This is a genomic window from Microbacterium sp. PAMC21962, assembly GCF_019443465.1.
GTDB classification, from domain to species: Bacteria; Actinomycetota; Actinomycetes; order Actinomycetales; family Microbacteriaceae; genus Microbacterium; species Microbacterium hominis.
In genome coordinates this window covers 57,672-115,182 of record NZ_CP080381.1, presented here as the reverse complement: position 1 = coordinate 115,182, position 57,511 = coordinate 57,672, and the positions used below count along the sequence as shown (strand labels likewise).

The following is a 57,511-nucleotide window of genomic DNA, read 5'->3' as shown; positions in this document are numbered from 1 at the left end:
CGGTACTTCTCGTCGAGGCGCACGGCGCGCACGTGGCGCCGGTCCTCGCGCCGGAGGCTGCGCTCGAACCAGGCCGAGACCTCTTTGAACGCGCGGTACTGCAGCAGACGGGCGAACAGCAGATCGCGTGCCTCGAGGAGCGCGACCGACTCGGCATCCACCAGCTCGCCCTGCGGGAGGAGCCCCGCGACCTTCATGTCCAGCAGCGTCGCGGCGACGACCAGGAACTCGGAGGCCTGATCGAGATCGTCATCGGAGTCGAGGCCCTTCAGGTACGCGATGAACTCGTCGGTGACCTTGCTGAGCGAGATCTCCGTGATGTCGAGCTCGTGCTTGCCGAGCAGCGTCAGCAGCAGGTCGAACGGACCGTCGAAGTTGCTGAGCGAGACGCGGAATCCGGTGTCGTCGGCCTCCGCGGCCGCGTCTGCGACCGGCGCGGCCGCCGCGACGTCCGGCTCGTCAGGCGACGGCGCCACGAGCCACCAGCTCCCGCGCGAGGCGCAGGTAGGCCTGGGCGGCGGCGTGCTCGGGGGCGAACGTCGTGATCGGAACGCCCGACACCGACGCGTCGGGGAACTTCACCGTGCGCCCGATCACCGTCTCCAGGACGTCGTCGCCGAACGCCTCGACGACACGCTCGAGCACCTCGCGCGAGTGGAGCGTGCGCGGGTCGTACATCGTGGCGAGCACGCCGTCCAGCTCGATCGAGGGGTTGAGGCGGTCGCGCACCTTGTCGATCGTCTCGATGAGCAGCGCCACTCCGCGCAGCGCGAAGAACTCGCACTCCAGCGGGATGAGCACGCCGTGGCTCGCCGTCAGGGCGTTGACCGTGAGCAGGCCGAGCGAGGGCTGGCAGTCGATGAGGATGACGTCGTACTCCCCCGCGACCTTGCGCAGCACGCGCGCCAGGATCGTCTCGCGGGCGACCTCGTTGACGAGGTGCACCTCGGCGGCCGACAGGTCGATGTTGGCGGGGATGACGTCGAGACCGTCCACCGACGTGTGCACGATCGTCTCGTGCGGGTCGCGCTTGGTGTCCAGCAGCAGGTCGTAGATCGTCGGGATGTCGTGGGTGGCGATGCCGAGACCGGCCGACAGCGCACCCTGCGGGTCGAAGTCGATCGCGAGCACCTTGCGCCCGTACTGCGCGAGGGAGGCGGCCAGGTTGATGGTCGTCGTCGTCTTGCCGACGCCGCCCTTCTGGTTGCACAGCGCGATGATGCGGGCGGGGCCGTGACCGGTGAGCGCGGGCGGGGTCGGGAAGCCGTGGTACGGCCGACCGGTCGGTCCCATCGGAACGTCCTCCGAGAGGGCCTTCTTCGTCCCCCGCGTCTTCTCCGCCACCGACACTCCTGCTCCGTGATGCCCTTCCCAGGGCCTGGCGGACGTGCGCCGCCGTGCTCCTCGATTCTCGCACAGGGTGGGGTCGGCTCAGCCGAGGCCCCGCAGGGTGTCGACGTCCATGAGGCCCGCGTGCAAGCCGCCTCCCGCGATCAGCGACGGGATCGAGACGGTGCGGATCTGGTCCTCGACGACGTCACGGGTGTGCGCGAGGGATGCCGCGACCTCGGGCGAGGTGGTGAGCTGCGCGATCTGCTCGATCTGCGCGGGGGTGTAGCCGTCGAGGCCGAGCCATTCGTGCAGGCGGGCGGTCGCCGCCTCCGCGGACGCGGCGTTCATCCACTCCTGCGTCGGCTGACCGTCGGCGGTCTCGGTCGTGAACAGTTGCTCGAGGATGAACCAGTCGCCCGTCTCGACCTCCGCTGTGTCGGCCGCGGCGTCCGCCGCCGTCCGCTGCGCCTCGAAGGCGCGCACGGCCGTGAGGTAGGTCGCGATGAGGTGCGAGTTGGCGAACTTGTCGCCGAAGCCGCCGCGGATCGGATAGACGAGGTAGGTCACGTTGTGCGTCTCGTCGAAGCCCGCCTCCCGCATGTTGCGGAAGAGCTCGGCGCAGAAGCGGCATCCGGGGTCGAGGACGTCGAGCGCCGTCGGCCGTCCGTCGACGCGACCACCGAGGTAGGTGGCGTCGGGCGACGCGAAGTCCTCGGCATCCCACGTGCGCAGCCGGCTCGGGACGGTGGCGATCGTGTCTCCGACCGAGGCGAACTCGCGGCCGAACGCGCCGAGGACGTCGCCGGTGCCGATCGACTCCCAGAAGCCCGGCTCGACGGCGTCGATCGAGCAGGCCTGCGCGGCGAGCGTGCACGCCTGGGCGTTCTGCTTGTCGCACGTCCCGTAGACGAAGAGGTTGAGACCGCTGCGGCCGAGCAGATAGAGACTGACGATGAGGCTCAGGACCATGATCCAGGCGACGACCTCGATGGCGATGCTCGCCGGGCGCACGAGCCGCGGCGCGCGCACCGCCAGAGGAGCCAGCAGCGAGTTCTTGACGTCGTCGCGGAACGTGGTGTCGCAGGGGCGCAGCGTCACCCGGCGCCACGCGCACCCCCATGCCTTACCGAGCAGCCGGCGGTACTTCGCGGAGACCGCGGACAGCACCAGGACGACGATGAAGGCGACGATGCAGACCACGTCACAACCCCGCCATCATCGCGGTCATGACCTCGAGCGTGCGATCGACGTCGGCGTCGGTGTTGTGCGCCCCGAGGCTGAAGCGCACGAGGGGTCCGAACCCCCGCCGCTCGATCAACCAGTGGTGGGCGCAGAACGACCCGCTGCGCACGGAGATGCCGGCGTGCGCCAGGAACGCGGCCAGCCGGTGTCCGTCGACCCGCTCCGGCAGGATCGAGATCACCGGCGTCGGCGCGTCGCCGATCATGCGCAGCCGCGGCAGGGCGGCGAGCCCGTCGTACAGGCGCGTCGCGAGACGCTGCTCGTGCACCTCGAGCGACTCGCCGGCGGCGCTGCGGAACCCGGCCAGCCAGTCGAGGGCGGCGCCGAAACCGATGATCTCGGCCCACGCCTGCAGGCCGGGCTCGAGGCGGGTGTGCGGATCGGGCAGCAGGGTGAAGTCGTCGGCCGAGACGGCGCTCACCTGGCCGCCGCCGACGATGACGGGATCCAACGCGGTGAGCAGCTCCCGCGTGGCGACGACGACGCCGAGCGAGGGACCGTACATCTTGTGCGCCGAGAAGCAGACCGCGTCGGCGTCGAGACCGCGGAGGGTCTCGAGGGCATGGGCGGCCGCCTGGGCGGCGTCGACGATGACGATGCCGCCGACGCGATGCGCCGACGCGATCAGCTCCGGCAGGTCCGGGGTGACGACGCCCGCGACGTTGTCCATCGCCGACACGACGACGATCGCGTCCCGAAGGCCCTCCTCGTCGGTGAGCACGCGGCCCTCGTCGTCGCGCTCCAGGACGATGCGCGGGATGCCGCGGCGACGCGCGGCCGCGATGGTCGACAGGAACACGGCGTTGTGCTCGGTGGCCGTCGTGACGATCCGGGCGTGCCCTCCCGCGGGCAGACCCGCCAGGAGCAGCCCGAGACCGTACGTCGTGTTGAGCGTGAAGGCGCAGGCGTGCCGCCGCGACGTGAGCCCGAGGGCGGCCAGGGTCCGCTCGCGGGTGCGCGCCACCTCGGCATCCACCCGCCGGCCGGCGTCGTACCGCACGCGCCCGCCGCAGGCGTTGCTGTGCAGGTAGTAGTCCTGCACGGCGTCGATGACCGGTTGCGGCCGCAGCGTCTGACACGCGGAATCGAGGTAGACCTCGCCCTCGGGAAGATAGGCGAACCCGGGTCGGGCCTCGGCGGCGGCGTCTCGCTGCGCGTCGGCGCCGCGACCGCGTCTGCCGAACAGGCCCTTGCGTTCGGGGCGACCGGCGGCATCCATGCGGCCCATTGTGGTCGGACCACCCGGCCGTGCGCCGCCTCTTCCGCCGTGAAAGATCGAGCGCCGACCCGGCTCCGGCCTCAGAAGAGGCTGCCGATGACGTCCAGCCGCAGCTGGGCGGCGACGGCGATCACCAGGTAGTCCGCCACCACGATCAGCGGCAGCCACGACAGCACCGCCGCCCCGACGCGTCGCACACCGGGCCCGCTCCCCCACACCCCGTCGCGGAGCGTCCAGCCGGTGACGGTCCAGAAGAGCGGGATCGTGACGAGCCAGATCACCATGCACCAGGGGCACAGCGAGCCGTACTCGAAGACGCTCCGGTACGCCAGGACGTGCACGAACACGAAGGCGCCCGCCACGAACAGCCCGTACACGCGCCAGAACCACGACCGCAGACCCGCCGGAGCGGCGAACGCTGCGGCACCCGCGTAGATGGGGCCGAAGAAGAGCATGATGCCGATGATCGAGTTGCTGAACCCCAGCAGGTTGCCGCCGGGCGAGAGCAGGTTGGGGCCGCACGTGACGATCGGGCTGATGCTGCAGCTGATCAGCGGCGTGGCCCCCGTCAGCTGGCCGATGTACTCCAGGTAGAGCAGGAACGCCACGATGCCGCCGGTCGCACCGGCCACGATCCACCAGACGGACAGCGCGCGTCCGGGACGGTGCCCGGCGGGGATGCTCTCGCGGTTCATCCCGCCATCGTCCCTCGCCGTCCGCGGCGGGAACCGCCCGATGCGCCGGAGAAAATCAGCGGGCGCGGGGGTGAGAGGTGAGATACACGTCGCGCAGTGCGTCGACCGTGACGTGGGTGTAGATCTGGGTCGTGGCGACCGACGCGTGGCCGAGGAGTTCCTGGACGACCCGCACGTCGGCGCCGCCCTGCAGCAGGTGCGTCGCGAACGAGTGTCGGAAGGTGTGCGGCGACACGTGCGCCGTGAGACCGGCGCGCCCCGCCGCGTCCTGGATGATCAGCCACGCCCCCTGCCGCGACAGCGGCGCGCCGCGCGCACCGAGGAACAGGCGCGCGGTCGCGCGACCCCGCCGCGACAGCTCCGGGCGGGCGCGGGCGAGATACGCGTCGAGGGCCGCCCGCGCGTACGAGCCGACCGGCACGATCCGCTCCTTGCGCCCCTTGCCGCGCACGCGGATCACCTCGCCGCCCGAGCCCGCGACGTCGTCGACGTCGAGCTGCATGACCTCCGAGACGCGCGCGCCGGTCGCGTACAGCAGCTCCAGCAAGGCCCGGTCGCGCAGTCGGATGATGTCGGTGTCGCCGGTGGCTCCGGGCGCGGGGCCCGCGGCATCCAGCAGCGCCTCGATCTGGTCGATGGACAGTGCCTTCGGCAGTCGCTGCGGCGTCTTCGGCGGCCGCAGCCGATCGCTCGGGTCGGCCTGCTCGATCCCCTCGCGCACCAGGAAGCGGTGCAGCCCACGCACCGACGACTGCAGCCTCGCCAGCGACGTCGCCGCGGGCGGGGGCACGGCCGACGCGCGCTCCGCGGCGAAGGCCGCCACGAGCGCCGGCGTCACCTCCGCCGTCTCCTCGACGCCCTGCGCGGACAGCCACGCGCGGTAGCCGGACAGGTCGCGGCGGTACGCCGCGACGGTATGCTCCGACAGGCCGCGCTCGATCGTGATGTGCCTCAGGTAGGCGTCGATCGCGCGGTCGACCTTCACCGCGAGACCGCGGGTCCGCTCTCGCCGATGGCCCGCGGGCGCCGCGGCCACGGAGCGTCTCCCGCCGCCAGCGTCGACCACGCCCGCGCGCGCGACGCCTGCGCCGCGAGGGCAGCCACGATGAGCGACGGGTTCTGCACGCGCCGGTCGAGGACGGCGTCCACGACCTCGTCGAGCGCGACCCAGCGCACCTCGATGTCGGCCTCCTCGGCCTCCCGGGCGAACGTCTCGTCGGCCGCGCGCAGGTCGCGTGCGAGGTAGATGCGGATGGCCTCGTCGCTGCCGCCGGGCGAGGTCATGAACTCCCCGAGCACGTGCCAGGATGCCGCCACGAGGTCCGCCTCCTCGGCCAGCTCACGCTGCGCCGCGACGAGCGGCGACTCCTCCGCGATGTCGAGCAGGCCCGCCGGGATCTCCCAGTCGCGCAGGCGCACCGGATGCCGGTACTGCTTGATCAGCAGCACGCGGTCCTCATCGTCCAGCGCGAGCACCGCGACGGCCCCGGTGTGGTCCATGTACTCGCGCACGATGGACTCGCCGTTGTAGGAGACCTCGTCGCGGCGGATGTTCCACACCCGCCCGACGAACGGCGTCTCGGTGCGGACGACCGCGGCCTCGACCGGGTCGTCCGCGAGCGGTGACGCGTCAGTCACGCTCGACCTCGAACAGCTCGCTGGCGCGGTGCCGCTCCAGCGCCGCGGCGATGAGGCCGCGGAACAGCGGGTTGGCCTCGGTCGGGCGCGAGCGCAGCTCCGGGTGGGCCTGGGTCGCGATGTAGTACGGGTGCACGTCGCGCGGCAGCTCGACGTACTCGACGAGCCCGTGGTCGGGCGACAGCCCCGAGAACCACATGCCCGCCTCGGCGATCTGGTCGCGGTAGCGGTTGTTGACCTCGTAGCGGTGCCGGTGGCGCTCGCTCGCGCGGCCCGCGCCGTAGACCTCGGCGGCCAGCGACCCCTCGGCGAGCTCGGCCTCGTACAGGCCGAGCCGCATCGTGCCGCCCAGGTCGCCCCGGTCGATGATGTCGACCTGCTCGGCCATCGTGGCGATGACGGGGTGCGTGGTGTCGGGGTCGAACTCGCTCGAGGAGGCGCCCTCGATGCCGGCGACGTGGCGCGCGTACTCGATCACCATGCACTGCAGACCCAGGCAGATGCCGAGCGTGGGGATGCCCTGCTCGCGCGCGAAACGCAGCGCACCGAGCTTGCCCTCGATGCCGCGGATGCCGAAGCCGCCGGGCACGACGATGCCGTCGAGCGCGCCCAGCGCCTTCTCGGCGCCCTCCGGCGTCTCGCAGAGGTCGGACGCGATCCACTTCACCTGGACCTTCGTCTCCTGTGCGAAGCCTCCGGCCTTGAGCGCCTCCGTGACCGACAGGTAGGCGTCGGGCAGGTCGATGTACTTGCCGACGAGGCCGATCGTCACCTCGTGCTTGGGGTTGTGGACGGCGTCGAGCACCTTGCTCCAGCGCGTCCAGTCCACCTCGGCGGCCTTGCCCGACAGCCCCAGCGCGTCGACGATGTAGCTGTCGAGTCCCTGCTCGTTGAGCATGGTGGGGATGTCGTAGATCGAGGGAACGTCGATCGCGTTGACGACGGCATCCTCGTCGACGTCGCACATGAGCGCGATCTTGCGCTTGTTCGACTCGGTGACGGGACGGTCGCTGCGCAGCACGAGGGCGTCCGGCTGGATGCCGATGGAGCGCAGGGCCGCCACGGAGTGCTGCGTCGGCTTGGTCTTCTGCTCGCCCGAGGCTCCCATGAACGGCACGAGGGAGACGTGCACGAAGAAGACGTTCTTGCGTCCGAGCTCGTGACGGATCTGGCGCGCCGACTCGATGAACGGCTGCGACTCGATGTCGCCCACGGTGCCGCCGATCTCGGTGATGATCACGTCGGGCTTCGGCGTCTCATCGGCCTGCAGGCGCATCCGACGCTTGATCTCGTCGGTGATGTGGGGAATGACCTGAACCGTGTCGCCCAGGTACTCGCCGCGGCGCTCGCGCGCGATGACCTGGGAGTAGATCTGGCCCGTCGTGACGTTGGCCGCCTGGCTCAGCTCGATGTCGAGGAAGCGCTCGTAGTGGCCGATGTCGAGGTCGGTCTCCGCGCCGTCGTCGGTGACGAAGACCTCACCGTGCTGGAACGGGTTCATCGTCCCGGGATCGACGTTGAGATACGGGTCGAGCTTCTGCATCACCACGCGCAGTCCGCGCGCCGTCAGCAGATTCCCGAGGGAGGCGGCGGTCAGGCCCTTCCCCAACGACGAAACGACACCGCCCGTCACGAAGATGTGCTTGGTGGTGTCGTTCGAAGTCTTGCCCGCCGTCTTACCTGCTGAATGAGTGTCCGTCACGGGCTTTCATCCTATCAGCCCGGAGTGGGCCAGGCTCAGAAGCTCCCGGGCGTGGTCGAGAGCGGTGGTCGAATCCGACAGGCCGGACAGCAGGCGCGCCATCTCGGCCTCCCGATCGGCGCCCACGAGCGCACGCACGCTCGACGCCGTCACCGAGCCGTCGCCGGACTTCACGACGCTCAGGTGGTTGGAGGCGAACGCGGCGACCTGCGCGAGGTGGGTCACGACGATCACCTGGCTCGTCTCGGCGAGCCGCGCGAGGCGTCGACCGACCTCGATCGCCGCCGCGCCGCCGATGCCCGCATCGATCTCGTCGAACACGAACGTCGGAACCCCGCCGGAGCCCGCGATGACGACCTCGATCGCCAGCATGACGCGACTGAGCTCGCCGCCCGAGGCGGTCTTGGCGACGGGACGGGGCTCCGCGCCCGGATGCGGCGCGAGCAGGATCGTGACGTCGTCGCGGCCGGATGCCGTGGGTGCCGCCTCCTCGACGGCGACGACGACGCGCGCGTCGGGAAGGGCGAGCGCGTGCAGCTCCTGCGTGACCGCGTCGGCCAGGCGCACGGCCGCGGCGCGGCGCGCGGCGGTGAGGCGGGACGCGAGGGCGTCGAGGGCGGCGGCGGCCTCGGCCTCCTCCTCCCGCAGGCGGGCGATGCGCTCACCGTCGTCGTCGAGCTCGGCGAGACGGAACGCACCGGTGCGCGCCAGCTCGAGCGCGGCGTCGAGGGTGCCGTGCGCGCGCACCAGGGCGGTGACGGCGGCCCGGCGCTCCTCGACCGCGGCGAGCTCGTGCGGCCCCGAGTCGTCGAGGTCGGCGAGGTACGCGCTCAGCTCGGTGGCGAGGTCGGCCACGCGGTACGAGATGTCGTCGAGGCTCGCCGCGTGACCCGCGAGGATCGTGTCGCTGCGCGCGGCCCGGTCGAGTGCGCGCCGCGCCTCCGTGACGAGCAGCGTGACATCCGGCGCCTCGCCGCCGCCGGAGAGGGCATCGTGGGCGATCGCGGCCGCCTGTCGCAACTCTTCGACGTTGGCCAGTCTCTCGGCGCGCTGCGCCAGCTCGAGGTCTTCGCCGGGCTGCGGATCGACCTGCTCGATCTCCGTGAGTTCCGCGCGCAACCGTTCGGCCTCCGCGGCGCGCTCCGCCGCGTGGCCGGTGATGTCCGCGATCTGCGCCGACAGCTCGCGCAACGCGGTGTATGCCTCGCGGTATGCCTCCCACGCGGGGAGGATCTCCGCGGCGCCGAAGCGGTCGAGGGCGTCGCGCTGGGCGGCGCCGGAGCGCAGACGCAGCTGATCGGATTGGCCGTGCACCACGACGAGCTGCTCGGCGAGGTCGGCGAGCACGCCGGCCGGCGCCGTACGCCCGCCGACGCTGGCGCGGCTGCGACCCTCCGCCGTCACGGTGCGCGCCAGGTAGAGCTCGGCGAGGCCGTCGCCGATCGGCTCCACCTCGCCGCCCGCCTCCGCGACGCGGTCGGCCACGGCACCGGCATCCGGCACCACCCACACGCCCTCTACGGCCGCTTGAGCGGCCCCCGCGCGCACGACGCCCGAGTCCGAGCGGGCGCCGAGGAGCAGCCCGAGTCCGGTCACCACCATGGTCTTGCCCGCACCGGTCTCACCGGTGATCGCGGTGAACCCCGGCCCCATCGGGAGGGTCGCCTGAGCGATCACGCCCAGATCGCGCAACGTCATCTGCTCGATCACGTCGAGCCCTCCCCCGCCGCCACGGCCGCCGACCCTTCGGCGGGGCCCCGCCAGCCGGTCACGGGGAGCTGGAACTTGCGCACCAGCCGATCGGTGAACGGTGCCGGGTGCAGACGCGCCAGCCGCACCGGCTGAGCGGATCGGCTCACCACCACGCGCGCGCCCGGCGGCAAGTCGTGGGACCGCCGCCCGTCGCACCAGAGGATGCCGGTGCCGTCGGTGCGGGCGAGGACCTCGATCGCCACCGTCGCTTCCGGGCCGACGACCAGGGGGCGCGCGAACAGGGCGTGCGCCGAGAGCGGGACCACCGCGATCGCCTCGACGGTGGGCCAGATCACCGGCCCTCCGGCGGAGAAGTTGTACGCCGTCGAGCCCGTGGGAGTCGCGATGACCACGCCGTCGCAGCCGAAGCTCGACAGCGGGCGGCGGTCGATCTCGATGACGACCTCCATCATGCGCTCGCGCGCGGCCTTCTCGACGGTGGCCTCGTTGAGCGCCCACGTGTCGTAGATCACGGCGCCGTCAGCATCCTTCACGCGCACGGCGAGGGTCATCCGCTCTTCGACCTGATAGTCGCGCGCGATGATGCGGCGCATGGCGTCGTCGATGTCGTCCGGCTCGATCTCGGCGAGGAAGCCGACATGGCCCATGTTGATGCCGAGGATCGGCGCCGTGCCGTCGCGCACCAGTTCGGCCGCACGCAGGATGGTGCCGTCACCGCCCAGCACGATGGCGAGCTCGACGTCGGCGACGTGCACATCCGTGCCCAGGGCCGCCAGCGGACCGAGATCGGTCAGGGCCGCGACCAGCTCGGGATCGTCCACGGCGAGCACCGGCCGCGCACCGGCCGAGGTCAGCGCGGCGATGACGCGACGAGCGGCCGCGACGGTGTCGTCTCGCCGGGCGTGGGCGACCACCAGGATGTCGCGCGTACGTGTCGCGTCGGTCATACCGCTCCCGTCAGCTCATCGATCGTCCTCAGCCATTCTGTCGGATTGCCGGCCGTCGCCGGGCGGTCGACAGAGGCGGCGGCGATCGGCCGGAGGTGCACGAGGTACTCCCGGTTGCCGTGCGTGCCCGCCAGCGGCGAGGCGATGAGGCCGGCGGTGCCGAGCCCCAGGTCCCACGCCGCCCACAGCACGCCCGCGACGGCGTCGGCGCGGGCGGCCGGGTCGGTGACCAGGCCCTCACGCACCCCCGTCCGACCGACCTCGAACTGCGGCTTGATCAGCAGCACGATGTCGGTGGCGGCGCTGACCAGCGTCGCGATCGCCGGGAGGACGAGCCCCAGCGAGATGAACGAAAGGTCGGCCACGACCACCTCGGGCACGCGATCGTCGCCGGATGCGGCGGCCAGCGCTGCCGGCGTCATGTAGCGGACGTTGAAGCCCTCGACGACCGTCACGCCGGGGTCGGCCGCGACGGAGGCCGCGAGCTGCCCGTGTCCGACGTCGACGGCGAGGACGTGCGCCGCCCCGCGCTCGCGGAGCACCTGGGTGAAGCCGCCCGTGGACGCCCCCAGGTCGAGGCACCGCCGTCCGTCGACGCGGATCGGGAAGGCGTCGAGGGCCGCGATGAGCTTGTGCGCGGCACGACTCACGTAGTGGTCCGCACCGGCCACCGCCAGGACCGCATCGTCCGCGACCGGCGTCGACGGCTTGACGACCGCCACACCGTCGACGGTGACCAGACCGGCCTCGATGTCCCGCGCGGCCTGGGTGCGAGAACGCGACAGCCCTCGCGCGGCGAGGGCCGCATCCAACCGCACCGTCACTGGCCGCCGTCGCGCGGGCCGGATTCGAGGCGGCGCGCCAGCTCGTCGTGCAGGGCGGCGTAGGCGGCGGCGCGCTCGCGAAGGGGCTGCTCCTCGATCACCTCGAGGGCGGAGAGCAGATCCTCGCGGCGCAGCTGCTGGTCGTCGCCATCCATCGACATACCTCCACGATAGTCGCCGCGACGACGACGGCCGCGTCACGCGACGCGTCTGTTAACGGGAAATGGCCACCCAGCGTTGGGTGGCCATTTCCTGAAATGAAGTCCGGCGGTGTCCTACTCTCCCACAGGGTCCCCCCTGCAGTACCATCGGCGCTGTGAGGCTTAGCTTCCGGGTTCGGAATGTGACCGGGCGTTTCCCTCACGCTATGGCCGCCGAAACACTATTGATGTTTCATCAAGCACACAACGATCGAAGATCAGTTGTGCAGTTCTCGACCGTACATCGAGAACCACTCAGTGGACGCAAGCACCAAAACGGTGTGTTATCAAGTCATCGGCTTATTAGTACCGGTCAGCTTCACGTGTTGCCACGCTTCCACATCCGGCCTATCAACCCAGTAGTCTGGCTGGGAGCCTCTCGCCCGAAGGCATGGAAATCTCATCTTGAGGCCGGCTTCCCGCTTAGATGCTTTCAGCGGTTATCCATCCCGAACGTAGCTAACCAGCGGTGCTCTTGGCAGAACAACTGGCACACCAGAGGTTCGTCCAACCCGGTCCTCTCGTACTAGGGTCAGATCCTCTCAAATTTCCTACGCGCGCAGCGGATAGGGACCGAACTGTCTCACGACGTTCTAAACCCAGCTCGCGTACCGCTTTAATGGGCGAACAGCCCAACCCTTGGGACCTACTCCAGCCCCAGGATGCGACGAGCCGACATCGAGGTGCCAAACCATGCCGTCGATATGGACTCTTGGGCAAGATCAGCCTGTTATCCCCGAGGTACCTTTTATCCGTTGAGCGACAGCGCTTCCACAAGCCACTGCCGGATCACTAGTCCCGACTTTCGTCCCTGCTCGACCTGTCAGTCTCACAGTCAAGCTCCCTTGTGCACTTACACTCGCCACCTGATTGCCAACCAGGTTGAGGGAACCTTTGGGCGCCTCCGTTACTTTTTGGGAGGCAACCGCCCCAGTTAAACTACCCACCAGGCACTGTCCCTGAACCGGATTACGGTTCGAAGTTAGATATCCAGAGTGACCAGAGTGGTATTTCAACAATGACTCCACGGTAACTGGCGTCACCGCTTCAACGTCTCCCACCTATCCTACACAAGCCACACCGAACACCAATACCAAGCTGTAGTAAAGGTCACGGGGTCTTTCCGTCCTGCTGCGCGTAACGAGCATCTTTACTCGTAGTGCAATTTCGCCGAGTTCGCGGTTGAGACAGTTGGGAAGTCGTTACGCCATTCGTGCAGGTCGGAACTTACCCGACAAGGAATTTCGCTACCTTAGGATGGTTATAGTTACCACCGCCGTTTACTGGGGCTTAAATTCTCAGCTTCGCCTTACGGCTAACCGGTCCTCTTAACCTTCCAGCACCGGGCAGGCGTCAGTCCGTATACATCGTCTTGCGACTTGGCACGGACCTGTGTTTTTAATAAACAGTCGCTACCCACTAGTCTCTGCGGCCACCACACCCTTTTTGAGGCAAGCTCATATAAGTGGATGGCCCCCCTTCTCCCGAAGTTACGGGGGCATTTTGCCGAGTTCCTTAACCACGATTCTCTCGATCTCCTTGGTATTCTCTACCTGACCACCTGAGTCGGTTTGGGGTACGGGCAGCTAGAACCTCGCGTCGATGCTTTTCTTGGCAGCAGAGGATCACCCACTTTTTATCCGCATCGTGTCTCAGCCTGTAAGAGTCACGGATTTGCCTATGACTCGGCCTACGCACTTGCCCCGGGACAACCATCGCCCGGGTTGGGCTACCTTCCTGCGTCACACCTGTTAATACGCTAACCGCACCAGCATGGGGTCATGCGCTAGCTCCAACGCTCTCACCCCGAAGGGATCGATACAAAGGAATTCGGGCACTTAGCACCACTGGATTAGTTTGGGCGGTTCTTCGCCGGTACGGGAATATCAACCCGTTGTCCATCGACTACGCCTGTCGGCCTCGCCTTAGGTCCCGACTTACCCAGGGAAGATTAGCTTGACCCTGGAACCCTTGGTCTTTCGGAGGACGTGTTTCTCACACGTCTTTCGCTACTCATGCCTGCATTCTCACTCGTGTGGCCTCCACGGCTGGTTCACACCGCCGCTTCGCTGGCCACACGACGCTCTCCTACCCATCAACACGGCTGGACCACGAAGGCCTACCAATAATGTCAATGCCACAACTTCGGTGGCGTGCTTGAGCCCCGTTACATTGTCGGCGCGGAATCACTTGACCAGTGAGCTATTACGCACTCTTTCAAGGGTGGCTGCTTCTAAGCCAACCTCCTGGTTGTCAGAGCAACTCCACATCCTTTCCCACTTAGCACGCGCTTTGGGACCTTAGTTGGTGGTCTGGGTTGTTTCCCTCTCGACTATGAAGCTTATCCCCCACAGTCTCACTGCTGCGCTCTCACTTACCGGCATTCGGAGTTTGGCTGACGTCAGTAACCTTGTAGGGCCCATCGGCCATCCAGTAGCTCTACCTCCGGCAAGAAACACGCAACGCTGCACCTAAATGCATTTCGGAGAGAACCAGCTATCACGAAGTTTGATTGGCCTTTCACCCCTATCCACAGCTCATCCCCTCAGTTTTCAACCTAAGTGGGTTCGGCCCTCCACGACGTCTTACCGTCGCTTCAGCCTGGCCATGGATAGATCACTTCGCTTCGGGTCTAGGACACGCGACTGAATCGCCCTATTCAGACTCGCTTTCGCTACGGCTACCCCACACGGGTTAACCTCGCCACGTATCGCTAACTCGCAGGCTCATTCTTCAAAAGGCACGCTGTCACCCCTACTAAGGAGGCTCCAACGGTTTGTAAGCAAACGGTTTCAGGTACTATTTCACTCCCCTCCCGGGGTACTTTTCACCTTTCCCTCACGGTACTTGTCCGCTATCGGTCATCTGGGAGTATTTAGGCTTATCAGGTGGTCCTGACAGATTCACACGGGATTTCTCGGGCCCCGTGCTACTTGGGATACTCTTCGCGCCAAGAGAGACATTTCGACTACGGGGTTGGCACCCTCTATGACCTGGCTTTCAATCCAGTTCGTCTATACCTTCTTGTAACGCCGGCTGCTCGGCAGAACAACCAGAAAAGTCCCACAACCCCGAATACGCAACTCCTGCCGGATATCACACGTACTCGGTTTAGCCTGTTCCGGTTTCGCTCGCCACTACTAACGGAATCGCGGTTGCTTTCTCTTCCTGTGGGTACTGAGATGTTTCACTTCCCCACGTTCCCTCTACCCGCCCTATATATTCAGGCGGGAGTCACTGGGTCGGCACGCCGCCCAGCGGGGTTTCCCCATTCGGACACCCTCGGATCACAGTGTGCTTATCCACTCCCCGAGGCTTATCGCAGATTGCTACGTCCTTCTTCGGCTCCAGATGCCAAGGCATCCACCGTTTGCTCTTAAAGACTTGAAATCACATGAGTTTGAATCGTCAATCGAAATTGACTAATGATCTTTAAGATCATCTTCACGAGATGATTACTCATCTCGAAGATGCTCGCGTCCACTGTGTAGTTCTCAAAGTACGGGCGGTACCCTCCCCGCACCAGCACCAGCCGGCAACAGAAAGAGTCCTGAGGTTCGTCTGCTCCCAATCCGAAGATCAGAGCGCATCCGGTCCCTCAGGACCCAACAGCGTGCATGTGCCGGCTCACTCACCCCCAGCTTTCCCAACCCGAAGGCCGTACTAACTCGAAGATCACTCCCCCACACCTCATCAAACGTTCCACCCATGAGCGAACCGGCAAGACACATTCGGCCCTGATCCGGCGCCTGGACACCCCAAAGAGTGCCAGATGCTCCTTAGAAAGGAGGTGATCCAGCCGCACCTTCCGGTACGGCTACCTTGTTACGACTTAGTCCTAATTACCGATCCCACCTTCGACGGCTCCCTCCACAAGGGTTGGGCCACCGGCTTCAGGTGTTACCGACTTTCATGACTTGACGGGCGGTGTGTACAAGACCCGGGAACGTATTCACCGCAGCGTTGCTGATCTGCGATTACTAGCGACTCCGACTTCATGAGGTCGAGTTGCAGACCTCAATCCGAACTGGGACCGGCTTTTTGGGATTCGCTCCACCTCACGGTATTGCAGCCCTTTGTACCGGCCATTGTAGCATGCGTGAAGCCCAAGACATAAGGGGCATGATGATTTGACGTCATCCCCACCTTCCTCCGAGTTGACCCCGGCAGTATCCCATGAGTTCCCACCATTACGTGCTGGCAACATAGAACGAGGGTTGCGCTCGTTGCGGGACTTAACCCAACATCTCACGACACGAGCTGACGACAACCATGCACCACCTGTTCACCAGTGTCCAAAGAGTCCCGTATTTCTACGGTGTTCTGGTGTATGTCAAGCCTTGGTAAGGTTCTTCGCGTTGCATCGAATTAATCCGCATGCTCCGCCGCTTGTGCGGGTCCCCGTCAATTCCTTTGAGTTTTAGCCTTGCGGCCGTACTCCCCAGGCGGGGAACTTAATGCGTTAGCTGCGTCACGGAATCCGTGGAATGGACCCCACAACTAGTTCCCAACGTTTACGGGGTGGACTACCAGGGTATCTAAGCCTGTTTGCTCCCCACCCTTTCGCTCCTCAGCGTCAGTTACGGCCCAGAGATCTGCCTTCGCCATCGGTGTTCCTCCTGATATCTGCGCATTCCACCGCTACACCAGGAATTCCAATCTCCCCTACCGCACTCTAGTCTGCCCGTACCCACTGCAGACCCGAGGTTGAGCCTCGGGATTTCACAGCAGACGCGACAAACCGCCTACGAGCTCTTTACGCCCAATAATTCCGGATAACGCTTGCGCCCTACGTATTACCGCGGCTGCTGGCACGTAGTTAGCCGGCGCTTTTTCTGCAGGTACCGTCACTTTCGCTTCTTCCCTGCTAAAAGAGGTTTACAACCCGAAGGCCGTCATCCCTCACGCGGCGTTGCTGCATCAGGCTTGCGCCCATTGTGCAATATTCCCCACTGCTGCCTCCCGTAGGAGTCTGGGCCGTGTCTCAGTCCCAGTGTGGCCGGTCACCCTCTCAGGCCGGCTACCCGTCGACGCCTTGGTGAGCCATTACCTCACCAACAAGCTGATAGGCCGCGAGCTCATCCCTGACCAAAAAATCTTTCCAGCTACTGACCATGCGATCGCAGCTCGTATCCAGTATTAGACGCCGTTTCCAGCGCTTATCCCAGAGTCAGGGGCAGATTGCTCACGTGTTACTCACCCGTTCGCCACTGATCCACCCAGCAAGCTGGGCTTCACCGTTCGACTTGCATGTGTTAAGCACGCCGCCAGCGTTCATCCTGAGCCAGGATCAAACTCTCCAAAAAGAAAAAATGCATACACCACCGGGAAAACGACGATGCAGCGAGTTCGAAACTGACCAAAAGGATGCCATTACTGACAATCCATACGCCAACCCCAAAAGAGGCTGGACTTGATCCAAAGGAATCTCACCCAGCCGAAGCTGAGACGAGGTTATTTGGCATTTGACAAGTGCACGCTGTTGAGTTCTCAAGGATCGGATGCTCCCGTGTTCCAGCCTCTCGGCTCTCTTCACGGGGCAACGTCACGTGTGCGACGAGCTCGGCACGGACACATCCCGAAGGAGGGTCCACGCAGGACTCGCTGCGGCGGCAGAGTCGCTCTCGCGTCTGCCGCACTCACTCCCACGATCCGTCTGCGACGATCTCGAGGAGGGAGGATTCCCATCCTAGACCAGAAGTCCTGTTCTCTCTACCGAGAGGTTTGGGATGGGGGTGGTTCTCCGCTTGAGGGGGCGAGGCCTTCCGGCCCTTCGCTCTTCCCTGTGGGGCGAACAAGTAATAACTTACGCGGCGTGCCGACATCGGGCAAATCTGGGCTGCATCTCGGGCGTGTCGCGCCCTCCGCGCCGCCGTCCTGCGGCGTCGCGGGTCGTAGGCTCCCCACATGGACACCCGTCCGCTCCACGCGCGTCTCCCCGTCGGCCGCCTCGCCCGCGCGGCCGTCCGCGCCGCGGGCGACGAAGCCGCCAGATGGGCGGGCGCGGCGCCGGTCGACCCGGATCCGGCTGCCGTGACGGTCGCGTACACGAGCGAGCGGTGGATGCGTCTGGACGACGCACCGATCACCGCGTTCGCCCCGCTGTCGGGCTTCTTCCGCACGCGGGACGGCTGGGTGCGCACGCACGCGAACTATCCCCACCACGCCCGCGCGCTGCGCTCCGCCCTCGGGATCGACGCCGCGGGCGCGGCCGAGGCCTCCGCCGCCGCGGATGATGCCGAGCGGGTGCGGGAGCGGCTGGCGACGCTCTCCACGGCGCACGCGGAGGCGTCGATCACGGCCGCGGGCGGGCTGTGCGTCGCCGTCGTCCCGGCGCAGCACGCCACCGACGAGCGCCTGCGCGCCTCCCCCGCGGTGTCGGTGACACGCATCGGGGCGGCGGCCCCGCGCTCCGGGCGCGCGTCGCCCGCCGATGCGCCGCTGCGCGGCATCCGCGTGCTGGATCTGACCCGCGTCATCGCCGGCCCGGTGGCGACGCGCACCCTGGCACTCCTGGGCGCCGACGTCCTCCGCGTCGACTCCCCCCGTCTGCCCGAGCCGGCCGCCCAGCACCTCGACACGGGCCACGGCAAGAGGAGCACCCTCCTCGACCTGGACCGTCCCGCCGATCGCGCGGTGTTCCGGCGCCTCGCCGCGGATGCCGACGCGATCGTGCTGGGCTATCGTCCGGCCGCGCTCACGCGCCTGGACCTGTCGCCCGACGCACTGGCCGCACTGCGGCCGGGTGTCGTGGTCGTACGGCTGAGCGCCTGGGGCGAGAGCGGAGGGCGGGGTTTCGACAGTCTCGTCCAGGCGGCATCGGGAATCTCGTGGATCGAGTCCACGACGGCCGACGTTCCCGGAGCCCTCCCGGCGCAGGCACTGGATCACACGGCGGGCTACCTGCTGGCCGCCCACACGATGGCGACGCTACGCCGCCGGCGCGAGGAGGGCGGGAGCTGGCTCGTCGAGACGTCGCTGCGGCGCATCGCCGCCGAGCTCCTGGGGATGCCGCGCGCACGACCGGGGGTGGACGATCTGGCCCCCGTCCCCGACCCCGATCGCCATCTGCAGCGCTTCACGGTGCGCGGCCGGAGCGTCGTGACGGCGGCTCCCGCGATCGCCTACGCGGGCGCTCCCCTGCGCTTCGCCGCGCCGCGGGAATGGGGCGGCGACGCTCCCGCCTGGCTGCCGCGCTGAACGGCGACGGCCCCCGCTCCGCAGAGCGAGGGCCGTCGTGAGAGGCAGGGTCGCTTACTGGGCGGCCTTGACGATCTCGAGGAGCTTCGGGCTGTTGGCGTAGGCCTCGGCCGCGTTCTCCTTGGTGACGATGACAGGCGGCAGCAGGTACGCCGGGACGACCTTGACACCGTTGTCGTACTGGGTGGTGTCGTTGACCTCCGGCGCCTCGCCCTTCTGGAGCGACTGGATCATCTTGATGGTCTGGGCGACCAGCAGCGAGGTGTCCTTGTTGATGGTCGAGTACTGCTCGCCCGCCATGATCGACTTGACCGACTCGGCCTCGGAGTCCTGACCGGTCACGGTGAACTGCGAGATGTTCTTGCCGGCCTGCTTCACCGAGGTGATGATGGCGCGCGCCAGCGTGTCGTTCGGCGACAGGACGCCGTCGATCGTCGCCGACGTGTAGTTGGCGGCGAGGAGCGAGTCCATCCGGCTCTGCGCGTTCTCGGCCTTCCAGCCCTGCGTGGCCGTCTGCTGGATGTCGGTCTGACCCGACACGACCTTGAGGGTGCCGTCGTCGATCTTCGGCTGCAGCACCTTCATGGCGCCGTTGAAGAAGACCGCCGAGTTGGCGTCGTCGGGCGAGCCGGAGAACAGCTCCACGTTCCACGGCGCACCGTGGCCCGAGCGCTTCTCGAGGCCGTCGAGCAGGGCCTGGCCCTGCAGCTCGCCGACCTTGAAGTTGTCGAACGCGACGTAGTAGTTCACGTTCGGCGTGTTCTCGATGAGGCGGTCGTAGGCGATCACCGTGACACCGGCATCCGCCGCCTGCTGCAGCTGCGTGCCGAGCTGCTTGCCGTCCTTGGCGCCGATGACGATGACCTTGGCGCCGTTGGTGATCATGGCCGAGATCTGGTTCTGCTGCTCGGCGACCGTGTTGGATGCCGGGGCGTACTGCACGTCCGCCTTGAAGCCGGCCGCCTTCAGACCGTCCTCGAACAGACCGCCGGCGAGCACCCAGTTCTCCGACGTCTTGTCGGGCAGGGCGATGCCGATCGTGGCGTCCGCGGCGAAGCCCGCCGCCGCGCCCGCCGATGCGGTCGCGTCGCCGCCGCGCCCGGAGCTCGAGCAGCCGGTGAGCGCGAGTGCCGTGACGGCGGCCACCGTGGCTGCCGCAAGAGCGATTCTCTTCATTGATTCATCACTTTCTCTGGTGAGGGTGAGGCGAGTCGGTCCCGGACCTACACCTTGGGGAGGTCGGCCGGCTGGCTCGACTCGTTCGTGCCCGACGTCGGTATGACGGCGGGGACGTCTGTGATCAGCTCGGTGCTCCGGTCGCGACGGCGCATGAGCAGACCGATGATGGACGGGCCGCCGCGACGCTTGCTGATGACGTCGACGGCGACGGCGAGCAGAAGGACGAGGCCCTTCGTGATCGACACCGAGTCGGCGCCGGCGCCGATGAGCTGGAGCCCGTTGTTGAGGAAGGCCATGACCAGGCCGCCGATGATCGAGCCGATCACCGTGCCGATGCCGCCCGACACCGCGGCGCCGCCGATGAAGACGGCCGCGATCGCGTCCAGCTCCCAGCCGTTGCCGTCCTGGGGGCCGGATGCCGTGGCGCGACCGACGTAGATCATCCCGGCGATCGCCGCGAGCACCGACATGTTCATCATCACGAAGAAGTCGACGCGACGGTCCTTCACGCCCGACAGCGCGGCCGCGAGGCGGTTGCCGCCGACGGCGTAGATGTGGCGGCCGAACACGGTGCGGTTGGTGACGAAGGAGTAGATGACCACGAGCACCAGCAGGATGACGCCCGAGATCGGGAAGCTCGTGCCGGGGCGGCCGGTCGCGAACAGCCACGCGGCCCAGAGGATCGCGGCGGAGAGGATGACCACCTTGACCACCGACACCCACACGGGGGCGGACTCGGCGCCGATCTTGGCCTGCTGGCGGCGCAGGCGCCACTCGTTGTAGACGATCCAGGCCACGCCGATGAGCCCCAGGAGCATCGTGAGCACGTTGAAGTCGACCGCGATGGGCAGCTCCGGGAGGTAGCCCGAGCCGATGTAGCTGTACTCCGGCGGCACGGGGGTCGTCGTCGACTGCCCGATCCACTGGTTGCCGCCGCGGAAGATGAGCATGCCGGCGAGGGTCACGATGAAGGCGGGCACGCCCACGTACGCCACCCAGAACCCCTGCCAGGCGCCGACGAGCGCGCCGACGACGAGGCCGATCGCGATGGCGAGCGGCCACGGGGTGTTCCACTCGTTCATCGACTTGGCGACGATGATCCCGACGAAGGCGGCGACCGAGCCGACCGACAGGTCGATGTGGCCCATGATGATGACCATCACCATGCCGATCGCGAGGATCAGGATGTAGGACTGCTGGCTGACGACGTTGATGAGGTTCTGCGGCGAGAGGGTCGTGCCGCCGGTCCAGATCTGGAAGATCAGGATGATGGCGATCAGCGACGCCAGGATGCCGAACTGTCGGAGGGAGGACGTGCTCCCCCCGAACATCTTCTTCAGGTCGGAGAAACCGCCTGAGCTCTTGGTGGGTACCGTCTCGGTGCTCATCGTTGTGCCTTCTGTCGTGCGGAGGTCATGCTGCGCATGAGGTTCTCGGGGGTTGCTTCGGCGACGGGCAGATCATCCGTGATCTGGCCCTCGAAGATCGTGTAGATGCGGTCGGAGATGCCGAGCAGCTCGGGCAGCTCGCTGGAGATGAGGATCACGCCCTTGCCCTGTGCGGCCAGCTGCTGGACGATCGTGTAGATCTCGTACTTGGCCCCGACGTCGATGCCGCGTGTCGGCTCGTCGAGGATGAGCAGCTCCGGGTCGGTGAACATCCACTTCGCCAGCACGACCTTCTGCTGGTTGCCGCCGGACAGCTTCGAGACGCCGACGTCGACGCTCGGGGTCTTGATCCTGAGCTTCTTGCGGTAGTCGTCGGCGATGTCGTTCTCGGCGTACGGGTCGATGACGCCGTTGCGCGCGATCTTGGACAGCTTCGCCGCGACGATGGAGCGCTTGATCGTGTCGAGGAGGTTCAGCCCGAGGACCTTCCGGTCCTCGCTCACGTAGGCCATGCCGTGATCGATCGCGGACTGCACGTCCTTGATCACGACCTCCTTGCCGTCGATGAGGATCTGGCCCGACTCGTACACGCCGTACGAGCGGCCGAACAGGCTCATCGCGAGCTCGGTGCGGCCGGCGCCCATGAGGCCCGCGATGCCGACGATCTCGCCGCGGCGGACGTGGAGGTTCGAGTGCTTGGCGACCAGCCGCTCGGGGATCTGCGGGTGGCGCACCGTCCAGTCGCGCACCTCGAAGAACACCTCGCCGATGTGGGGCGTGCGGTCGGGGAAGCGGCTCTCCAGCGAGCGCCCCACCATCCCGCGGATGATGCGGTCCTCGTCGACGGTGCCGGAGGCGACGTCCAGGGTCTCGATCGTGCGCCCGTCGCGGATGATGGTGATCGAGTCGGCGATCTGCTCGATCTCGTTGAGCTTGTGGCTGATGATGATCGAGGTGATGCCCTTCCCCTTGAGGGAGAGGATCAGATCCAGCAGGTGCTGGGAGTCGTCCTCGTTCAGGGCCGCCGTCGGCTCGTCCAGGATCAGGAGCTTGACGTCCTTGGCGAGGGCCTTCGCGATCTCGACGAGCTGCTGCTTGCCGACGCCGAGGTGCTTGATCTGCGTGTCGGGGTCGTCGCGCAAGCCGACGCGGGCGAGCAGGTCCACGGCGCGCAGCCGCGCCTGGGCCCAGTCGATGACGCCGCCGCGGCCGATCTCGTTGCCCAGGAAGATGTTCTCCGTGATCGACAGCTCGGGGATCAGCGCGAGCTCCTGATGGATGATCGCGATGCCGGCGTTCTCGCTGGCACGGATGTCGCGGAACTGCACGACCTCCCCGCGGTACCAGATGTCGCCGCTGTAGGTGCCGTAGGGGTAGACCCCCGAGAGCACCTTCATGAGCGTCGACTTGCCCGCGCCGTTCTCGCCGCAGATCGCGTGGACCTCGCCGGCCGCGACCGTGATCGAGACGTCGCTGAGGGCCTTCACCCCCGGGAACTCCTTCGTGATGGAGCGCATCTCCAGGATCGGCACTGCATCCGCCATCGTGCGCGACCTCCTCGTCGTCGGTTGTCGTTCTTCTTTGATCGAGCGTCAATGTGACCGTTCACATCGCTTGAACATCGTGCACCCTCCGAGCGACGTTGTCAATCGCCCGAATCCGCCGTTATCGAAGCGTCATCTTCGGGCGGAGATCGGCGCCGCGCACGACTCGCGGACGACGAGGGACGGCTCCAGATTCATGCCGTCAACGGCATCCACCGCGACGTCCGGCGCGCCGATCGCGCGCAGCAGCGCGATCATGGCGCGCTCCCCCAGCCCCGCGAACTGCTGGTGCACCGTCGTGAGCGGCGGCCACCCGTGGGCGGCGAGCGGGATGTCGTCGAAGCCCACGACGCTCACCTGACGCGGAACGTCGACGCCCACGTCGCGGAAGCCGTGGATCATGCCCAGCGCCATGGCGTCGTTCGCCGCGAAGACGGCGGTGAAGTCGAGCCGCCGCGACAGCTCCACGGCGGCGTGATAGCCGAAGTCCGCCGTCCAGTCGCCGAGGATGGGAGGTCGCGTCGGCAGATCGGCGTCGGAGAGCGCGTGCAGGTAGCCCTGCATCCGGCTCTCCGCCTCGATCCAGTCCTGAGGGCCGGCCAGATGCACGATCTCGGCATGGCCGAGGCCGATGAGGTGCTCGGTCGCGAGGCGGGCCCCCCGCACCTGGTCGTCGGCGAGCTCGGCGATCCCGCGCTCGGCGCTGTGCAGTCCGAGGTAGGGGATGTCCACGTCGAGCTCGGCGAGCACGTCGAACACCCGCACTTGCGGCGCGTGCACGATGATGCCCTCGACCGATTGGCGTCGCAGGTGCTCGACGGCGGCGGCGATGGTCTCCGGACGCGTGTCGCGCAGATAGGCGGAGTTCACCCAGTAGCCGCGTTCGCGGGCCGCATCCTCGAGCGCGGCGAGACTCGACGACGGGCCGTACTCCCCGCGCGAGCCCAGCACGACGCCCAGCGTCTGCGATCGGCTCGTGACGAGGGCGCGCGCGGCCTGGTTGGGCCGGTACTTCAGATCGGCCATCGCGTCGAGCACGCGCTGCTTGGTCTCCGGCCGGATCGAGGGGTGCCCGTTGAGCACTCTGGAGACGGTCTGGTACGACACGTCGGCGGCACGCGCGACGTCGCGGATGCTCGCGCTACGCGCCTTCTCCTCGCCAGCCGACACGGTGCCCTCGCCTTCGATGTGCACGTTCACATTACCGCGGTCGCGGGCTCGCCGTCACGCCGCACGGCGCCGGCGCACCGCGATGGCGATGCACAGGACGAGCGTCGCGGCGCCCCACACGGCGCACGCCGGCGGCAGCACCCGGTAGGCCAGGTGCTGCACGGTCCACGCGGACGTGAACGGACCGTGGACGACGACGCCGATCGCCCAGGCGCACACCAGGACGAGCGGCAGCGACAGCCACCACGACCAGCGGACGGCCGCGGGGATGCCGGTGGCCGGGGTGGACGGCGGACGACGGCGCAGCCACAGGAACGCGGCCACGGCCAGCACGATCAGACCGAACGCGCTCGAGCCGTACTGCAGCCACTTGAGGCCGAGCAGAGGCCCCCAGCGCTCGTCGAGGGCGGGGAACAGAGTCGTCCCCCATCGCCCCTCGTGCGTGAACGCGTCCCACGCGATGTGGGAGGCGACGCCCAGCAGCAGCGAGAGCGCGGCCAGCAGTGCCGAGGCCCACGCGGGCCGGCGGCTCCACCACGTGGGGATGCCGACACGGTCCCACTCCACCGGCAGCCGCGCGGCGAGCCAGGTCGGCGACAGCGCCCGGACGGCGGGACGCAGCAGGAGGTACCACAGCACGGTCAGTCCGGCGGCGATGAGGGTGGACACGGCGAGGTTCGTGTGCGTCAGCTGGTACGACACCGGCGTCCCGCGGACGAACAGCGGGAGGTCGGGCGTCATCGCCCCGATCGCGATCGCCGCGGGCAGCAGCGGCGTGCGCACGAACGGCAGCGCCACCACGGCGTGCGAGACGGTGAACGGCATGCGACTCCCGGCGTTCGGTGGCGAACCGGATCAGACCGCGGGCGCGACGAAGAGCCCGGCGAGGGTCTTCTTGCCGCGGCGCAGCACCGCGACTCCACCCGGCAGCGTGCCCGTGATCGCCGTGGACTCGTCGTCGATCTTGACCCCGTCGAGGCTGACCCCGCCCTGGGCGATGGAACGGCGCGCCTCGCTGAGGCTCGTGCACAGGCCCGTCTCCACGAGCGCCTGCACGACCGTCGTCCCGGCGGCGATGGCGGCGTGCGGCAGCTCCTCCAGCGCGGTGCGCAGCGTCGCCGCGTCGAGCGCGGACAGATCCCCCGCTCCGAACAGCGCCTCGGATGCCGCGATCACGGCGGCCGCGGCCTCCGGGCCGTGCACCGTCGTGGTCACCTCGAGGGCGAGACGCTTCTGCGCCGCGCGACGGAACGGCTCCGCCGCGACGAGCTCGGCGTACTGCTCGATCTCGGCGCGGGTGAGGAACGTGAAGATCTTGAGGCGCTCGACGACATCCGCATCGTCGGTGTTCAACCAGAACTGGTACATGCGGTACGGGCTGCACATCGCGGCATCCAGCCAGATGGCGTTGCCCTCGCTCTTGCCGAACTTCGTGCCGTCGCTGTTCGTGATCAGCGGGGTGCCGATCGCGTGCACGGAGGTGCCCTCGACGCGGTGGATGAGGTCGGCGCCGCTCGTGAGGTTGCCCCACTGGTCGGATCCGCCGGTCTGCAGCACGCACCCGTACTGGCGGTGCAGCTCGAGGTAGTCCATCCCCTGCAGGATCTGGTAGCTGAACTCGGTGTAGCTGATGCCGGCTTCGGAGTTCAGGCGGGCCGCGACGGCATCCTTCTTGAGCATCGTGCCGACGCGGTAGTGCTTGCCGATCTCGCGGAGGAAGTCGATCGCGCTCATCGGCGCGGTCCAGTCGAGGTTGTTCACCATGCGCGCGGCGTTGTCGCCCTCGAAGCTGAGGAACCGCTCGACCTGCGCGCGCAGCGCGGCGACCCACTCGGCGACCGTGTCCTTGGTGTTGAGGGTGCGCTCGGCGGTCGGGCGCGGGTCGCCGATCAGTCCGGTCGAGCCTCCGACGAGGCCCAGGGGGCGGTGCCCGGCGAGCTGCAGACGGCGCATGAGCAGCAGCTGCACGAGGTTGCCGAGGTGCAGGCTGGGCGCCGTCGGGTCGAAACCGCAGTAATACGTGATCGGCTCGCCGCCCAGCAGATCGCGCAGAGCGGTCTGGTCGGTGGACACGTGCACGAGTCCGCGCCAGACGATCTCGTCCCAGACGTTCTCGAACGACGGATCGTTGGCGGGGGCCAGTGCGCGCGCGGGCGCGGAGGCACTCACGAAGGCGGTTTCAGACACGCGACCCAGGCTATCAGCGCCGGATGCCGGGGCCCGGGCCCGCCGACGCCGCCGGGTCGGAGGCGCGTGCGAGACTGACGGGCATGGACCCGCAGACCGACGCGATCGTCACGACGATCGTCGTGATCGCCGTCTTCGCCGCACTCTGCGCCGCCCTCGTGCTCGTCACGCTCTCCCTCCGCCGCCCACGCGGCGCGATGCTGGCGGCCGCGGCGGCGATCGTGGCGGTGGCCCTGGTCGTCCTCAGCATCCTCCCGTTCACGGTCCCGGTCGTCTTCGGCGTGCTGCTGGCCCTTCCCGGCGTCGCGCTCGCGGTGGTCGGCGGCGACCCGTTCACCCGCTGGGTGCTGGGGATCGCGGACGGCGGACGCACCTCGGTGGGGCCGCGCGGCGGCATCCTCGTCGAGATGATGGCCGAGAGCGCGGGCGGCCCTCCGCGCGAGGAGGAGATCCTCCGCGGCGGCACGACGATCGGCTACCTCGAGCGCGCGTGCACCGCCCTCGGGATCGTGGCGGGCTTTCCCGGCGCGGTCGCGGTGGTCGTCGCGGTGAAGGGCGTCGGCCGCTTCACCGAGCTCGCGACCCCCGCCGCGCGCGAGCGGTTCATCGTCGGCACGCTGGCGAGCCTGCTCTGGGCGTGCGCCGTGGCCGGCGTCGTGTGGCTCGCGATCTGGTGACTCAGCTGCCCGGTTCGACGTCCGCGGCCTCGATCAGCTGGCGGAACCCCTCGATCAGCGCCGCGGCGCCCGCGGAGCCGAGGGCCTGCGAGACGGCCGACTGGGTGATCCCCTCGGTCGATGCGAGCTCGGCCTGCGTCGCTCCGCGCAGCCGGCCGTAGGTCAGGCGCCGGGCGCGCGCGGTCATCTCGCTGACGATGCGATCGCGGGCCAGGAGGTAGGCGTTCGCGACCCGGATGCCGGGGTCGGCGGCATCCGCGGCGGCGGCGATCCACGTGCGCGCGCCGGGGATCGTCCGCGCCTGCTTCGCGTGGATGACGTCGATCGCCTCCCGCGCCGCCCACCAGCCGGGGCCTTCGGCGAGCGCGCCGACGCGGGAGGGGACCTCGCCGAGCGCGCCGACGCCGATGCCGAACCGGCAGTCGATGCCGTCCGGCAGGGCCAGCCGGAGCATGAGCAGGGCGGACATCGCGGCCTCCAACGACGGATAGACGCCCTGCAGCTCGTCGCCGACCGTGGGACGCAGGGCGCGCTCGGCGAGCGGGAGATCCTCCTCGACCCGCGCCACGGCGTCTTCGAGCGCGCGTTGCGCACCCGCCCGATCGGGGAGGGTGCGCGATCCGACGATGTCGGCGATGACGGCGACGCTCATGCGACCAGCATATAGCTGATATTCCTGAATTATCAGGCTCTGGCTGTTATTTCGGATCGATCAGCGTATGCGCCGCGCTCTGCGCCCGCGCCACGAGCTCGGCGCGCTGCTCCGCCACCCGCACCCCGGCGGTGCCGCCGGCCCCCGTCCGGCTGGAGACCGACCCTTCGATCGAGAGCACCTGCCGCACCGCCGGTGTCAGCTGCGGCGACACCTCGGCGAGGAGCGCGTCGTCGGCATCCTCGAGGCCGATGCCCCGGTCTTCGCACGCCCGCACGAGGGCGCCGGAGATCTCGTGGGCGTCGCGGAACGGCACGCCCTGCTTCACGAGCCACTCCGCGACATCCGTGGCGAGGGAGAAGCCGGCCGGCGCAAGCGCCGCCATCCGCTCCGTGTCGAAGCGCAGCGTGGCGATCATCCCGGCGAAGGCGGGGAGCACGGTCTCCAGCGTGAGCACCGAATCGAAGACGGGCTCCTTGTCCTCCTGCAGATCGCGGTTGTAGGCCAGCGGCAGCGCCTTCAGCGTCGCGAGCAGTCCGGACAGGTTGCCGATGAGCCGGCCCGCTTTGCCGCGCGCGAGCTCGGCGATGTCGGGGTTCTTCTTCTGCGGCATGATGCTCGAGCCCGTGGAGTAGCCGTCGTCGAGGGTGACGAAACCGAACTCGCGGGTGTTCCAGATGATAACGTCCTCGGCGAAACGCGAGATGTCGACCGCGATCATCGCGGCGATGAAGGCGAACTCGGCGACGACGTCGCGCGCGCTCGTGCCGTCGAGGGAGTTCTCGGCGGGCCGGTCGAGCCCCAGCCGATCGGCCACCAGCTGCGGGTCGAGACCGAGCGTCGCGCCGGCGAGCGCTCCCCCGCCGTAGGGCGAGACGGCGGCACGCGCCGACCAGTCGCGCAGGCGCTCGAGGTCGCGCACGAGCGGCCAGCCGTGGGCCTGCAGGTGGTGCGCGAGCAGGATCGGCTGCGCGTGCTGCAGGTGCGTGCGACCGGGCATGATCGCGTCGGGGTGCGCGTCCGCCTGCGCGACGATCGCGTCGATCACGCGCAGCAGATCGCGGGCGATGACGCGCGCGTGGTCGAGCAGATAGAGCCGCACCAGCGTCGCGATCTGGTCGTTGCGGCTGCGACCGGCGCGCAGCTTGCCGCCGAGCGCGGGGCCGATCTCCGCGATGAGCGCGGCCTCGAGGGCGCCGTGGACGTCCTCGTCGCCGGGCTGCGCGACCAGGGTGCCGTCCTGCACGGCGGCGGCGAGGGCGTCGAGACCGGCGTGCATGCGGGCCTCCTCGTCGCCCGTCAGGTAGCCCGCCGCGGCGAGCGCAGCGGCGTGCGCGTGCGAGCCGGCGAGGTCGTAGGGCGCGAGCACCCAGTCGAAGTGGGTCGAGCGGCTGAGCGCCGCCAGCTCCGGCGAGGGTCCGGAGGCGAAGCGCGCCCCCCAGAGGGCGCCGTCGTTCGTGCCGTGCGGTGTCGTTTCGCTCACCGCACCAGCCTACCGAGCGCCGCGTCGCCGCCCGCCGCACCTCTTCATCCGTCCCGTGTGGTCGCGTCCCGGCATCCGAGACGACCACACGGGACGGATGAGCGAGCGGCGCCGCCTCCTCCCCCGCGCCAGTGCGGCGGATGGCGTCCACGGAGGAGGAAGGAGAGGGAGGGCGCGGGGGGGGTGGGCGGGCACGCTCGCAGGCATGAGCCGCGAGCCGTCGCCGTTGCCGCAGACCCTGCCGGACGCCTTCGCGGTGCGCGCCGCCCGGGATGCCGGGGTCACGGTGCGGCGCCTGCGCACGGGATCTGGACGCTCCGTTCCGCGGCGTGCGGATGCGCCGCTCCGCGGAGGATCGCGACGCCGACGATGCGTCGCCGACGGCGCACGAGAGCAGCCGGATGCGGCGGAAGATCCTGCGTACGCGCGCATCCGCGACGCCCTGCGGCGCGGAGCGGGTTCGTCCGACCCGAGTGGTCGTGTCGCGGCATCCGAAGCGACGTGAGGGGACGGATGAACGCTCAGGCGGGGACCGCGAGACGCGTCGCCAGCGCGAGGGCGCGCTCCAGCGGGCCGCGGCCGAGCAGCAGCGCCCACGCGGTGCAGAACACGACGGTGACGACGACGAACGGCCAGAACGGCTGGAGGGCACGGAAACCCGAGAGGTCCCCGACATCGCCGAGCGCAAGGGATGCCCACGCCGCCCAGACGAGGATCTGCCCCACGTATGCCGTCAGGGGCATCGAGCCGACCGCACGGATCGGCAGCAGAACGGACGACGCGACCGGCAGACGGCAGACGAGCAGGCAGAGCCCGATCACGGCGAGCGCGAAGCCGCCCGACCCGACGGCTTCGAGGAGCCCTCCGGAGTGCGCCGCGTCGGAGAGCACGAGCCCGAGGTACGAATCGGGCGGGAACGACGTCACGGCGGATGCCGCGCCCGCCGCGACCGCGCAGCAGACCCCGACCGCGACGAGGGCCACGACCGTGCGGGTGGCGCGCAGGTCGGACCGCGCCGCCGCGATGCCCGCGATCATGAACGCGGCCCAGAGCGGGAACGGGTAGTGCCAGCCGAGCAGCAGCACGAGGTCGCCGCCGACCGGACCGGCCGCGGCCAGCGCGCCGTCGAGCACCGGCAGCAGCCACGGCGCGACCAGCGCGATGGCGGCCGCGATCGTCCACAGCGTCCGCGCCGACAGGCCCACCAGCGGCAGCGCCAGCAGGAACAGGATGCCGTAGGCCTGCAGGATCACGTAGACGGGGACCCCGGTCGCGTTCAGGAGCATGCCGATGGCCCAGATGATCGCGGCGCGCACCGCGAGGCGGCGCCGTGCCACCGAGAGCGCGGCACCGGATGCCGGACGCGTGCCGGCCGTGCCCGGGGTCGCCGTCATCAAGGCGATCGAGATGCCCGCGACGGTCGCGAACAGGATCGACGAGCGCCCGTTGACGACATCGACCCACGTCGACGGCTGCCAGGGGTCGAACGCGTCGATGACCAGCAGATGGGCGGCGAACATGCCGAGCACCGCCAGGCCGCGCGCGAGATCGACTCCCGCCAGGCGCCCGGACCCGCCCAGGCGGCGGTCCCGGTGCGCGGGGGCGGTCGTCATCGTCTCGGGTCTTCGCCGCGCGCCCCGGTCACTGCTGACGCAGCAGCCAGACCAGCAGGGCCTTCTGGGCGTGCAGGCGGTTCTCGGCCTCGTCCCAGACGACGCTCTGTGGGCCGTCGATCACGTCGGCATCCACCTCGTAGCCGCGATCTGCGGGCAGGCAGTGGATGAAGATCGCCGCGGGATCGGCCAGCGACATCGTGTGCTGCGTCACCTTGTAGCCGCCGAGGTCGTGGACGCGCTGGATCTTCTCCTCCTCCTTGCCCATCGACACCCAGGTGTCGGTGACGACGACGTCCGCTCCCGCGGCCGCGGCCTCGGGGTCGGTGAAGAGGGTGACCGAGCCGCCGGTGGTCGCCGCGATGCGGTCGGCGTCGGCGACGACATCGGCACGCGGGGCGTAGGCGGCGGGCGAGGCGACGCGCACGTGCATCCCCGCCGTCACGCCCGCCAGCACGTAGGAGTGGCCCATGTTGGAGGTGCCGTCACCGAAGAACGTGAGCGTCAGCCCCTTCAGCTCGCCCTTGTGCTCGCGGATCGTCAGCAGGTCGGCGAGCAGCTGACAGGGGTGGAAGTCGTCGCTGAGCGCGTTGATGACCGGCACGGTGGTGCCGCGCGCCATCTCCTCGAGCCCCGCCTGCGCGTAGGTGCGCCAGACGATCGCGGCGACCTGCCGCTCCAGCACGCGCGCGGTGTCGGAGGGGGTCTCCTTGCCGCCGAGCTGGCTGTTCGCCGTCGAGATCACCAGCGGCGAGCCGCCGAGGTCGGCGATGCCGACCGCGAACGAGACGCGCGTGCGGGTGGAGCTTTTGTCGAAGATGACCGCGACGGTCTGCGGCCCCTCGAGGGGCTTCAGCTTCCAGCGGTCCTTCTTGAGCGAGACCGCGAGGTCGAGGATCTCGGCCTGCTCGGCCGGGCTGAGGTCGTCGTCGCGGAGCAGATGGCGGGTCATGCGGAGGCCTCCGGGGTCGAGGTGGGGGTTTCGGTGTCGTCGAGCACGAGAGCGTCGGCGACGGTGCTGAGGGCGCGCGCGAAGAGGTCGACGAACTCGTCGATCTCCACGTCGCCGATGGTGAGAGCCGGCGCGATGCGCACGGTGCTGTCGTTGGCGGCGTTGACGATGAGCCCGTGCTGCTGGGCGGCCGCGACGACGGCGCCGGCGACGGGGTGGCGCAGGGCCACGCCCAGCAGCAGTCCGCGTCCGCGGCATCCGTCGATCAGCGGCGAGGCGAGGGACTCGATCGCCGCGCGCAGCTGCACGCCGCGGACGGCCGCGTTCTCGACCAGGCCCGCACGCTCGATCTCGCCGAGCACGGCGAGCGACGTCGCGGTCGCGAGCGGATTGCCCCCGAAGGTCGAGCCGTGCGTGCCCGGGTAGAAGAGGTCGCTCGCCGCGCCGAACGTGATGAGCGCACCGATCGGGAAGCCGCCGCCGATGCCCTTGGCGACGGTGATGGCGTCGGGGACGATCCCCTCGTGCTGGAACGCGAACCAGGCTCCGGTGCGTCCGGCACCGGTCTGGATCTCGTCGATGATCAGCAGCGCACCGTGTCGCGCCGTGATCTCCCGCGCCGCCGCGAGGTAGCCCTCCGGCAGCGGGACGACCCCGGCCTCGCCCTTGATGGGCTCGACGAACAGCGCGGCGACGTCGTCGCCCATCGCGGCCTCGAGGGCCTCCACCGTGGAGTCGAGGAACTCGACGCCGGGGACCATCGGCAGGAACGGCGCCTGCATGTAGGGCTTGCCGGTGAGGGCGAGGGTGCCCATCGTGCGGCCGTGGAAGGCGTCCTTCAGCGCGAGGATGCGGGGGCGCGGCGCGCGCGCACCGTCCGCCGCCCCGCCCGCCGCTCCGTGGAGGCGCGCGAGCTTGAAGGCCGCCTCGTTCGCCTCGGCTCCCGAGTTGGCGAAGTAGACGCGTCCGGCGGCGCCCGCGCCGGTGAGGCGCTTGAGCTCGGCGGCGAGCGCCAGCTGCGGCGGCGTCGCGAAGAAGTTCGACACGTGCGAGAGGGTCGCGGCCTGGCGCGCGACGGCATCCACGAAGACGGGGTGGGCGTGACCGAGCGAGGTCACGGCGATGCCGCCGAGGAAGTCGAGGTAGCGGCGGCCGTCGGCGTCCCACAGCGACGAGCCCTCACCGCGGACGAAGAGGGCCATCCGGTCGCCGGCGTTGCGGACGAGATCGCGCCCGGCATCCTCCTGCCACATCGTCGCTGCCGTCGTCTGCTCCTGCACGCCGCTCACTGCGCCACCACCTCTGTTCCGATTCCCTGTTCCGTGAAGATCTCCACCAGCACCGAATGGGGCTGGCGTCCGTCGATGATCGCCGCCGTGTCGACGCCGCCGTCGACCGCGTCGAGGCACGCCTGCATCTTCGGGATCATCCCCGACTCCAGGCGCGGCAGCATCGCGCGCAGCTCGTCGGCCGTCAGATGCGAGACGAGCGAGTCGCGATTCGGCCAGTCGGCGTAGAGTCCCGCCACGTCGGTCAGCACGACCAGTTTCGCGGCACCGAGCGCGACGGCGAGGGCGGCGGCCGCGGCATCCGCGTTGACGTTGAGCGACTGCCCGGGGTGGTCGAGATCCGGCGCGATCGAGGACACCACGGGGATGCGGCCGGCGGCGAGCTGGTCGAGCACCGGCTGCGGGTCGACGCGCACGACGTCGCCGACCGCGCCGAGGTCGTGCTCGGTGCCGTCGATCACGACACCGCGGCGGCGGCCGTGGAACAGTCCGGCATCCTCGCCCGAGAGCCCCGCCGCGAACGGACCGTAGGCGTTGATGCGCGCCACCAGCTGCGGGTTCACCTGCCCGGTGAGCACCATCCGCACGACGCTCATCGCCTCGGTGGAGGTGACCCGGTACCCGCCCTTGAACTCGCTCGGGATCGCGAGGCGGTCGAGCATCTGCGAGATCTGCGGACCGCCGCCGTGCACGACGACGGGCTTCACGCCCACGAAACGGAGGTAGGCGATGTCCTGCGCGAACGCGTCCTGCAGCTCCTCGGAGACCATGGCGTTGCCGCCGTACTTGATGACGATGATCTGGTCGCGGAAGCGCTGCAGCCAGGGCAGCGACTCGATGAGGACGGCGGCCTTCTCGGCGGCCTCCTCGGGCGTCGTGTGCTGGATCTTCTCGGTCATGAGCTGTACGCGCTGTTCTCGTGGACGTAGTCGTGCGTCAGGTCGTTGGTGAAGATGGTCGCCGCAGCCTCTCCCGCTTTGAGGTCGATGAGCACGTCCGTCGCGCGCGGGGTGAGGTCGACCTCCTCGCGCGGGCGGTCGGGGGCACCCGCGCTGCACAGCCGCACGCCGTTGAAGCTCACGTCGACCAGGTAGGGGTCGAAGGCCGCCTGCGTCGTGCCGATCGCGGCGAGGACCCGGCCCCAGTTGGGGTCGTTTCCGAAGATCGCGGCCTTGAAGAGGTTGTTGCGGGCGACCGAGCGGCCGACCTCGACGGCGTCGTCCTCGGATGCCGCGCCCACGACCCGGATCGTGATGTCGTGGCTCGCGCCCTCGGCGTCCGCCTGCAGCTGGACCGCGAGGCTCGTGCAGACCTCGATGAGCGCCGCGCGGAAGGCGGCGGCATCGGGCGTCACGCCGCTGGCGCCGCTGGCCAGGAGGGTGACCTGGTCGTTGGTGGACATGCAGCCGTCCGAGTCGAGTCGGTCGAAGCTCACGCGCGTCGCCGCACGCAGGTGCGCGTCGGCGTCGGCGGCGGCGAGCACCGCATCGGTCGTGAGGACGACGAGCATCGTCGCCAGGCCCGGGGCGAGCATGCCCGCGCCCTTCGCCATGGCGCCGATGCTCCACCCGTCCCCCTCGAACACGCTGGTCTTGGGCACGGTGTCGGTGGTCATGATCGCGCGCGCCGCGTCGTCGCCGCCGTCGCCCGACAGCGCCGCGATCGCCGCCTCGGTGCCGGCGAGCACCTTCGCGCGGAAGACCTCGTCGCCGGTGCCGATCAGCCCGGTGGAGCAGACGAGCACATCGCCGGGGCTCACGTCCAGCAGCTCTGCGGCCTTCTCGGCCGTCTGGTGCGTCGTCTGGAAGCCGAACGCGCCGGTGAAGCAGTTGGCGCCGCCGGAGTTCAGCACGACGGCCTCGACCGTCGCGTCCTGGATGGCCTGCTGCGACCACAGGATCGGGTTCGCCTTGGCGCGGTTGCTCGTGAACACGGCGGCACCGACCTTGAGCGGGCCGCGGTTGACGACGACGGCGACGTCGGGCTTGCCGGTCGATTTGAGGCCGGCGACGACGCCGGCGGCGGCGAATCCTGCGGGGGCGGTGACGCTCACGGTGCCACTCCGTTCACGGTCAGGCCCGTGGCCTCGGGAAGGCCGAGGGCGATGTTCATCGACTGGATGGCGGCACCCGCGGTGCCCTTGACGAGGTTGTCGACCGCTGTCACGACGACGACGCGGCCGGCGGGGCGGTCGATCGCGAGTCCGACGAGCGCCGTGTTGGCGCCGAGGACGTCCGCCGTCCGGGGGAACTGTCCCTCGGGAAGGAGCTGCACGAACGTCTCCGACCCGTAGGCGTCCTCCCACGCGGCGCGGATCTCGGCATCCGTCACCCCGTCGACGATCGGCGCCGTGGAGGTCGCCAGGATGCCGCGGGCCATCGGCACCAGCACCGGGGTGAACGAGATGCGCACGTCGGCGGCGGCGGGCGCCGCAGCGGTGAGCGCCTGCTGGATCTCCGGAATGTGGCGGTGCGTGCCGCCGACGGCATACGGGTTGGCGGAGCCGAGGATCTCGGACGCGAGCAGGGTGGTCTTCAGGCTCTTGCCGGCCCCGGACGGGCCGACGGCGAGGACGCTGACGATGTCCGACGGGTCGATGACGCCCGCGGCGACACCGGGGGCGAGGCTGAGGGCGACGGTCGAGGCGTTGCAGCCGGGGGCCGCGATGCGCGAGGCGCCGACGAGAGCGTCGCGCTGCTTGGCGCCGCCGGGCCCGACGAGGAGCTCGGGCACGCCGTAGGTCCACGGCTCGTGGAAGGCGCCGCCGTAGAACGCGTCCCAGGCCGCCGGGGAGGTCAACCGGTGGTCGGCGCCGGCATCGATCACGAGGGGCGTGTCGGCGAGCGCGTCGGTGTACTGGCCGGACTGGCCGTGCGGGAGCGCGAGGAAGACGACGTCATGGCCGGCGAGCACGTCGGGCGTGGTCGGCTGGAGCGTCAGGTGTGCGAGGGAGCGCAGGTGCGGCTGGTGTTGGACGAGCGCGTCGCCCGCGTTGCTGTGCGCGGTGACGGTCGTGATGCGGATGTCGGGATGAGCGGCGAGCAGGCGCAGGATCTCGCCGCCCGCATAGCCGGAAGCGCCGGAGACGGCGACCGAAAGGGTCATTGTTCAACCTTATTGTGACTGTGGTCTGCAGACGGTGGGCTCGAAACGGCGACACCGGCGGCTCGACCCGTCACGGCGACAGGGAGCTCGCGGGGTCGCCTAGAGTCGGCGGCCGGCCTGGCGTCGGCGCGCGCGTCGCACCGTGGTGACGGTGAGAGGAGCGGCCGGATGCATGCGGCGACCGTATCGCGCGGACGGGGTGCGTCGCAAATCGGCTTCAGCCGCCCGCGCGGGCGGCGAGCAGCGCGCGCTCGTCGGCGCGGGTGAGGCCGGCCCGGCGCGGGCGATCGAGTCCGCGGGCGCGCTCGTCGGCGAGCACACGCTCCAGCGTCGCGCCGAGCGGCGTGAGCCGCCCGCCGAGCAGACGGAAGACCGCGTTCGATCGCGTCGCGAACCCGGGCATGCCCTCCGGCAGCCACAGCGGCAGCGAGCGCTCCCCCGCCCAGTGGGCCACCCCCTGGGCGACCAGCCAGTCGGGGGATGCCGCGACCACCTCCCCCGTGTGTCCCGCCGTCGCGCGGGCGGCCGCCAGCACCGTGTCCAGCGGCAGGGCGTCGCCGACGGCGTTGACGGCGCCCGTGAACCGCGCACCGCCCAGGGCGACGACGAAGCTCGCGAGGTCGTCGACGTCGATCACCTGCACCGGCGCCGCCGGCACGTCGGGCACGAGCACCGGCTCGGCTCCCGCGGCCGCGAATCGCGCGACCCAGTAGCCGAAGCGGTCGGTCGGATCGCCCGGTCCGACGATGAGCCCGGGTCGTACCACGGCGGCACGGTGGCCGCACGCGGCGCGGACCGCGGCCTCGGCGGCCGACTTCTCCCGCCGGTAGTCGCCTTCCTCGCCCGGTCCGGCGGGCGGCGCGAGCGGCGCGGTCTCGTCGGCGCCCACCACGTCGTCGTCCGCGTACGCCGACACGCTCGACACGTAGGTCCAGTGCCGGGCGCGACCGCCCAGGGCGTCGACGGCCGCGCGCACGTGGGCGGCCGTGGAGGAGATGTCGACGACCTCGTCCCACTCGCGGTCCGCGAGGCTCTCGTAAGCGGAGGCGGAGTCGCGGTCGCCGACGACCAGCCGCGTGCCGTCCGGCACGGGGCGGCCTCCGCGCGCGAGACAGGTCACGGCGGCGCCGGCATCCCGCCACCGCCGAGCGATCCGGCCCGACAGCCACCCGGTGCCGCCGAGGACGAGGATCTCGGTCATGTCGTCGGGAACGCCTTGATGCGCTGCAGCAGATCCGGTCCGCTGCGATCGAGCGCGCGGCCGCCGAGCCACACGCCCAGCGCCGCCGCTCCCCCGCCGACGCCGATGCCGACGGCGAGCGCCACCCAGCCCCACAGCGGTGCACCCGTGACGAGGCCGGCGATGGCGAACGCGATCGCCGGGGCACCGAGCACGAGGCACGCCCCCATCACGACGAAGACGAGCAGACCCGTGAGGAAGGTCTGCCCCGGCACGCTCTTGAAGGGGCTGTCTCCGGGCGCGGCGACGGGGCTGACGATCAGCGCCGACGAGACCGCGCTGACGCCGTACCCGCCGAGGAGCAGCCCGAGCGCGGCGCCGAGGATCGCGGGGAGCTCCGCCGAGCGACCGCCGACCGCGGTGGTGACGACCGCGACGAGGACCACGAGCGGGATGCCGATGCTCGCCGCACCGAGCGCCCGGCCGAGCCGGTCGTCGCGGCCGCGGATGCCGGTCGCGAGCACCGAGGCGAACGCGGTGCCGTCGTAGGACACGTCGGTGTAGCCGGCGAGGCAGAGCACGAAGGCGACGAGGATCGCCGACGACGAGAACATGAAGCCGTCGATGCCGCCGGTGAAGGCGAACAGCAGCGGGAACAGCGGCACCACCAGCAGCTGCCGCAGGTAGCGGGGATCGCGCAGCCACGCCGTGAGGGAGCGGGCCCAGGTCGCGCCGATGCCGCCGGTCGGCATCCGACCGAACAGGCCCAGGGCACCGGAGCGGGCGACCTTGGCGGCGCGCTGTCGCGGCGCCGTCGTCGCGCCGTGCAGCGCACGCGCCCACAGCATCCAGAGCACTCCGAGCGTCGCGAGGGCGATCAGCAGCTTCAGCGCCGCGCTCCCCCACGCACCGGCCGCCACGTCGCCGGGGACCGCCCAGGTGGCCCCGATCGGGGTCCACGAGAGCACGCCGGCGATCTGCCGCACCTGCTCGCCGAGGTCGCGCGCCGAGCCCAGCAGCGCCAGCGTCCCCGTGATGATCGGGCCGGACATGATCAGCAGCACCAGCACGACGGTGCCGACGAGCTCGCGGCCGCGCCGGTTGCCGCCGAGCCCGGTCGACAGCGCGGAGACGAGGCGCGAGGCCACGACGCACGTCAGCACGGCGAGCGCGAGGCACGGCACCGCGACGAGGGCCGCGAGGGGCCAGCGCACCCAGAGCGCGACCGTCGCGAGCGCGGCGATGGAGGTCGCGATGCCCGGGATGCCGGTGAGCCCCGTGGCAGTGAGGGCGAGCATGACCTGACGGGTGGTGAGCGGGAAGGGCGCGAGCTTGTCGGCATCCACCGTCGTGTCCATGCCGGTGACCAGCACCGGGCCGAGCACCCAGCCCAACAGCAGCGCGGAGCCGCCGGTCACGGCCACCGCGCGGGCGACGTCGAGGCTCTGGAAGACCGCGATCGCGACGAGGCCCGTGATCACCGACCCCAGGATGCCGAGCGCCCAGAGGATGCCGAAGCAGAAGCCGACGAGCTGCCACGGCCGGCGGGCGAGCGTGTTGCCGAGGATGCGGTAGCGCAGCCTCAGGACTGTCGCAACCACTGCGGGCCCTCCGAGGTGTGGCGGCCGCCGACCAGCGACAGGAAGCGGTCCTGCAGGCTCTCGCCCGCGCGCACCTCGTCGACCGTGCCGGCGGCGAGGACGCGGCCGGTCGCGATGATCGCGACGTGGTCGCACATGCGCTGCACGAGGTCCATCGAGTGGCTCGAGACGATGATCGTGCCGCCCGAGGACGTGTACGAGCGCAGGACGTCCTCGATGTTGGCGGCCGACACCGGGTCGACCGACTCGAACGGCTCGTCCAGCACGAGCAGGCGCGGGGCGTGCACGAGCGCGCAGGCCAGCGCCACCTTCTTGGTCATGCCGGCCGAGTAGTCGGCGACGATCGTGCCGGCGGCCTCACCGAGATCCATGAGCGCGATCAGGTCGGACACGCGCCCGGCGATCTGCTCCCGGGGCACCGAGAACATCATCGCGGTGTACGTGAGCAGCTGCTCCCCCGTCAGGCGGTCGAACAGACGCACGCCGTCGGCGAGGTTTCCGATCATCGCCTTGGCGCGCACCGGATCGGCCCACACATCGACGCCGTGCACCCACGCCGTCCCGGCATCGGGGCGCAGCAGTCCCGTCGCCATCGACAGGGTCGTCGTCTTCCCGGCGCCGTTGGGACCGACGAGTCCGTAGAACGAGCCCGGCGGGACGAGGAGGTCGACACCGGCGACCGCGGTCTTGTCGCCGAAGCGCTTGACGAGGCCCGCGAGCTGCAGGGCGGGGACCAGCTGGGTGTCAGTCATCCCCACCGAGCCTAGCCCGACCGGCGCGCGCGGTCACAGCCCCGTCGCCGACGCCGCGGCATCCGCCGGTGTCGGAGCGCGCCGGCACGATGGCCGCATCGCCGAAGCCCGAACTGCAAGGGCCCCGACGCGACACGCGGGACGCTCGACGCTCGACTCCGGCGTGTCGCGCAAGAGGGCTTGCAGATCCGTCACGAGGGCCACGCGACGGCCCCGAGCGGGCGCTACTCCCGGATCGTCGCCGCGTAGCGCTGGCTCGCGACGGCGACACCGGCGAGCTTGGCCTCCGTGGCCTCGGCCGCGGTGAGCGTGCGATCGGGCGCCCGGAACCGCAGCGCGAACGTCAGGCTCTTCGTGCCGTCGGCGAGTCCCGTTCCGCGATAGTCGTCGACGAGACGCACGGTCTCCAGCAGCGGGCCCGCGCCGTCGACGAGCGCCGCCTCGACGTCGCCGGCGACGACGTCCGCGCCCACGACGAGCGAGACGTCCTGCGTCGCGGCCGGGTAGCCCGACAGCGACGGCGCGACCGCGGGAGCGCCCGCGAGGGCGAGGATGCGATCGAGATCGAGCTCGGCGACGTAGACCCGCCCGTGGAGGTCGGCGTCGGCGGCGACCTGCGGCAGCACCTCGCCGACGTAGCCGACCTCGACGCCGTCGACGGAGAGGATCCCGGTGCGTCCCGGGTGCAGCGCGGCGCGCCGGCCCTGGGCCACGTCGATGCGCACGCCCGCGGCGGCGGCGATCGTCTGCACCGCGAAGAGCGCGTCCGACAGCTCCGCCGCGACGGCCGGCTGACCCGGCTGCTTGGCGACGATGTCGCCGCCGAGGAGGACGGCCGCGTGGCGCGGCTGCGGCGGCAGCGAGGCGTTGAGGGCCGCGAGGGTCTCGTCATCGGGACGCACGGCGAGCGGCGGCACGGTCACCGTGCCGTAGACGACGCCGTCTTCGGGGGTGAAGACGAGTCCCGTCTCGAACAGGGCCAGGTCGGTGAACCCGCGGGCCTGGTTGCGGTGCGCCACGGCCAGCAGCCCGGGGATGAGCGAGCGGCGTAGATACGGCGCCTGTCCGTCCAGCGGGTTCGCGAGCCGCACCGAGGCCACGGGCTCGCCGGAGGCCGAGCCGTGCAGCGCGTTCGCCTCGGCGGTCGAGAACGGGAACGACGGCGTCTCGACGTAGCCGGCGGCCGCCAGGGCGTTGGCGACCCGACGACGCCCCTTCTGCAGCGCGGTCAGGCCGCGACCCGACGGGGGAGTCGGCAGGATCGACGGGATGCGGTCGAGCCCGTGGATGCGCGCGACCTCCTCGGCCAGCGTCCACTTGTCGGTGAGGTCGGGGCGCCACGTCGGCGGGATGACGATCCATCCGCCGCCGGGGATGTCGGCGGGCACGGCCTCGTCGAACACGACCCCGTCGACGAACGCCTCATCGACATCCGTCACCTCGCAGCCGATCATCTCGAGGGCGTCCGTGATCTCGGCATCCGTGTAGTCGACGCCGATGAGGGTCGGCACGAACGCACGCGGCAGGTCGATGCCCTCCACGAACACCTCGCCGAACAGCGCGCCGCCCAGCTCGGTGTCGAGAGTTCCGCCGGCGAGGTCGACCATCAGGTCGGCGACGCGGCGGGCGGCGACGAACGGCAGCAGCGGGTCGACGCCGCGCTCGAAACGGCGCGAGGCCTCGGACGGCAGCTTGTGGCGACGGGCCGTGCGCGCGATCGTGATCGGGTCGAAGGTCGCCGCTTCGATGAGCACGTTGCGCGTGGCATCCGTCATCTCGGTCGTCCCGCCGCCCATCACGCCGGCGAGGCCGATCGGGCCCGACTCGTCGGTGATGAGGAGGTCCTCGGCGCTGAGCGTCCGCTCCTTGCCGTCGAGGGTCGTGAGCTTCTCCCCCTCGCCGGCGCGCCGGACGGTGATGCCGCCCTGCAGCCGGTCGAGGTCGTACCCGTGGATCGGGTTGCCGAGCTCGAGCATGACGTAGTTGGTGATGTCGATCAGGATGCCGAGGGAGCGGATGCCCGCGAGGGTCAGCCGCGCCACCATCCAGGGCGGCGTGGGGCGGGTCGGATCGACCCCGCGCACGACGCGGGCGACGAACTCGCTCGCTCCGACGCGGCCCCGCAGCGGTGCCCGGTCGTCGACGACGATCGGGAATCCGCTGCCGGGCGCGACGTCCGCCCACTCGTGGTCGGCGGGGTCGCGGAAGGCGGCTCCGGTGGCGTGCGAGTACTCGCGCGCGATCCCGCGCAGCGACAGGGCGTAGCCGCGGTCGGGCGTGACGTTCACGTCGACCGCGACGTCGTCGAGGCCCAGCAGGGCGATCGCGTCGGCGCCCACCTCCGGGTCCAGTCCGAGCTCGACCAGACGCAGGATGCCGTTGTGCTCCTCACCGAGGCCGAGCTCGCGCGCCGAGGCGATCATGCCGTCGGAGACGTGGCCGTAGGTCTTGCGCGCCGAGATCGGGAACGGGCCGGGCAGGACGGCGCCGGGCAGCGACACGACGACCTTGTCGCCGTCGACGAAGTTGGAGGCGCCGCAGACGATGCCGCGGACGCCGCCGTTGGCCGCGCCCACGTCGACCTGGCACCACCGGATGGTCTTGCCGTTGGACTGGGGCTCCGCCTCGAAGGAGAGCACCTGGCCGACCACGACCGGACCGGTGATCTCGAAGCCGATCGCCTCTTCCTCCTCGAAGCCCACCGACACGAGCGCCGCGAAGACGTCGTCGGTCGTGGCATCCTCGGGAAGCTCGACGTACTCACGCAGCCACGACAGAGGGACGCGCATCAGACCACCATTCCGAACTGCTCGCTGAAGCGGACATCGCCCTCGGCCATGTCCCGCATGTCCTGCACGTCGGAGCGGAACATGAGCGTGCGCTCGATGCCCATTCCGAAGGCGAACCCGGAGTAGACCTCCGGGTCGATCCCGGCCGCGCGCAGCACGTTCGGGTTGACCATGCCGCAGCCGCCCCACTCGATCCAGCGCGCGCCGCCCTTGAAGGTCGGGTGCCACAGGTCGAGCTCGGCCGACGGCTCGGTGAAGGGGAAGAAGTTGGTGCGGAAACGCGTCTTCGCCTCGGCGCCGAACAGGACCTTCGCGGCGTGGTCGAGGGTGCCCTTGAGGTTCGCCATCGTGATGCCCTTGTCGACCACGAGGCCCTCGAACTGGTGGAAGGCGGGCAGGTGCGTGGCGTCGAACTCGTCGGTCCGGTACACCCGTCCGGGCGACAGCACGTAGATCGGCAGCTCACGCTCGAGCATCGAGCGCATCTGGACGGGACTGGTCTGCGTGCGCAGCACCAGGTGGCGCTCGACGGGATCCACGAAGAACGTGTCCTGCATCTGGCGCGCCGGGTGGTCGATGTCGAAGTTCAGCGCATCGAAGTTGTACCACTCGTGCTCGAGCTCGGGGCCCTCGGCGATCTCCCATCCCATGCCGACGAAGAGGTCGGCGATCTCCTCCTGCAGGAGGGAGATCGGATGCCGGGCGCCGACGCGTCCGCGCGGTGCGATGGCCGTGATGTCCACCCGCTCGGCCTCGAGCTTCGCCGCATTCTCCGCGGCCGCGAGCTCCTCCTCCCGAGCGACGAGCGCCTGCGTGACGCGCCCGCGCGCCTGGCCGACGAGCTTGCCGAACGCGGCCTTCTGCTCGTTCGGCACGTGACGCAGCTGCGCGTTCAGCTGCGCGAGGGGCGACCCCTCGCCGGCGTGGGCCGCGCGCGCCGCCTTGAGCTCGGCCGTGGAACCGGCCGCGGCGATCGCCGTCAGGGCGTCGGCGACGGCGGCATCCACGTTCTCGGCGGTGATCGCGGGAGTGATCTCGGGTGCGTCAGACACAAGAGAGGAGTCTACCGGCGGCGGCGCGGGCTGCCGGGACCGCGCCGGCGACCGCCCCGCGGATCACATCTGCGACGTGTTCCCCGGATCGAGCTTGCCCGCCCGCGCCTGCAGGGCGATGAGCTCGGTGTCGGTGCCACCGGTTCCCATCGGATGATGGGGCGCGCCCCCCTCGGCCGCCTGCTGCTGCTGACGCCGCTGGGACCGCTGTTCGATGCGGTACGCCACATAGCTGAGGGCCAGGCACATCGCCACGTAGATCGAGCCGCCGACGATCGCGGTCTGGATGAGAGGCGAGCTGTACACCGCGTTCGAGCCCAACAGCTTGATGACGTAGAGCAGCTCGGGGTAGGTGATGATGAAGCCGAGCGCCGTGTCCTTGAGCGTGACGACGAGCTGGGCCACGATGACCGGCATCATGGCGCGGATCGCCTGCGGAAGCAGGATCAGGCGGAGCACTCCGGCCTTGCGCAGACCGATCGCGTAGCCCGCCTCGCTCTGGCCGCGCGGCAGCGACTCGACGCCCGCACGGATCACCTCCGCCAGGACCGAGCCGTTGTACGCGACGAGGGCGATCACGACCGCCCAGTACGGCTCCATGCGGATGCCCACCACGGGCAGACCGTAGTAGAGCAGCATCATGAAGACGAGGACGGGGACGGCGCGCAGGATCTCGGTGATCCAGCCGACGGGCACCCGGATCCACGCGTGCGCGGACAAGCGCCCGATCGCGAGGACGAAGCCGAGCACGAGCGCACCGGCCGCCGCCGCGGCGAAGGCCGCGAGCGTCGCGAGCGCGCCGTCGAGCAGCCGCTGCCAGATCGTCGCGTACGTGAAGATCTCCCACTTGTCGGCGGAGAACTGCCCGGTCGCGGCGAAGCGCCAGATCACCCACCCGGCGATTGCGAGGACGAGCAGGATCGTGGCGAGCCCCAGCGCCCGGTTGCGGGCGACGGCGCGGGGACCCGGGACGTCGTAGAGGACGGAGCTCATCGTGCGACCTTCCATCGGCGTTCCATCGCTCGCTGCAGCCACGCGAGCAGCAGCACCAGGGCGACGAAGATGACCATGACCCACAGGAGGGTGACGAGCTGGTTCTCGCCGCGCTCGCTGAGGTTGCTGCGGACCGACCCCAGGTTGAGGACGGAGAAGCCGGCGGCCACGGTGGTGTTCTTCAACAGCGCGATGAGCACGCTCATCATCGGCGGGATGACCGAGCGGGTGGCCTGCGGCAGCACCACGAGCGTCATCACCTGACCGAAGGTGAGACCCAGCGCGCGGGCGGCTTCGGCCTGACCGACCGGCACGGTGTTGATCCCGGAGCGCAGCGTCTCGGCCACGTAGGTCGCCGTGTACACGCCGAGGGCGAGCGTCGCGAGCAGGATCGCGTCGATGCGCTCCCGCAGCAGGATCGGCAGGCAGAACGCGAAGAAGAACATGACCAGCGTCAGCGGGGTGTTGCGGATCCAGTTGACGTAGACGGCGCCCACCGCGCGCGCCGCCGGAATCGGCGAGACGCGCATCGCGCCGACGACGAAGCCGAGCACGAGCGCGAGGACGCCGCCGCCGAAGAACAGCACCAGCGTGCCGGTGAGGGCCTCTCCCCACAGGTCCAGGTTGTCGGTGATGACCTCCACCGCTCCGCCTTCCGTCGTTGTCGTCGTGGTCGGGTTCCGGCGGCGGCGCCGCAGCGCCGCCGCCGGGGCGGATCAGTCCGCCGCGTCGACCTGCGGCTGGGTCGCCTTCACGCCCGAGGCGCCGAGGTTCTTGTCGAAGATCGCCTGCCAGGTCGATCCGCCGTCGGTGAACATCGTGTTGATGAACGTCTGGAAGGCGGTGTCGCCCTGCGCGATGCCGACGCCGTAGCGCTCCTCGCTGAAGGGCTCTCCGACGACCTTCAGCTGGTCGGGCGCCTGCGCGGCGTATCCGATGAGGATCGCCTCGTCGGTGGTGACGGCGTCGACCTGGCCGTTCTTGAGATCTTCGACGCACGCGGAGTAGGTGTCGTACTCCTTCGTCTTGGCCTGCGTCTCCTCCTTGATGCGCTGGATCGAGGTCGAGCCCGTGGCCGAGCAGACGGTGTCGTCCGCGGTCAGCGCGTCTTTACCCGTGATCTTGTCGTTGTCGGCGGCGACGAGCAGGCCCTGACCGGTGATGAAGTAGGGACCGGCGAAGGAGATCTGCTGCTTGCGCTTGTCGGTGATCGAGTAGGTGCCGACGTAGTAGTCGATGTCGCCGTTCACGAGCGCCTGCTCGCGGTTGGCGGAGGCGATCGCCTGGAACTCGATCTTGTCCTCGTCGTAGCCGAGCGACGCCGCGATCCACCGCGCGATGTCGACGTCGAAGCCGCTGCGCGTGTTCGTGACCGGGTCGAGGTAGCCGAGACCGGGCTGGTCCTCCTTGACGCCGACCTTGACGACGCCGGCGCTCGTGATCTTGTCGAACGTGGGGCTGCCCTCGAGCGTCACATCCGTGGCGACCGTCCACGGGGTCTCGGCGGCGCCGCCCGCGCCCTCCGTCGCGCCGGGCTCTGCACCCGGGGTGCCGCTGTTGCACGCCGTGAGGGCGAGGGCCGCGACGGCCAGACCAGCGAAAGCGCCGGCGATGCGATTCTTCTTCAGCATGTGATCCTCCTGTTTCGTATCCATCTCTCGTTGACCGCGCCGGTGCCGGGCGCGGACGTCTTCATCAGTGCGTGATCAGCTTGGAGAGGAAGTCCTTCGCGCGGTCGCTCTTCGGTGCGGTGAAGAACTCCTCGGGCCGGGCCTGCTCGACGATCTGCCCGTCGGCCATGAACACGACGCGGTCGGCGGCCTTGCGGGCGAACCCCATCTCGTGGGTGACGACGATCATCGTCATGCCGTCCTGGGCGAGGCCGACCATGACGTCGAGCACCTCGTTGATCATCTCCGGGTCCAGCGCGCTGGTGGGCTCGTCGAAGAGCATCACCTTCGGCTTCATCGCCAGCGCCCGCGCGATCGCGACGCGCTGCTGCTGACCTCCGGACAGCTGAGCCGGCAGCTTCGCCGCCTGGTGGCCGACACCGACGCGCTCGAGGAGGACCTTCGCCTCCGCCTCGGCATCCGCCTTCTTCATCCTCTTGACCTTGATCGGCCCGAGAGTGACGTTCTCGAGGATCGTCAGATGCGAGAACAGGTTGAACGACTGGAAGACCATGCCGACGTCGGCGCGGAGCGCGGCGAGGGCCTTGCCCTCCTTCGGCAGCTCGGTGCCGTCGATCGAGATCGTGCCGCTGGTGATCGTCTCCAGCCGGTTGATCGTGCGGCAGAGCGTCGATTTGCCGGAACCGGACGGCCCGATGACCACCACCACTTCGCCGCGGTTCACCGTCAGGTCGATGTTCTTCAGGGCGTGGAAGTCGCCGTAGTGCTTCTCGACCGCATCGATCACGACCAGGGGATCGCCTCGACGGACCGTGATGTTGGACGTCGCCGGAGCCGGGTGGGGAGTCGACATGCGGGCCAGCCTAGGCAGATCACCTCGACGTGGCACAACTTATGCACAGGATCTTGACCGAGTCGTGACCGACCCGCGACAATGCGCGTCAGCGCCCTCCGCGCTGCGCGAAGGCGGTCTCGTACAGGCAGACGCTGGCTGCGGTGGCGAGATTCAGGGACTCGGCGCGCCCGTAGATCGGCAGGCGCAGCGAGAGGTCCGCAAGGCCCAGCGCGGCGTCTTCGAGGCCGCGCGCCTCGTTGCCGAACAGCCAGGCGGTGGGCTCGGCGAGCACCTCGCGGCGCGCGAGGAAGTCGTCGCCCCCGACGTCGGCGGCGACCACCCGCATCCCCGCGGCGTGGGCACGCTCGACGGTCGCGGACAGCTCGGCGCCGACCGCGACCGGCAGGTGGAAGAGCGACCCGGTGGTGGCCCGCACGACCTTGGGATTGTAGGGATCGACGGTGCGCCCGGTCAGCACGACGGCATCCGCGCCCGCCGCGTCGGCGGCGCGGATGATGGTGCCCAGGTTCCCGGGATCGCGCACCTCCTCGCAGATCGCGATGAGCGTCGGGGATGCCGCGAACACGTCCTTCAGCGACGTCGGCGACTGGCGCGCGACCGCGACGATGCCCTGCGGCGTGACGGTGTCGGCCATCGCGTCGAGCACCGCCTCCGTCGTGAAGACGATCTCCAGCCCCGCGTCGCGCGCGGCGTCGCGGATGTCCTGGTGCCGTTCCATCGCCGTGGGCGTCGCGAAGAGCTCGACGAGGGTGTCGGGGCGGAAGGCCAGCGCCTCGCGGGCGGCCTGCGGCCCTTCGAGCAGGAACAGCCCGGTCTCCTGACGTGCACTGCGCTTGGTCAGTTTGGCGACGGCGCGCACGCGCGGAGAGCGAGGGTTTTCGAGCACGCTCTCATCCTAGAGAAGAAGAAGGGGTGTCCCCCGTTCGGAGGACACCCCTTCTGTGTGCTGTGTTGCGGTGATTACGCCTTGGGCGCGTTCACGTCCGCCGGCAGCGCCTTCTTGGCGGTCTCGACGAGCGACGCGAAGGTCTTCGGCTCGTTGACGGCCAGCTCGGCGAGCATGCGACGGTCGACCTGCACGCCGGCCAGGCCCAGGCCCTGGATGAAGCGGTTGTAGGTGAGGCCGTTCGCACGGCTCGCGGCGTTGATGCGCTGGATCCACAGGCGGCGGAAGTCGCCCTTGCGCTTGCGACGGTCGCGGTACGCGTAGACCAGGGAGTGGGTGACCTGCTCCTTGGCCTTGCGGTACAGGCGCGAACGCTGACCGCGGTAACCGGAGGCGCGCTCGAGGATGACGCGACGCTTCTTGTGGGCGTTGACGGCCCGCTTGACTCTAGCCATTTTCTTCTACTTTCTCGTCTGCGTCAGCGCTCAGATGCCGAGGAGCTTCTTGGCGACCTTCGCGTCGCCGGGAGCCAGGATCTTGTCGGCCGACAGGCGGCGCGTGCGCTTGGTGGGCTTGCCCTCGAAGTTGTGGCGGAGGTTCGCCTGCTGCTTCTTGATCTTCCCGCTACCGGTGACCTTGAAGCGCTTCTTGGCACCCGAGTGGGTCTTCTGCTTCGGCATGTCTCTATCCTTCGTTGTGGTTCCCGCGGGGCGGGAGCTCGTGGGGCCGACGCGGCGGGGCCGCGGGCCGGGCGACCTACTCTGCGGGAGCGGTCTCGGCGGGGGCGGACTCGGGCTCGGCGCCCGGGGTCGTGCGCGCCTGGCGCGCCGCCTCCTTGTTGGCAGCACGCTGGGCGTTCTGCTCGGTCTTGACCTCGGACTTGTTCTTGTGCGGGGCGATGACCATGACCATGTTGCGACCGTCGATCGTCGGGTTCGACTCGACCGTGCCGTACTCGGCGACGTCCTCGGCGAACTTGCGCAGCAGACGCACACCCTGCTCGGGACGCGACTGCTCGCGACCGCGGAAGAGGATCATGGCCTTGACCTTGTCACCCGACTGCAGGAAGCCCTCGGCGCGCTTGAGCTTGGTCGTGTAGTCGTGAGCCTCGATCTTCAGACGGAAACGGACCTCCTTGAGGACCGTGTTGGCCTGATTGCGACGCGCTTCCTTGGCCTTCTGGGCGGCCTCGTACTTGAACTTGCCGTAGTCCATGATCTTGACCACGGGCGGCTTCGAGTTGGGGGCGACCTCGACGAGGTCGAGATCTGCTTCCTGAGCGAGGCGCAGCGCGACCTCGATGCGGACGACGCCGACCTGCTCACCCGCGGGTCCGACGAGGCGGACCTCGGGAACGCGGATGCGGTCATTGGTGCGGGGATCGCTGATGCGGAACTCCTTAGTCGTACGGGTGGGTGCCACCGGACACAGGGATGTGTCTCGGGCGGAAGATCGTCACGTCCACCCCGCACGACGCGCACGTCGGCTTCGTTCCTGCACCCTCACCCGCAACGGATCCCGTCGTGGCGGCCCCGTCGGACGGGGCGGAGTGCGTGACCCGGTAGCCTGGAGCGGCAAGCGCGGGTGGGATGTGATCCTCTTTCGATCCGGAGCAGAACACTCCGGCGCCCGCACAGTCTAGCAGAGAGCAGCACGTGGACACGATTCCCTCCTCCCCCGACCCCCACGAGGCCGAACGGCTCGCCCGATGGGAGGAGCGCGAGCGCGCCGCCGCGGCGGCGAGCCGCGACATCGCCGACGTCCCGGCCGTCGAGGTGATCACGACGGCGGCCGTGCATCTCATGAGCGCCGCGGCCGTCAAGACGGGACTGGCCGACGACCCGGCCACGCAGCTCGACCTGGATGAGGCCCGCAAGCTCATCAACGCCCTGGCGGGTCTCATCACCGCCGGCGCTCCGGAGATCAGCGACATGCATGCGCGGTCGCTGCGCGACGGGCTGCGCTCCCTGCAGCTCGCCTTCCGTGAGGCATCCGTCATCCCCGATCCGATCGGCAAGGGACCGGGCGAGAAGTGGACGGGCCCGGTCACCTGACCGACGGCACGGTCAGCCGCGGACGAGCTTGACCGTCAGGGAGTCGACGAGCACGGCGATGCGGTCGTCCGCCGCCCAGCGGGCGGCGAGGCGCTGCAGGATCGCGTCGAGCTGCGTCTGGTCCAGACCGTCGACAAGGTGCAGGCGCACGATCAGTTCCGGTCCGCGCAGGCGCGCCTCCGGGTCGCCGCTGGCCACCGAGAGGTCGAGCACGCCGAGCTCGGCGCCGATCGACGCGTGCAGACCGGCCATGACCTCGGGTGACAGGTGGGCGGGCTCCCACGGCAGCGCCTGACCGATCGCCCACACGGCGGGTCGGCGCAGCACGAACTCGGTCGCGGATGCCGGGTCGATCACGATCAGGTCGGTGTCGTCGGCCGCGGCCGACAGGGCGGTGCGGATGCCGTCGGCCGGCACCGGCCGCGCCTTCGGGTCCCACGCGGCCATCGTCGCGACGGACGTGAACACCGGCAGCACCGTGCGCCCGTCCGGTCCCGCGACGGTCACGATCGAGAGCTCCTGCGTCTTGTCGACGAGGTGGCCCGACGGTGCGACGCCGACCTCCCCCGCCTCGGCGACCAGGGGGATGAGCAGCCGAGCCGAGCGGTAGGCGTCGACGACGGCGACCGCGTCGCCGCTGCCGTCGCGGAACGCGGTCAGTGCCGCCAGCAGCGCGGGATCGGCCGATCCGTCGTCACCGGCGTGCGGGTTCGCCTCGAACGAGCGCCCTTCCCAGGGCACGCCCGCCGAGTCGGCGGCGCAGGAGTGGCCTCCCGCGCCGTCCCCGGGCCGTTCAGCCTGCGGCGACATCCAGCGCCTCGGCGAGCGTGAACGCGCCCGCGTACAGGGCCTTGCCGACGATGGCTCCCTCGACGCCGAGCGGCACGAGCTCGCGCAGCGCGGCGATGTCGTCGAGGTTGGAGATGCCGCCGGATGCGACCACCGGCTTGACCGTGCGCGCCGTGACCTCGCGCAGCAGCTCCAGGTTCGGTCCCTTGAGCGTGCCGTCCTTGGTGACGTCGGTGACGACGTAGCGGCTGCAGCCGGCGTCCTCGAGGCGCTCGAGCACCTGCCAGAGGTCGCCGCCGTCGCGCGTCCAGCCGCGCGCCGCGAGGGTGGTCCCGCGCACGTCGAGGCCGACCGCGATCGCGTCGCCGTAGCGGCCGATGACGTCAGCCGCCCATTCGGGGTTCTCCAGCGCCGCCGTGCCGAGGTTGATGCGCGCCGCACCGGAGTCCAGCGCCGCCTCGAGCGTGGCGTCGTCGCGGATGCCGCCGGACAGCTCGACCTGCACACCCTTGAGCTGCTTGATGACCTTTCGGAGCACGGCGGCGTTGCTGCCACGGCCGAAGGCGGCGTCGAGGTCGACGAGGTGGATCCACTGCGCACCGTCGCGGGCCCAGGTGAGGGCCGCCTCGACGGGATCGCCGTAGCTGGTCTCGGTGCCGGCCTCGCCCTGCGTGAGGCGCACGGCCTTGCCGTCGGCGACGTCCACGGCGGGAAGCAGGATCAGTTCAGGGGTCGACGCGAAATCGTTCATGGCTCCAGGAAGGGGTTCAGTGACCGCGCACTGCGGACACGGTGACACACAAGCAGAGAGACTACCGGGCCGACGGCAACGCCGAGATCCAGTTGCCGAGCAGACGGATGCCGGCTTCGCCGCTCTTCTCGGGGTGGAACTGGGTCGCCGACAGCGGACCGTTCTCGACCGCCGCGAGGAACGGCGAGCCGTAGTCGCACCAGGTGAGCGCCGGCTCGCGGAACGGCCGCGTGACCTCCAGGGTCCAGTGCTGCGCCGCATAGGAGTGCACGAAGTAGAACCGCTCGTGCTCGATGCCGCGGAACAGCGTCGTCCCCTCCCCCGCGCGCACCGTGTTCCACCCCATGTGCGGCAGCACCGGGGCGTCGAGTTCGGTGACCGCGCCCGGCCACTCGCCGAGCCCCTCGGTCTCCTCGCCGCGCTCCACCCCGTGCTCGAACAGCACCTGCATGCCGACGCAGATCCCCAGCACGGGCAGGCCGCCGGCGAGGCGCCGCTCGATGATCTCGTCGCCGCGGGTCGCGCGCAGCGCGTCCATCACGGCACGGAAGGCGCCGACTCCGGGCACCACGAGACCCGCGGCATCCTGGATCAGCCCGCGATCCGCCGTCAGTCGCGCGTCCGCCCCGGCGGCGACGAGCGCCTTGACGGCGGAATGGACGTTGCCGGATCCGTAGTCCAGCACCGCGACCAGCGGTCGCGTGCCGACCTGCGCGTCGCCGTCCGTCACAGGGCTCCCTTCGTACTGGGGATGCCGTGCACGAGCGGATCCTGCGCCTTCGCCTGGCGGAACGCCCGGGCGAACGCCTTGTACTCCGCCTCGGCGATGTGGTGGGGGTCCCGCCCGCCGAGGACCGTCACATGCACTGTGAGCCCGGCGTTGAAGGCCAGCGCCTCGAAGGTGTGGCGCACGAGCGAGCCGGTGAAGTGGCCGCCGATGAGGTGGTGCTCGAAGCCGACGGGCTCCCCCGTGTGCACGAGGTAGGGCCGTCCGCTGATGTCCACGACGGCCTGCGCGAGCGCCTCGTCGAGCGGCACGAGCGCGTCGCCGTAGCGCGAGATGCCGCTCTTGTCGCCCAGCGCCTGCCGGATCGCCTGGCCGAGCACGATCGCCGTGTCCTCGACGGTGTGGTGGGCGTCGATGTGGGTGTCGCCGGAGGCGCGCACGGTCAGATCGGTGAGCGAGTGCTTCGCGAACGCGGTGAGCAGGTGATCGAAGAACGGGACCGTCGTGTCGATGCGGCTCTGCCCCGACCCGTCGAGATCGAGCTCGAGCTCGATCGTGGACTCGCTCGTCGCGCGCCGGAGGGAGGCGGTGCGGGGGGCAGAAGTACTCATGCGCCGAGTCTACCGAGCGCCCGCGCGACCGCTTCCGCGTGTTACCGGCGCGCGCTAGCGCGCGGTGGCTCCGCCCGGGCCCAGCGAGGCGAGCGCGTCGAGGAACGCGGTCGACTCCTCCTCGGTGCCGGCCGTCACCCGCAGGCTGTGCGGGATGCCGACGTCGCGGATGAGGACGCCCCGGTCGTAGAGGGCCTGCCACGTGGCGGCCGGGTCTTCCACGCCCGCGAAGAGGACGAAGTTCGTCCAGCTCTCGAACGGGCGGTAGCCGAGCGCGTCGAGGGTCGCCGAGATGCGGTCGCGCTGACCGACGATGTCGTCGACCATCGCGAGCATCGCGGGCGCGTGCCGCAGCGCCGCTGTCGCGGCGGCCTGGGTGAGCGCGCTGAGGTGGTACGGGAGGCGCACCAGGCGCAGGGCGTCGATCACAGCGGGGTCGGCGGCGAGATAGCCGACACGGGCACCCGCGAACGCGAAGGCCTTGCTCATCGTGCGCGACACCACCAGACGCGGACGATCGGGCAGGAGCGTGAGCGCCGAGCGCGAATCGCGCGGCGCGAACTCCTGGTACGCCTCGTCGACGATCACGATGCCGGGCGCCGCGTCGTACACCGCCTCGATGACGTCGAGGCCGAGCGGGGTGCCGGTCGGGTTGTTCGGCGCGCAGAGGAAGACGATGTCCGGCTGGGCGCGCTCGATCTGGGCAGCGGCGTCCTCCGGGGCGAGGGTGTAGTCGACGCCCCGGGTGCCGTGCGCGTAGGTCGCCCCCGTCGCCCGCGTCAGCAGCGGGTACATCGAGTAGGTGGGAGCGAAGCCGAAGGCGGTGCGTCCCGGACCTCCGAAGGCCTGCAGCAGGTGCTGGAGGACCTCGTTCGACCCGTTGGCGGCCCAGATCTGAGCCGCCGACAGGCCGTGACCCAGATACTCCGCGAATCCCTCGCGCAGAGCCGTGAACTCCCGGTCGGGGTACCGGTTCACCTCGCGCAGCGCGCGCGCGACGCTGTCGAGGATGTCGTCGGCGACGTCCTCCGGCACCGGGTGGGTGTTCTCGTTGACGTTCAGCGCCACCGGCAGCGGCGCCTGGGGCGCCCCGTAGGGTGTCAGCCCGCGCAGATCGTCGCGGAGGGGAAGGTCATCGAGTCGGACGCTCACCCTGAACATCGTAGACGGCGCACTGCACGGCGCGGCGCCCCGAGAGGGCTCCCGGCGCCGGGAGCATCAGCGCCCGGCGCTGTACTCCGCCGGGATCGCGACGCTCTGGCCGATGTCGAGGCTTCCCGACGGCAGCGCGTTCAGCCGCATGATCGCGTCGACCACGTCGCGCGGATCGGCATCGGGCGCGACGGCGTGCGCGATCGACCAGAGCGTGTCACCGGGCTGCACCGTGACGTGGGCGAAGGAGACCCCGGAGCCGTTCTCGTTCGAGGCGAGCGCGCCACCACCGGACAGGATCGCGATGCTGAGGGCGATCACCGCGGGCACGGAGGCGAGCACCGCGAGGACCCGCCGACCCCGTGCCGTGAGACGCAGTCGCGTCGGGGCGTTCGTCGTGCGGGCGTTCGTCGCGCGGACAGTCGTCATCGGGGTCGCCGCGACGAGACGGCCGCGGGGCGAGGCGCCGAGGATGTCGATCGTGGTCATGGGTTCCTCCTCAGGACGGGTGTCTCCGGGTGTCGAGAGATTCGCATCCGATCCTCGGCCGGGAGGGCCGGATGCGAATCTCTCTTCCGAATGTATCTTCGATGGTGTTCGGGTGTCAAGCACACGGTTCTCGCAGATGGATCGAAGGCGACACGCGGGCGCGTGCCGGTCGAGGCTGCGAAAACCGGATACGGTTTCGACAAGACGACCCCATCACCTACCTCCGACATTCGAAGGCGACGCCTTCGGGGGGACGCGATCGAAGGAGCGCGCGACATGGCCGAGAAGCCTCAGACACGCAGGCGGAAGAGCCTCAGCGACAAGCAGCTGAAGATCCTCGAGGTGATCCAGACCTCCATCGCCCGCCACGGCTACCCGCCGAGCATGCGCGAGATCGGCGATGCCGTCGGACTGAAGTCGCTGTCGAGCGTGACCCACCAGCTCAACCAGCTGGAGCTCAGCGGCTACCTGCGCCGCGACGCGGGCAAGACCCGCGCGATGGAGGTGCTCATCGACCTGCCCGGCGCGGCCGCGGAGAACCCCGCCGACCTCGCGCCCGCCCTCGGCGATGCGGCCCTCGTGCCGCTCGTGGGCCGCATCGCCGCCGGCGTGCCGATCACCGCCGATCAGCAGGTCGAGGAGATCTTCCCGCTGCCGCGACAGCTCGTGGGCAAGGGCGACCTGTTCATGCTCAAGGTCAGCGGCGAGTCGATGATCGACGCCGCCATCTGCGACGGCGACTGGGTCGTGGTGCGCTCGCAGCCGACGGCGGACAACGGCGAGATCGTGGCGGCGATGCTCGACGGCGAGGCCACCGTCAAGACCTTCCGCCAGCGCGACGGCCACACGTGGCTGCTCCCCCGCAACTCCGCGTTCGAACCGATCCTCGGCGACGACGCCGTGGTGCTCGGCCGCGTCGTCGCAGTTCTGCGCGCCGTCTGAGGATGGCCACCGCGCGCGGGGTGGCGTCGACGGCGGTGATCGTCGTCGCGGCGGTCCTGCTGCCCCTGTCGATCGTCAGCGGATGGGCGCGGACGCAGCTCGTCGACGAGGACGCGTTCGCGGCCACCCTCGCGCCGCTGTCGCAGGCCGTCGAGGTCCAGGACGCCGTGATCGCGGCATCGACCACGGCGATCGATGAGCGGCTCGACACGGCGGCGCTGACCGGCACGGTCATCGACGGCCTGATCGACCTCGGCATGGGCGACCGCGCGGCGCAGGCGCTGCGGCGCCTGGAAGGCCCGGCGGCGACGGCGCTGCAGCAACTCGTGCACGTCGCCGTGGCCGACGCCGTGCGCTCGGACGCGTTCAGCACCGTCTGGGAGCAGGTCGTCCGCCGCTCCCATCGGGCACTGACCGTCGCGGCGACCTCCGACGGCGGCGGCGTCGTCGTGCAGACGGCCGACGGCCTCGGCATCCAGATCGGCGCGATCGTCGCGGCCGTCGAAGAGCGCCTCGTCGCGCAGGGCGCTCCGCTGGCTCCGTTCATCCCCGAGGTCGACCACGTCGTGATCATCGGTTCGGGTGACACCCTTTCGGCGATCCGGACGGGTTACGCCGTCGGCGTCGCTCTCGGCGGGTGGATGCCGGTGGTCACGGCCGTGCTGTTCATCGGCGGGGTCGTGCTCGCGCGACGCCGCGCCGCCGCTCTCGCCCGGGCGGGCGTCGCCGCGGGGATCGGGACGGCGATCCTGCTGATCGCCGCGGGGGTCGGCCGCCCGTGGGTGGCGTCCTCCGCGACGCAGGCGGACTTCTCCTCCGCCGCGGCGCTCGCGATCTACGACCGGCTCCTCGCCGGCGCCGTGGGCACGGCCGTGGTGGTGCTGATCGTGGCCCTCGTCCTCGTCGGAGCGGGCTGGCTCGCCGGCGCGTCGCCGCGCGCCGTGGCGCTGCGCCGACGCGTGGCCCACCGGTGGGCTCACCGGACAGACGAGGCGGCCGCCGACGAGCCCACCGTGTGAGAGACGGCCTCAGTCCTCGTCGCGGTGCGGCTCCCGCTCCGGTGCGAGGACCGGCGCCAAGGCGACCCACGCCTCGGCGCGGACGAACACCGGGACGGCGGCCCGCGCCGACACGTCGACGGTGACCACGCGTCCGCCGGTCAGCGCCGCGCCGGTGCGCGCCTCGACCCACGATCCGGACGGCAGGTACACCGGCCACTCCCGCGCCCCGGGCTCGAGCACGGGGGCGACGAGCAGGTCGCTGCCCAGCATCCACTGCAGCGGATGCCGCCACACGGCCGCATCGGTCGGGTGGTCGAAGTACAGGGGGCGCATCATCGGCACCGCCGAGGAGACGGCGCGCGCCGCCGCCTCGGCGAGGTACGGCACGAGGCGCTCGCGCAGCCGGACGAGCGCGCGCACCTCGGGGATCACCGCCTCGTCGCCCGTCCGCTCGGCGATGTTCCACGGCGTGCGGTCGTTGGAGGGCAGGCGGTGATGGTTGAACTCGGAGTGGTACTGCATGATCGGCACGAACACGCTCGCCGCCATCGCGCGCACGTACAGTTCCGCGTCGGGGATGGGACCGGAGAAGCCCGCGATGTCCCAGCCCCAGTAGACGATCCCACAGGATGCCGCGGAGAGCCCCGCGAGCATCGACCAGCGGAACGCCTCCCACGTGGAGTTCTCGTCTCCCGCCCAGTACGCCCCGTGGGCGGGTGAGCCGGTGAAGCCGGCGCGACTGAAGGTGACGGGAGCCTTGCCCGCCGACTCCAGCAGCCGACCGTACGCGGCGGCGTAGGCCACGGGGAAGCGGTTGTTGGCGACGTCGCCGGACGAGCCGTCGAGGTAGACGAGATCCTCGCCCCACGCGTGCTCCCCGCCGTCGGTCTTGAAGCCGTCGATGCCGACCTCCTCCACGAGGTAGCGGCGCTTCTCGGTCCACCACGCGGCGGCACGCTCGTCGGTGAGGTCGGGCATGAGCGAGAGCGGGAACCACCACCCGCGGTTGCGGTACGGCCGCAGCGTCCCGTCCGGAGCGCTCTCCCGGATGACGACGCCCTCAGCGAGCGCGGCGCGCGCGTCCGCGGCCGCCTGGCCGGTGGGATGCGGTCGGAGCTTGAGCAGCGGGATCTGCCACAGGTGCACACGCACGTCGTGCGCATGCAGGGTGTCGACCATGCCCTTCGGGTCGGGCCAGGCGCCGTCGGCGGGGAAGGTGAAGTCGGCCAAGCGCATCGGGCCGCCGTCCTCGCGCACCGCGTACTGCGCGTCGCGGAAGATCGTGAAGCTCTTCTCGTCGCTCC

52 protein-coding genes and 3 rRNA genes (2 of these 55 only partly in view) are annotated in these 57,511 nt (G+C 70.0%); 6 read left to right on the top strand and 49 right to left on the bottom strand.

All coding sequences use genetic code 11. The features are described 5' to 3' along the window. From KY498_RS00520 to KY498_RS00450, 15 genes are all read right to left on the bottom strand, one after another. A protein-coding gene (locus tag KY498_RS00520) for a ScpA family protein (RefSeq protein WP_060960701.1) crosses the window boundary here: on the bottom strand, positions 1-476 show its 5' portion. The gene continues 379 nt to the left of window position 1, outside the view; 476 of the gene's 855 nt are visible here — the first part of the coding sequence; its start codon is at positions 474-476; its stop codon lies beyond the left edge, outside the window. After that, entirely contained in the window at positions 460-1,293 is an 834-nt protein-coding gene (locus tag KY498_RS00515) for a ParA family protein (protein ID WP_061782522.1), read from the bottom strand. Before KY498_RS00515 ends, KY498_RS00520 begins: the two co-directional genes overlap by 17 nt. A 138-nt stretch (positions 1,294-1,431) precedes the next feature. Further along, positions 1,432-2,532 (bottom strand): hypothetical protein, encoded by a 1,101-nt coding sequence (locus KY498_RS00510; RefSeq protein ID WP_101306536.1) that lies wholly within the window; start codon positions 2,530-2,532, stop codon positions 1,432-1,434. A 1-nt stretch (position 2,533) separates the two neighbouring features. After that, the gene (locus tag KY498_RS00505) at positions 2,534-3,793 is read right to left on the bottom strand and encodes an aminotransferase class V-fold PLP-dependent enzyme (RefSeq protein WP_191008747.1); all 1,260 of its coding nucleotides are present in this window, start codon (positions 3,791-3,793) and stop codon (positions 2,534-2,536) included. Positions 3,794-3,873: 80 nt separating this feature from the next. Further along, complete coding sequence (locus KY498_RS00500) at positions 3,874-4,488, bottom strand: vitamin K epoxide reductase family protein (protein ID WP_191008748.1); 615 nt, start codon at positions 4,486-4,488, stop codon at positions 3,874-3,876. Positions 4,489-4,543: 55 nt separating this feature from the next. After that, on the bottom strand, positions 4,544-5,473 hold the full coding sequence (gene xerD / locus KY498_RS00495) for a site-specific tyrosine recombinase XerD (RefSeq protein WP_101307248.1): 930 nt from the start codon (positions 5,471-5,473) through the stop codon (positions 4,544-4,546). Then, positions 5,470-6,126 (bottom strand): NUDIX hydrolase, encoded by a 657-nt coding sequence (locus tag KY498_RS00490; RefSeq protein ID WP_060960705.1) that lies wholly within the window; start codon positions 6,124-6,126, stop codon positions 5,470-5,472. Before KY498_RS00490 ends, xerD begins: the two co-directional genes overlap by 4 nt. Next, the gene (locus tag KY498_RS00485; RefSeq protein ID WP_191008749.1) at positions 6,119-7,828 is read right to left on the bottom strand and encodes a CTP synthase; all 1,710 of its coding nucleotides are present in this window, start codon (positions 7,826-7,828) and stop codon (positions 6,119-6,121) included. The genes KY498_RS00490 and KY498_RS00485 overlap by 8 nt, the downstream gene beginning before the upstream one ends. A gap of 6 nt (positions 7,829-7,834) precedes the next feature. Further along, positions 7,835-9,538: a DNA repair protein RecN gene (gene recN / locus KY498_RS00480; protein ID WP_191008750.1), complete on the bottom strand. Its 1,704-nt coding sequence runs from the start codon at positions 9,536-9,538 to the stop codon at positions 7,835-7,837. Beyond that, positions 9,535-10,488: an NAD kinase gene (locus tag KY498_RS00475; protein WP_191008751.1), complete on the bottom strand. Its 954-nt coding sequence runs from the start codon at positions 10,486-10,488 to the stop codon at positions 9,535-9,537. Before KY498_RS00475 ends, recN begins: the two co-directional genes overlap by 4 nt. Then, a complete protein-coding gene (locus KY498_RS00470; RefSeq protein WP_191008752.1) occupies positions 10,485-11,312 on the bottom strand; it encodes a TlyA family RNA methyltransferase in 828 nt (275 codons plus the stop codon). Before KY498_RS00470 ends, KY498_RS00475 begins: the two co-directional genes overlap by 4 nt. After that, the gene (locus tag KY498_RS00465) at positions 11,309-11,473 is read right to left on the bottom strand and encodes a hypothetical protein (RefSeq protein WP_191009711.1); all 165 of its coding nucleotides are present in this window, start codon (positions 11,471-11,473) and stop codon (positions 11,309-11,311) included. The genes KY498_RS00470 and KY498_RS00465 overlap by 4 nt, the downstream gene beginning before the upstream one ends. Positions 11,474-11,574: 101 nt before the next feature. Next, positions 11,575-11,691 (bottom strand): 5S ribosomal RNA (gene rrf, locus KY498_RS00460). Positions 11,692-11,795: 104 nt separating this feature from the next. Continuing rightward, positions 11,796-14,902, bottom strand: a 23S ribosomal RNA gene (locus KY498_RS00455). A 393-nt stretch (positions 14,903-15,295) separates the two neighbouring features. Then, positions 15,296-16,818: ribosomal RNA gene (locus tag KY498_RS00450) — 16S ribosomal RNA — on the bottom strand. The 16S, 23S and 5S rRNA genes sit together here, the layout of an rRNA operon. A 601-nt stretch (positions 16,819-17,419) precedes the next feature. On the opposite strand from KY498_RS00450, the gene KY498_RS00445 reads away from it, so the two are divergent. Further along, the gene (locus tag KY498_RS00445) at positions 17,420-18,712 is read left to right on the top strand and encodes a CoA transferase (RefSeq protein WP_191008753.1); all 1,293 of its coding nucleotides are present in this window, start codon (positions 17,420-17,422) and stop codon (positions 18,710-18,712) included. 54 nt (positions 18,713-18,766) lie between these two features. On the opposite strand, the gene KY498_RS00440 is transcribed toward KY498_RS00445, so the two are convergent. From KY498_RS00440 to tyrS, 6 genes are all read right to left on the bottom strand, one after another. Beyond that, a complete protein-coding gene (locus KY498_RS00440; protein WP_061782151.1) occupies positions 18,767-19,888 on the bottom strand; it encodes a sugar-binding protein in 1,122 nt (373 codons plus the stop codon). Between the two features lie 47 nt (positions 19,889-19,935). After that, positions 19,936-21,279, bottom strand: a complete 1,344-nt coding sequence (gene mmsB / locus KY498_RS00435; protein ID WP_060959529.1) for a multiple monosaccharide ABC transporter permease — start codon at positions 21,277-21,279, stop codon at positions 19,936-19,938. Next, positions 21,276-22,823: a multiple monosaccharide ABC transporter ATP-binding protein gene (mmsA, locus tag KY498_RS00430; RefSeq protein WP_061782150.1), complete on the bottom strand. Its 1,548-nt coding sequence runs from the start codon at positions 22,821-22,823 to the stop codon at positions 21,276-21,278. Before mmsA ends, mmsB begins: the two co-directional genes overlap by 4 nt. A 132-nt stretch (positions 22,824-22,955) precedes the next feature. Continuing rightward, complete coding sequence (locus tag KY498_RS00425; RefSeq protein ID WP_191008754.1) at positions 22,956-24,023, bottom strand: LacI family DNA-binding transcriptional regulator; 1,068 nt, start codon at positions 24,021-24,023, stop codon at positions 22,956-22,958. 24 nt (positions 24,024-24,047) lie between these two features. Further along, positions 24,048-24,818: a DUF4184 family protein gene (locus KY498_RS00420; RefSeq protein WP_191008755.1), complete on the bottom strand. Its 771-nt coding sequence runs from the start codon at positions 24,816-24,818 to the stop codon at positions 24,048-24,050. A 30-nt stretch (positions 24,819-24,848) separates the two neighbouring features. Next, positions 24,849-26,180 carry a tyrosine--tRNA ligase gene (gene tyrS, locus KY498_RS00415; protein WP_060959525.1) on the bottom strand — a complete coding sequence of 444 codons (1,332 nt, stop codon included), beginning with the start codon at positions 26,178-26,180 and terminating at the stop codon, positions 24,849-24,851. An 83-nt stretch (positions 26,181-26,263) separates the two neighbouring features. Here tyrS and KY498_RS00410 point away from each other — a divergent pair, with 83 nt between their 5' ends. After that, positions 26,264-26,857: a hypothetical protein gene (locus tag KY498_RS00410; RefSeq protein WP_060959524.1), complete on the top strand. Its 594-nt coding sequence runs from the start codon at positions 26,264-26,266 to the stop codon at positions 26,855-26,857. A 1-nt stretch (position 26,858) separates the two neighbouring features. Here the strand turns inward: KY498_RS00410 and KY498_RS00405 are convergent, their stop codons facing one another. Further along, positions 26,859-27,509 carry a SatD family protein gene (locus KY498_RS00405; RefSeq protein ID WP_191008756.1) on the bottom strand — a complete coding sequence of 217 codons (651 nt, stop codon included), beginning with the start codon at positions 27,507-27,509 and terminating at the stop codon, positions 26,859-26,861. A gap of 46 nt (positions 27,510-27,555) precedes the next feature. Then, a complete protein-coding gene (gene argH / locus KY498_RS00400) occupies positions 27,556-28,992 on the bottom strand; it encodes an argininosuccinate lyase (RefSeq protein ID WP_101306545.1) in 1,437 nt (478 codons plus the stop codon). 205 nt (positions 28,993-29,197) lie between these two features. On the opposite strand from argH, the gene KY498_RS00395 reads away from it, so the two are divergent. Beyond that, positions 29,198-29,497 carry a hypothetical protein gene (locus KY498_RS00395; protein WP_191008757.1) on the top strand — a complete coding sequence of 100 codons (300 nt, stop codon included), beginning with the start codon at positions 29,198-29,200 and terminating at the stop codon, positions 29,495-29,497. Between the two features lie 16 nt (positions 29,498-29,513). Here KY498_RS00395 and KY498_RS00390 read toward each other — a convergent pair whose 3' ends face one another. From KY498_RS00390 to infC, 19 genes are all read right to left on the bottom strand, one after another. Next, positions 29,514-30,605, bottom strand: coding sequence for a DUF418 domain-containing protein (locus tag KY498_RS00390; protein ID WP_191008758.1), 1,092 nt, complete (start codon positions 30,603-30,605; stop codon positions 29,514-29,516). A gap of 28 nt (positions 30,606-30,633) precedes the next feature. After that, complete coding sequence (argF, locus tag KY498_RS00385; RefSeq protein WP_191008759.1) at positions 30,634-31,557, bottom strand: ornithine carbamoyltransferase; 924 nt, start codon at positions 31,555-31,557, stop codon at positions 30,634-30,636. Next, entirely contained in the window at positions 31,554-32,810 is a 1,257-nt protein-coding gene (locus KY498_RS00380) for an acetylornithine transaminase (protein ID WP_191009556.1), read from the bottom strand. The genes argF and KY498_RS00380 overlap by 4 nt, the downstream gene beginning before the upstream one ends. A 32-nt stretch (positions 32,811-32,842) precedes the next feature. Next, positions 32,843-33,745: an acetylglutamate kinase gene (gene argB / locus KY498_RS00375; protein ID WP_061782147.1), complete on the bottom strand. Its 903-nt coding sequence runs from the start codon at positions 33,743-33,745 to the stop codon at positions 32,843-32,845. Next, a complete protein-coding gene (gene argJ, locus KY498_RS00370; protein WP_191008760.1) occupies positions 33,742-34,899 on the bottom strand; it encodes a bifunctional glutamate N-acetyltransferase/amino-acid acetyltransferase ArgJ in 1,158 nt (385 codons plus the stop codon). The genes argB and argJ overlap by 4 nt, the downstream gene beginning before the upstream one ends. Further along, positions 34,896-35,951, bottom strand: coding sequence for an N-acetyl-gamma-glutamyl-phosphate reductase (argC, locus tag KY498_RS00365; RefSeq protein WP_191008761.1), 1,056 nt, complete (start codon positions 35,949-35,951; stop codon positions 34,896-34,898). Before argC ends, argJ begins: the two co-directional genes overlap by 4 nt. 217 nt (positions 35,952-36,168) lie before the next feature. Next, positions 36,169-37,152, bottom strand: coding sequence for an NAD-dependent epimerase/dehydratase family protein (locus KY498_RS00360; RefSeq protein ID WP_191008762.1), 984 nt, complete (start codon positions 37,150-37,152; stop codon positions 36,169-36,171). Continuing rightward, a complete protein-coding gene (locus KY498_RS00355) occupies positions 37,149-38,732 on the bottom strand; it encodes a hypothetical protein (protein ID WP_191008763.1) in 1,584 nt (527 codons plus the stop codon). Before KY498_RS00355 ends, KY498_RS00360 begins: the two co-directional genes overlap by 4 nt. Beyond that, positions 38,714-39,484 (bottom strand): ABC transporter ATP-binding protein, encoded by a 771-nt coding sequence (locus tag KY498_RS00350; protein WP_060959514.1) that lies wholly within the window; start codon positions 39,482-39,484, stop codon positions 38,714-38,716. Before KY498_RS00350 ends, KY498_RS00355 begins: the two co-directional genes overlap by 19 nt. Positions 39,485-39,708: 224 nt before the next feature. Further along, entirely contained in the window at positions 39,709-42,273 is a 2,565-nt protein-coding gene (gene pheT / locus KY498_RS00345) for a phenylalanine--tRNA ligase subunit beta (RefSeq protein ID WP_191008764.1), read from the bottom strand. Further along, positions 42,273-43,325 carry a phenylalanine--tRNA ligase subunit alpha gene (gene pheS, locus KY498_RS00340; protein ID WP_101306554.1) on the bottom strand — a complete coding sequence of 351 codons (1,053 nt, stop codon included), beginning with the start codon at positions 43,323-43,325 and terminating at the stop codon, positions 42,273-42,275. The genes pheT and pheS overlap by 1 nt, the downstream gene beginning before the upstream one ends. Before the next feature lie 63 nt (positions 43,326-43,388). Next, positions 43,389-44,318, bottom strand: a complete 930-nt coding sequence (locus KY498_RS00335; RefSeq protein WP_191008765.1) for an amino acid ABC transporter permease — start codon at positions 44,316-44,318, stop codon at positions 43,389-43,391. Beyond that, positions 44,315-44,962 (bottom strand): amino acid ABC transporter permease, encoded by a 648-nt coding sequence (locus KY498_RS00330; RefSeq protein ID WP_060959511.1) that lies wholly within the window; start codon positions 44,960-44,962, stop codon positions 44,315-44,317. Before KY498_RS00330 ends, KY498_RS00335 begins: the two co-directional genes overlap by 4 nt. A gap of 72 nt (positions 44,963-45,034) precedes the next feature. Further along, the gene (locus KY498_RS00325) at positions 45,035-45,949 is read right to left on the bottom strand and encodes a glutamate ABC transporter substrate-binding protein (RefSeq protein ID WP_060959510.1); all 915 of its coding nucleotides are present in this window, start codon (positions 45,947-45,949) and stop codon (positions 45,035-45,037) included. A gap of 64 nt (positions 45,950-46,013) precedes the next feature. Then, positions 46,014-46,802, bottom strand: a complete 789-nt coding sequence (locus tag KY498_RS00320) for an amino acid ABC transporter ATP-binding protein (RefSeq protein WP_060959509.1) — start codon at positions 46,800-46,802, stop codon at positions 46,014-46,016. An 88-nt stretch (positions 46,803-46,890) separates the two neighbouring features. After that, a complete protein-coding gene (locus KY498_RS00315) occupies positions 46,891-47,691 on the bottom strand; it encodes an RNA methyltransferase (RefSeq protein ID WP_061782142.1) in 801 nt (266 codons plus the stop codon). A 74-nt stretch (positions 47,692-47,765) separates the two neighbouring features. Continuing rightward, positions 47,766-48,146 carry a 50S ribosomal protein L20 gene (gene rplT / locus KY498_RS00310; RefSeq protein WP_060959507.1) on the bottom strand — a complete coding sequence of 127 codons (381 nt, stop codon included), beginning with the start codon at positions 48,144-48,146 and terminating at the stop codon, positions 47,766-47,768. Positions 48,147-48,176: 30 nt separating this feature from the next. Continuing rightward, positions 48,177-48,371, bottom strand: coding sequence for a 50S ribosomal protein L35 (rpmI, locus tag KY498_RS00305; protein WP_005048908.1), 195 nt, complete (start codon positions 48,369-48,371; stop codon positions 48,177-48,179). A gap of 76 nt (positions 48,372-48,447) precedes the next feature. Next, positions 48,448-49,113 (bottom strand): translation initiation factor IF-3, encoded by a 666-nt coding sequence (gene infC / locus KY498_RS00300; RefSeq protein WP_082734142.1) that lies wholly within the window; start codon positions 49,111-49,113, stop codon positions 48,448-48,450. 233 nt (positions 49,114-49,346) lie between these two features. On the opposite strand from infC, the gene KY498_RS00295 reads away from it, so the two are divergent. Continuing rightward, on the top strand, positions 49,347-49,745 hold the full coding sequence (locus KY498_RS00295; protein WP_060959506.1) for a DUF1844 domain-containing protein: 399 nt from the start codon (positions 49,347-49,349) through the stop codon (positions 49,743-49,745). 12 nt (positions 49,746-49,757) lie between these two features. Here KY498_RS00295 and KY498_RS00290 read toward each other — a convergent pair whose 3' ends face one another. From KY498_RS00290 to KY498_RS00265, 6 genes are all read right to left on the bottom strand, one after another. Further along, positions 49,758-50,555, bottom strand: coding sequence for an SseB family protein (locus KY498_RS00290; RefSeq protein ID WP_101306556.1), 798 nt, complete (start codon positions 50,553-50,555; stop codon positions 49,758-49,760). Continuing rightward, positions 50,539-51,285, bottom strand: coding sequence for a bifunctional 1-(5-phosphoribosyl)-5-((5-phosphoribosylamino)methylideneamino)imidazole-4-carboxamide isomerase/phosphoribosylanthranilate isomerase PriA (gene priA, locus KY498_RS00285; RefSeq protein WP_060959504.1), 747 nt, complete (start codon positions 51,283-51,285; stop codon positions 50,539-50,541). The genes KY498_RS00290 and priA overlap by 17 nt, the downstream gene beginning before the upstream one ends. A 61-nt stretch (positions 51,286-51,346) precedes the next feature. Continuing rightward, complete coding sequence (hisH, locus tag KY498_RS00280) at positions 51,347-52,015, bottom strand: imidazole glycerol phosphate synthase subunit HisH (protein ID WP_060959503.1); 669 nt, start codon at positions 52,013-52,015, stop codon at positions 51,347-51,349. Further along, entirely contained in the window at positions 52,012-52,623 is a 612-nt protein-coding gene (gene hisB, locus KY498_RS00275; protein WP_060959502.1) for an imidazoleglycerol-phosphate dehydratase HisB, read from the bottom strand. Before hisB ends, hisH begins: the two co-directional genes overlap by 4 nt. Positions 52,624-52,677: 54 nt before the next feature. Continuing rightward, positions 52,678-53,784 carry a histidinol-phosphate transaminase gene (locus tag KY498_RS00270; RefSeq protein WP_060959501.1) on the bottom strand — a complete coding sequence of 369 codons (1,107 nt, stop codon included), beginning with the start codon at positions 53,782-53,784 and terminating at the stop codon, positions 52,678-52,680. 57 nt (positions 53,785-53,841) lie between these two features. Next, a complete protein-coding gene (locus tag KY498_RS00265) occupies positions 53,842-54,264 on the bottom strand; it encodes a LysM peptidoglycan-binding domain-containing protein (RefSeq protein ID WP_191008766.1) in 423 nt (140 codons plus the stop codon). Between the two features lie 276 nt (positions 54,265-54,540). Between KY498_RS00265 and lexA the strand changes: the two genes are divergently transcribed. Further along, entirely contained in the window at positions 54,541-55,206 is a 666-nt protein-coding gene (gene lexA, locus KY498_RS00260) for a transcriptional repressor LexA (protein ID WP_060959500.1), read from the top strand. Between the two features lie 2 nt (positions 55,207-55,208). Continuing rightward, positions 55,209-56,225, top strand: a complete 1,017-nt coding sequence (locus tag KY498_RS00255) for a hypothetical protein (RefSeq protein ID WP_191008767.1) — start codon at positions 55,209-55,211, stop codon at positions 56,223-56,225. A gap of 9 nt (positions 56,226-56,234) precedes the next feature. On the opposite strand, the gene KY498_RS00250 is transcribed toward KY498_RS00255, so the two are convergent. After that, on the bottom strand, positions 56,235-57,511 hold the 3' portion of the coding sequence (locus KY498_RS00250; protein ID WP_191008768.1) for a TIM-barrel domain-containing protein. The gene runs 988 nt beyond the window's last position; the window shows 1,277 of its 2,265 coding nt (coding positions 989-2,265); its start codon lies beyond the right edge, outside the window — the gene reads right to left on this strand; its stop codon occupies positions 56,235-56,237.

What these genes read in the sequence shown, in the direction of transcription:
- rplT (WP_060959507.1), bottom strand. Translation starts at nt 48,146, where the DNA reads ATGGCTAGAGTCAAGCGGGCCGTCAACGCCCACAAGAAGCGTCGCGTC.
- mmsA (WP_061782150.1), bottom strand. Translation starts at nt 22,823, where the DNA reads ATGGCGGATGCAGTGCCGATCCTGGAGATGCGCTCCATCACGAAGGAG.
- KY498_RS00465 (WP_191009711.1), bottom strand. Translation starts at nt 11,473, where the DNA reads ATGTCGATGGATGGCGACGACCAGCAGCTGCGCCGCGAGGATCTGCTC.
- argF (WP_191008759.1), bottom strand. Translation starts at nt 31,557, where the DNA reads ATGACCCGCCATCTGCTCCGCGACGACGACCTCAGCCCGGCCGAGCAG.
- KY498_RS00395 (WP_191008757.1), top strand. Translation starts at nt 29,198, where the DNA reads ATGAGCCGCGAGCCGTCGCCGTTGCCGCAGACCCTGCCGGACGCCTTC.
- KY498_RS00265 (WP_191008766.1), bottom strand. Translation starts at nt 54,264, where the DNA reads ATGACCACGATCGACATCCTCGGCGCCTCGCCCCGCGGCCGTCTCGTC.
- lexA (WP_060959500.1), top strand. Translation starts at nt 54,541, where the DNA reads ATGGCCGAGAAGCCTCAGACACGCAGGCGGAAGAGCCTCAGCGACAAG.
- KY498_RS00475 (WP_191008751.1), bottom strand. Translation starts at nt 10,488, where the DNA reads ATGACCGACGCGACACGTACGCGCGACATCCTGGTGGTCGCCCACGCC.
- KY498_RS00380 (WP_191009556.1), bottom strand. Translation starts at nt 32,810, where the DNA reads ATGTGGCAGGAGGATGCCGGGCGCGATCTCGTCCGCAACGCCGGCGAC.
- KY498_RS00515 (WP_061782522.1), bottom strand. Translation starts at nt 1,293, where the DNA reads ATGGGACCGACCGGTCGGCCGTACCACGGCTTCCCGACCCCGCCCGCG.
- pheT (WP_191008764.1), bottom strand. Translation starts at nt 42,273, where the DNA reads ATGCGCGTCCCTCTGTCGTGGCTGCGTGAGTACGTCGAGCTTCCCGAG.
- KY498_RS00505 (WP_191008747.1), bottom strand. Translation starts at nt 3,793, where the DNA reads ATGGATGCCGCCGGTCGCCCCGAACGCAAGGGCCTGTTCGGCAGACGC.
- KY498_RS00390 (WP_191008758.1), bottom strand. Translation starts at nt 30,605, where the DNA reads ATGACGACCGCCCCCGCGCACCGGGACCGCCGCCTGGGCGGGTCCGGG.
- KY498_RS00255 (WP_191008767.1), top strand. Translation starts at nt 55,209, where the DNA reads ATGGCCACCGCGCGCGGGGTGGCGTCGACGGCGGTGATCGTCGTCGCG.
- KY498_RS00325 (WP_060959510.1), bottom strand. Translation starts at nt 45,949, where the DNA reads ATGCTGAAGAAGAATCGCATCGCCGGCGCTTTCGCTGGTCTGGCCGTC.
- rpmI (WP_005048908.1), bottom strand. Translation starts at nt 48,371, where the DNA reads ATGCCGAAGCAGAAGACCCACTCGGGTGCCAAGAAGCGCTTCAAGGTC.
- KY498_RS00360 (WP_191008762.1), bottom strand. Translation starts at nt 37,152, where the DNA reads ATGACCGAGATCCTCGTCCTCGGCGGCACCGGGTGGCTGTCGGGCCGG.
- mmsB (WP_060959529.1), bottom strand. Translation starts at nt 21,279, where the DNA reads ATGAGCACCGAGACGGTACCCACCAAGAGCTCAGGCGGTTTCTCCGAC.
- KY498_RS00445 (WP_191008753.1), top strand. Translation starts at nt 17,420, where the DNA reads ATGGACACCCGTCCGCTCCACGCGCGTCTCCCCGTCGGCCGCCTCGCC.
- KY498_RS00335 (WP_191008765.1), bottom strand. Translation starts at nt 44,318, where the DNA reads ATGAGCTCCGTCCTCTACGACGTCCCGGGTCCCCGCGCCGTCGCCCGC.
- argB (WP_061782147.1), bottom strand. Translation starts at nt 33,745, where the DNA reads ATGACCGAGAAGATCCAGCACACGACGCCCGAGGAGGCCGCCGAGAAG.
- KY498_RS00440 (WP_061782151.1), bottom strand. Translation starts at nt 19,888, where the DNA reads ATGAAGAGAATCGCTCTTGCGGCAGCCACGGTGGCCGCCGTCACGGCA.
- KY498_RS00270 (WP_060959501.1), bottom strand. Translation starts at nt 53,784, where the DNA reads ATGTTCAGGGTGAGCGTCCGACTCGATGACCTTCCCCTCCGCGACGAT.
- KY498_RS00500 (WP_191008748.1), bottom strand. Translation starts at nt 4,488, where the DNA reads ATGAACCGCGAGAGCATCCCCGCCGGGCACCGTCCCGGACGCGCGCTG.
- KY498_RS00405 (WP_191008756.1), bottom strand. Translation starts at nt 27,509, where the DNA reads ATGAGCGTCGCCGTCATCGCCGACATCGTCGGATCGCGCACCCTCCCC.
- argC (WP_191008761.1), bottom strand. Translation starts at nt 35,951, where the DNA reads ATGACCCTTTCGGTCGCCGTCTCCGGCGCTTCCGGCTATGCGGGCGGC.
- KY498_RS00420 (WP_191008755.1), bottom strand. Translation starts at nt 24,818, where the DNA reads ATGCCGTTCACCGTCTCGCACGCCGTGGTGGCGCTGCCGTTCGTGCGC.
- KY498_RS00410 (WP_060959524.1), top strand. Translation starts at nt 26,264, where the DNA reads ATGGACCCGCAGACCGACGCGATCGTCACGACGATCGTCGTGATCGCC.
- KY498_RS00290 (WP_101306556.1), bottom strand. Translation starts at nt 50,555, where the DNA reads ATGTCGCCGCAGGCTGAACGGCCCGGGGACGGCGCGGGAGGCCACTCC.
- hisB (WP_060959502.1), bottom strand. Translation starts at nt 52,623, where the DNA reads ATGAGTACTTCTGCCCCCCGCACCGCCTCCCTCCGGCGCGCGACGAGC.
- KY498_RS00320 (WP_060959509.1), bottom strand. Translation starts at nt 46,802, where the DNA reads ATGTCGACTCCCCACCCGGCTCCGGCGACGTCCAACATCACGGTCCGT.
- KY498_RS00350 (WP_060959514.1), bottom strand. Translation starts at nt 39,484, where the DNA reads ATGACTGACACCCAGCTGGTCCCCGCCCTGCAGCTCGCGGGCCTCGTC.
- priA (WP_060959504.1), bottom strand. Translation starts at nt 51,285, where the DNA reads ATGAACGATTTCGCGTCGACCCCTGAACTGATCCTGCTTCCCGCCGTG.